This window comes from bacterium (assembly GCA_030648955.1).
Lineage (GTDB): Bacteria > Patescibacteriota > Minisyncoccia > Phycocordibacterales > JAUSHB01 > JAUSHB01.
In genome coordinates this window covers 1-42,458 of sequence record JAUSHB010000016.1, presented here as the reverse complement: position 1 = coordinate 42,458, position 42,458 = coordinate 1, and the positions used below count along the sequence as shown (strand labels likewise).

Here is a 42,458-nt window from a genome sequence, read left to right as displayed (position 1 = left end):
CCCACTCCCATAAAGCACATCTTTCTCAACGGCAACATGCTTGCTACCGTACAGGGAGGATGGGGGAATGGAATACTCTACTACGACCACACCGATCACTTAACGGGGAGCAACATCGTTTCAGACAGTGGAGCTCATGTTGCAGAGTTAACCGATTACCTGCCCTATGGATCGATACGGACAGATGACAGAATCAATGGGTGAATTTGGAAGCCTTGAATTTGGAAGCAAGGCTTCCAAATTTTATATAGTAAAGCCCCAAACGCGTAAGCGTTTGGGGCTTTTAAAGATTTTTTATGGCGCATGTTTACGCCGGAAAGGGGATTGATTCTTCAATGAGGATGCACACATTGGGAGGATTTGACGTGTTGATATGGATGTTTTCGTAACCAGAATTTTTCATACCATCGAAAACTTCTTGCGCCGTGAATCCCTCGCTGCGGAGCACGTGTATCAATTTTACTATTTGACTATTTTGTGGCGGAAGCTCTAGCGGAATAACTTGTGTCTTAAGTTCCCTAATTCTTTTACCGATTTCTTTCATTTCTGTCTCCAAAATAAGTGATTTATTCCAACCACCAAACTACTCTATTTCACTCCAACAGTCAAGCTGTATACGCTTTTTGTCATCCCAAATCACAAAAGATATGCTACAATTTATCTATGTCTCAACTGCACATCAAACCCCATAAAGATGAACAAGGAAAAAACGACACGTCATTTATTTCAATTGTTTTTTCAGGGAACGGATTGATGTCGCTCGGCATTATTTTTTCGTTGGCGATTATCGTGTGGGTTCTCCAAGTGTTAAGCGAAATCATTGTTCACAGCATGAAGGGAAGTAGTTTCATTATTCCCATTATTTCAAGCTTTATTCTTTTCTTGGTTGGGAGATTGTTTTGGAAAGAAGGTAAAAAAACAGATACTTCAAAATATGAATTTATCACCGTGGCGGCTCATCGCTTGAGGACGCCGTTGACGAGGCTTGGCTGGATGATCACTGGTTTGCGTGATGAAGTTTCAACGCAAAATGGTAAAAGCCTTGCGGACGATGCCAACAAAACAGCAATTGAACTCACCAGTATCACCAACCAACTCCTCACTGCCGCAGAAGCAGGGGAGTCGTCGCTCTACTACAGCTACATTCCTCACGAAGAAGATCTCGGTCTCATTGTTCGACAGGTAATCGGTGAATATGCGATTGGTGCCATGAAAAAAAATATTGAAGTACTTATTTCCGCACCGACCGATTTACCTAAGGTATATGTCGATCGGGATCGTATTCGAGAAGCAATCGGCGCACTTCTTGAGAATGCCATTCTCTATACCTCAACACAGGGGAGAATCGAGGTAGTTATAGTAAAAGAATGGAAACATCTCAAGGTTTCTGTAAGGGATAATGGAATTGGGATTTCAAAAAGTGAGATTCCTTATGTTTACACAAAATTTTTCCGTACCAAAGATGCTGTTGCAAAAGATGCCGATCGGGCAGGACTTGGACTTGCAATCGCTAAAGATATCGTTCAACGCCATGGTGGGGAAGTGGGCGTTGAGTCAAAAGGTACCAACCAAGGAACCCAATTTTGGTTTACATTTCCTATATCACATCAGGAATAATGGACGTAATAATTACCCTGCGGCAAGTCGCGGGGTAATTAACGGTACTTATTATATACCTTTAGTCATGACCAGAAGTATATAATGATATAATTTTCCAGTGATGTTCTAATGAGATGAATTCTCCTGTAATGTGAGAAGTTCCGAAAATTTCTCCTGAACTTTTTTGAGCTTTGGGTTGATAATCATTTGGCAATACGTCTGTTCGGAATTTCTTGCGTAATAATCATGATGATAATTCTCGGCTGTATAAAATTTCCCTAATGGCTCGAGCGTAGTGACGATCGGTTTTCCATCGGGATGCGAGGAGTTTAGTTCCTTGATAAAATTTTCTCCCTCGGCTTTTTGTGTTTCATCGGCATAAAAAATAACCGATCGATATTGCGTTCCCACATCATTTCCTTGTCGATTTAATGAGCTTCCGTCATGGGTCGCAAAAAATACGGTGAGCAGGTCACGGTAAGTAATTTGTTGCGGGTCAAATAGAATATGCACAACTTCCGCATGTCCAGTGGTGCCATCACATACATCCCCGTAGTTTGGGTTTTCTTTTGTTCCGCCGGTGTATCCGGGAGTCACTGATGATACTCCTCGAAGCATTTTAAATACTGCTTCAGTACACCAGAAACAGCCACCGCCAAACACTGCAATTTTAGATAGGTGTTTAGTAGTATTGTTCATATATAAAAAAATTATTTTTTAGCGCATCTCCATGGCATTTCGTCCGTGGTCTTTCACTTGCGCATCAAACCACACGTGGATTGCAGAAATTAGATCAGGATCTTTTGATGAATAAACGATTTCCGCTCCATTGGGTAAGGCGTGATAGGTAAAAGTAATTTTTGCCGCGCCCTTACGCAGATCACTAACTCCCGGCATATTGTCGCCATGGATCGTCATTGGGTCTTCAAAATTCCCTTGGCGAAAATTATCCACCTCATATTTGAGATGCGCTTGAACCAAGTCAATTTGCTCCGTATTAGTGAGGTCTTTCACAAAAACTTGCTCAATACCGCCATCGGGGAGTTGTTTAAAAACATGCGTTGTTTTTTCAAGGGAAAATGGCATAACGCGCGAACCCATTTCATGGACCATTACTTGTTTATTGGATAGAGAATACTCTTGATATAATAGAGTGCCTCCTATAATCACTAAGACGATTCCCACTAAAATTAAATATTTTTGTGTAATCATGGTAGAGAATAGTATATATTTTCTCTCCAAAAACCACAATTTAAAACGTTACGCAAAAAGCTCATCAATTTCGTTTGTACTAAGCGGCCGTGTTTCACCAGTCTTTATAGTACCAAGCGAGATATGCCCAATACGAACACGTTTGAGTGATGTGATTGTATATCCGAGGTCTCCGAGCATAACACGAATCTGATGGCGCTTTCCTTCATGAAGAATGATTTTGATGGTGTGTGAATCAACGAGGGTTGCATTTGCAGGGAGGAGTTTTCCCAGTGCGTCCGTATTCATTCCTTTTTTAAATATTCCGACAATCCCTGCGCGTAGGTTTTCTCGAACGGTTGCCACGTATTCTTTTTCAAATTGCGCATCGCCCCCGAGAATTTTTGTGGTCACCCTGCCATCGTTGGTGAGAATAAGAAGCCCCTCCGACATTTTGTCTAAACGTCCGACAGGGAAAAGCCCTTTCTTCTCCCAGTCAACAATGACGCTTTTGTCTCCCGGAAGTCCTTGCGTGGGGAGTCCTCGTGGCTTGTGATATGCCAGGTAAATATATTTTTTAGGGTGTGGCTGGTTTAAGACAATCTTGTCACTTTCATGAACAAGCATACCTGTTTTTGCAACAGCACCATTGACGAGTACTTTCCCTGTAGAAATAAGCTCATCGGCTTCCCGACGTGAGGCAAATCCTTTATCGCGAAGATATTTATTGATGCGAATCGGATAGATGATTGAGTTCATCCATCAACAATACCGCAAATACGTGGAATGTAAAATAGAAATTTAATTTGCCCAGATGACGAATGTGAAAACTCTCTGTCCCTTGCCCAAGTCGCGTTCATAGAGAGAATTTTTTCCGTCTTTTGATTTTCGCACTTCCTTGCCCCATTCCTCCGATGATTCTGCGGAGGTGTCGTTGTTGTTGCTATTATTTCGTCCCCATGTTGGAGATATCGCGCTTGCAATCGTTGTGATCGTGTCGAGATGGCTATAAATAAAATCAAGCTCGTCGTAGTCATGCGTATTCGGGTGCTGATTCGGCGTTGGGTCATTTGTGTAATCCATGCATGTACCAAGCGGAGGATTATCAAAGATTTCATCTTGATGATCAAGACCAAATACATGTCCAATTTCTTGACACATAACAAGATTTTTCCATGCCGGAGTGTTGTATTTTACGGAATTAAAGTAGGTGTCATTTAATTTAACCGTTCCCTTGGTAATATGATTTCCACTTGTGGAGATCGATGCCACACCAAGCCAGCCATTGTTGCCGTATTTGCTGTTACACACTTCAACGCGACCATTTACTGCCTTGCAATTTTTTGGATTTGTCTGACCTGTTGTTATGTTTGTATTGAGTACCGAAGATGTATTCCAGTCACTTAATGAAATCGCGAGGTGTGTATCCCACACTGAAGTAACATTGTCACCAAGTTGCACGGTGAATGGATTTGCGGTTCGTGCCCAATGATAATTTGCCCATGCGTGACTTGCATATGCAATGGATGCAAATGCGCCAATAGATGCGAGAACAAAGGTTGATACAAGAATTTTTTTAGTGCGCGATGTAAGCGACATGACGTTAATGTAGAATATGAATAAATTATTTATATATGAATCTTATCCGCAAATTGTCCAATGAAAGGTAGGGGAACTTCTTTGCCGTTGATCGCGTTCATAATTCCTATGACAAATAGCACCAATAGTCCAATATTCAATATCCATGCGAACATGTAAATCATAAGTACTCGCGAGATGATCATGACACCCACCGAAGCGATGAATAGCACAAGACCTTGTTTGACGTGGTATTTCACAAACGGATCATTTTTTGCATCTGTCAAAAGTGGAATAAAGAAAAGAATATAAGCGACGATTGCCATGCCGGTATTTTTCCCCCTGCTTCCTTCTTTTGTCTCCGATGGACTTGGTGTTGTTTCTGGCATAAATATTAGATTATTTATTAAGCACCCATTATATCAAATTAGTTAGTATCATGTAAACAAGCATGGTGGAGAAGAAAATTATACTACGAGAGAAGCATTTTTTGTAAATAAAATGCCGCGGTGTTTGCACGCCGCGGCCGAAGAGACTTTTTTTAAAGTTTAAAGACATCCTTTGAGGAATTTATACGGACGAAATCCCCTGCTTTCAATGCGCCTTATGACTTCTTTCATACTTGGGTATTCCTCGGATAAGTCACAAAGAGTTTTGTACGCAGTATGTGCCAATTCTTGATTGGTATAATTTCTTGCGCTACGCCCAAGAACCATAGCGTGAGGAGCAGGGGAGATTGCCACAGGTCCCAATCCATCAGGTTCTATCATGCGTCGCCAGATTTCATTTCCTACACCATGTTTCCCGGCAAGTTTTGCAAGTGGTACTAATGCCTTGAGAAAAACCTCAAAATCTGTTCCCTGATTTCGTAATGGTTGATTCGCCGTATTTCTTTCTGTGATCATCGGAATTTCTCCAAATAGGTAGTTGTTCGGCACGAAAAGAGCAAGAACTATTTTTAGACTACTCGTGTTTAGCGGGTATGTCAAACTTTCGTTGAGATTGATTTCGCGAAGGAAAAAATCTACTCAAAATTATTTAGTAGCATCAAGAGCTCGTTCAATCTCTGATCACAAATTTTTGAGCAAGGGGATAAACATCGAACAGGGGCTAAGGTTCAAAAGAAATATTATCCAAATAAAGTCCCTGCGAAGCATCACGGCTCGAAAAAATAATGTCATTGATGATACTATTTTCCGCTCCCAAGCGAGAGAGGGGTATGGAAATTTTTTGGAAATTATCGTAATCTCCTATGTTTTTGACATAGTCACCCAAGGTTATTTTATTGAGCTCTGTCTCGGTAGTATTTTTCGTTTGAACATAGATCGTATCTTGTAGTGCTTGGCCTTTCGCCCAAAATGTTAAGTAGTGATAGGAATAGGTGTGCATGCCTTGTTCTTGGCGAAAAAGGACGCTTTCGCCCGCTTCTCTAAACGTTGTTTGAATTGAGGGGGAATCACTCAAACCATCTTTGTGATAAATACGCGTATCGGCATTCACGGTTGGCATGTCCCACCCATTTTGGAATTTATCAGTGAATACATCCGGAGCGTAGGTGTCTCCTAACCCGGAAGTCGGACGATGGGTGGGTTGGCCGGTAAAAATTAAATTATCGATATAGATCTCTTCTGGTTTTTGGCTTTGGAACACAATTTGAGATACCACAGTTCCGGATGCTTTAAAGGGAATGAAGCTGATATACATTTGTGCGTAATCTTTGGTGATTTTCCCTGCGTATAAATAACGGGATATGTTTTGACTTCCAAGCTTATTGCCTTTGGCATCATATAAAATGAGATTTATCTCCTCATCTCCGATGTTTCCTGCAATATGAACATCAATACCATCATATGCTTTTATGTCTACTCCGGTGTCGTTCTTAAATCGAACTTCTCCTTGCGCGTCATTAAATATCATCTGGATTGCATATGCACCATTTCGGGGGGATTTTATATCGGCATGTGCGGATGATGTTTCAATCGTCCAGCCGGAAAGTAGTTCGTCAAGAAAAATAAATGGTGAGGTTGTCGGATTTGGTTTTTGTATAACAGACACTACCTGCGCAGATTGATTTTTTTCTTGATTGTTTTGGTTGTCGTTATTGTGCAATGTCTCATCATTTGCGCTGGCAGGAGAGAGTGTTTTAGTCAAAGAAGTATCAAGGGTTGTTTTTACTGTTTTAGCCACTTCGCGTAACGCGTTCTTTTGTGCCGGTTCATTTGACGCAGTCTCTTTCACGGCAGTAGTGGGGGGTTCAATGATCTTCCTCGTCATCACAGCATCCTTTACGGGCGCTGAAAGGGGCTGTTCTGCACTCCCATACATCGCTTTTACGAGGAAAAACCCAGGGAGGGCTGACATAATAAACGTTGCGGTGAATATGAATTTCTTGAACACGTGTACTTTATAACATAAAGTACAAAGAAGTCAATTTTTTAATCCTGAATTCTAACCTGAAACGCAACACTCATATTACTGATCAAACAGTGTTACAAGAAACTCATCGATCTCGCGCTGAGTGATGTCGTAAAAATTTTTATTTTCGCTATGTAACTTAAGCGCCAAACCTTTGCCAACAAATCTCCAATGCCACGGCTCAAAAATATAATAGCCATTGTTTTTAGGATAGGAGAGGACGAAACCATATTTGTATGCGTTTTGAACGAGCCATGCATAGCCATCTGTATTTTCAAATGCGGTAAAATTTATTCCAAGTTTGGCTGTTGTAAAATCTATTGTTGTACCGAGTTGATGTTCGGAGTATCCTTGATCCGCAGAAAATTTATTTGCTCCGGATCCATAGGTGAAGGTGTATGCTGATTTGAGCGTGCTTTGTATACCAAATGAACGATATGCGGAAATAATTTTTAGATCAATATTTTGATTGCTTGCATCGTCGAGCATTTTTTGTAAAAAGGGCAACGTCTCACCGGATAACGATTGTTCTTTTTCCATTTCGTACATATATTGAGGTGCAATGGGTAGTAGATTTTTGGGAGCATAGTTCTCATTCAAAAAATAAACGCGCGAATACTTTTTGAGGAGTTCTTTGTCTGTGTCTGTTAATTTTTTAAGCGTGCCAACAGTACTCGCCATAAATTGCACTTGCGCTTCCATTCCATCTACGAGTTCGCGTTCCTGGCGGAGGTCTTGCTCGAGGTTGTTTCGATCGCTTTGTGTTGCGGCTAGGATTTGCTTTACTGAATCAATATTTTCAAGAAGTATCTGCGACTGTGTTGCAAATTCTTGTTTTGTTTTTGCGAGCTCTTCTTCAAGCGCTATTTTTTCTTTGGTAAGTTTAAAATCCTGGTAGCCCAAATATCCCGTCGCACCGATAAGGGCGACAAGTATTGCCACAATGAGAGAAGCATACCCCGTGTTCATTTCTTGAGGATTCATAGGGGTTATTATATCCAATAGCGGACCTATCGCGCAATGACATTTGTTCACAATATTACATAAAGAGAGGTATACTATAAGCAGTTTAATCATCTAATTACTAAAAATCATGAAATCAGTAACACGCACAGTTCTTATTGTGGCGATGGTTCTCGTTCCGGCAACTCTCTTTGCGCTTGAGCTCCGTGTGGGAGAGCAGCCAAGCATATCTTCAGGTGAGCGTATCGAGGGCGATACGTATATTGCAGGTGGAAGCGTGCAAAGCTCCGGCATTATTGAAGGAGATCTCATTGTCGCGGGAGGAAGCATTTTGATAAACGGAAGTGTGTTGGCAGATATCATTGCAGTTGGGGGGAACATCACCATATTGGGAACCGTGGGAGATGATGTTCGTGTCGCTGGCGGTAATATTATTATAAGTGCCCCAATAGGTGGTGACCTCGTGGTGGGTGGCGGGCAAGTACAAATCACCGGGGCTGGTGTAGACGGAGATCTTCTTGTTGGCGGGGGAGTTGTTCATATTGACGCGCCTATCAAGGGGAATATCCACATTGGTGGAGGTGAAATATTTTTGAATGCGCCAGTGACCGGTAATGTGGAATTTAATGGTGATAAACTTACGCTTGGTAAATCGGCGAATATTGGGGGAGATCTTACATATCGCGCGAAAAAAGAAGCAGTAATTGAAGAAGGCGCAGTGGTACAGGGTGGTACAAAATATGAATCATGGGAAAATGCGCGAGAGGGCTATAAAAGTCCACTCCCGGTGATACTCTCGATCTTTGTTCTCGGAAAATTCTTTGCGCTTCTTGTGTGCTCACTTCTCTTGGGGCTTTTCTTTCGTCGCTATGCGAACGAACTCGTGCAAAAGGCGGTTGCACAGCCGCTTCTTGAGATCGGTCGCGGTTTTGTGACATTGATTGTTCTTCCTGTGGCATCAATGCTTCTCTTTGTGACTCTTGTTGGCATCCCACTCGGAATTTTAGGCATGGTAAGTTTTATTGGCGCGATCGTTTTCTCTTTGATCGCTGTCCCGATTGTCTTGGGTAGTGTTGCGCAAAAATGGATATTCAAAGGAGACCATTATGAAGTTTCGTGGAAAACAATCCTTCTTGGTGCGGTGCTCTATGCCATCTTAGGGGTAGTTCCTTTTGTTGGCTGGATCATTGCCTGCGGGTTTATGCTCCTTACACTTGGAGCGGCAGTGAATATTAAATGGGGGCTTGTGAGGACTTGGCGGTAACACCTGTTTGAGTTTTTTTGTCTACTGTAATTATAAAAAAACCGCCCCGAGTTTCTGGGGGGCGGTTTTTTTTACTCGTTTACCTCTTCGTTATCGGGACGATTATGGTCCATAAGTTCTTCAAGTGTGTACCAACCCGCAAAACTAAGACATAACTGCACTGCGGTTAAATGGCTTCCTGTCTTTCTTTGTTTTTCAGGATCCAATGCGTATTCTTTAACTCCGTCACATAGAAAATGTGCGTGTGCAAGGAGCTCAGGCTTGGTAAGCGATTCGAAGGTTCTCTTCGCATCCATTCTGACCTTTGGTACTTCCGCAACACGAAGACGTTTCTCATACATTTCAATGATTAAGACAATTTTGCGAGGTGTCATTTCTGGCACTCCTTTCTGGTATCTAAGCCAATACTATGGATTACCTTCGTGAATGTCAAACAAACACCACAACATTCCAACATTCTGCAGAATGTTGGAATGTTGTGGTTATATTTTTATGATGGAATTGAACACAAGAGATTAAGCCCGGTCGCTTCATCGTATGCACGAGTCATTTCACCGGGGAGTTTTATAAGATGAATTTCACATGCGCCTGATATGTGAAGTGAGAAGATGTGGCCGCCCAATACCGAGAGATCTTTTCTTCCGAACGTGCCGTGTATGTGAATGATTCTCTCGTTTTTAAGTATCGCGATATTTCCGACAAGTGAAAGAATTTCAACATCTTCTCTTATGGTGTGCCGTTCAAACTTTTTTGTTGAGAGATTGTAATACGCAAGTTCAAGAACTTCCGCCGCGCCCAGTCCGGTAAAATATCCAGCTTTGATTTTTTCTTTATCCAAAAAAGCACGCAGGGAAGAAAGAAGTTCCTCTCCGCGTTCTATGTTGAGAATATGAGTATCTTTTTTGTGATAAGCGATAACCATAGAAACATTATACCAAAAAACGAAACCGCCCAAGTAGAAACGGTTTCTGTTGGGCGGTTTATATCACAGGACCTTGTGATTGTGTGGATTCGAACATGTCGGCATCCCACGTGAACCATTCCCCGTCTTTCTCGTGTAATTCTTTGCCGCAATATATACAGTTGGTAATGTCACGAGCACCGCGTGGTGCTTCACATTCCCCCGAGTTATCACAATGTGTCTCGTCTTCATTGTCGAACATTTGAATTCTCCAGTAACAAACCTATTCATCAGACTAATCTTTTCTTGAGTTACGTCAATCCCTGCTATTTATTTCAAATATACACACAAGAAATAGACGGGAAGACAGTATGGGATCTATGGTATATAATAGAATGGTCGAGTTTTAATATTAAAAATCGTTTAAATTCTCATTATGGTTAGAAAAGCAAATCCAGCGTTCTTAAAGCCACTCACCTTGTCTCCTGAACTTGAGGCTGTTGTTGGTAAAGGACCCATGCCGCGTTCTGATGTTGTTAAGAAAATCTGGGTGTATATCAAGAAGTTGGATCTTCAGAATCCAAAGAACAAAAGAAATATTTTGGCTGATGAAAAATTGAAAGCCGTATTCGGTGGTAAGGGCGAAGTTACGATGTTTGAAATGACAAAGCTTGTTTCTGCTCATATGAAATAATTTTTCGTGTATCTGAGAATCATTTCCACAAAACCCCCGCCTAAGGCGGGGGTTTTGTTTACCAATTGTTTTGTGGGTATGTTTTAATTCTATGTGTGTGCAAAAAGAAACCACCAGACAGAAGCGGGTTTCTGTCTGGCGGTCGAGCCCGGGGTTAATTCACGGGTTCTTGATAGATAAAGTCATTGCACGGATTTGGTTCTTCGCATCGTGCAAACCCGTTTTTAATCCAAAAATACTCACTTTGTTTTAGGATTTGCACAGCGCGAACACTTTTTAAATCATTGGACCGTGCCCATAGTAAGATAGTTTCAAGAGCCTTGCTTCCAAACCCATGCCTCCTATGACTCTCTGGTAATGTTGTCATATTTGTTATTACCAAATCAGCACCGCTGTAATCATTGAGAACGATACGCAGGGTCGTCACCCCTCTTTCAAAATGAAACCTAACGATGTACGCATCTTCAGTCGATCTATCCGCCGGTTCTACAGAAGCCCCATAATTTTTTAAAAGCTCTATAACTTTATTTTCCACCTCAGTGCTCCTTACACGTTGCAGTCTGGGACGATACTACGTCTTTCATGTTTAAAAAGCAAATCAGTTCTCCTTTTGCAATTCGTGTCGAGTTTTATTATGATTCCCTTGTAAATATTTTTAAATTACTACAACAATGAACGAACCCACATGAGTATCAATTACCAGATTTCTTCACAGCTGGTTCCAAGCTGTTGATTCTTTTACGTCACCAAGCAAGAGCAATTTCTGTTCACCCGTTCTTCATCTACTGTCTGCTATAGTAAATTTCATTAATCATTAACACTAAAAAATTCATGACTAAAACCTAAAACTACGGCGGTTATTGGGGGGGCAGTCATAATCATTGGGGGGATTGATTGTCTTCTATAGCATGGGAAACACAACCCTGTCTTCGACCAATTAGGCGCCTGTGTGCTTATTGCGATTATTAGGTTTATACAATGACAACCGAGTTAATTTCTCCGCCGGAGGCATTATTCAAGGTGTATACTATTACAAAAAGCAGTCTAATTAAATAAATACTATGACAAACATAACACAAAAAGATCAAGCTGTAGAAGAAGAAGATAAAGTAGCACGCGAGGCGGAAGAAAAAGCCGCCGGAGCCCATAAGGATGCCGCAGGAGATCATGAAAAAAAGGCAGGGGAGCATGTGGACAAAAAATAATTTCTCTATAGTCCGTTCACACATTGAAGCAATGATAAAACAAGAGTTAAGAAAAAGCGCGACACTTTGTGTCGCGCTTTTTCTTAATATCTCCATAAAAATCGGCAGAACATTTTGCAATTCATGCCAAGTTTTGTTATGATTCCCCTTGTAAATATTCACATATTCCGCGGTACCTGCCTGCCGCCTGCCTGCCGGTAGGCAGGGCAGGCAGGGCTCAGTACTGAGCATACCGCGGGAAAACAATATTCCGCGGTAGCTCAGTTGGTAGAGCGCCTCGCTGTTAACGAGGATGTCCCAGGTTCGAGCCCTGGCCGCGGAGTTTAGTGGTCATAAACAAAACAACATTCCATAAAGAAATGTTGTTTTGTTATCTGCTTTACAGATATTCGAACCAATGCTCACTCAAAGTTAGTTTACTTGTGTGAGAGAGAACGAATCGAGTTCAAGGTAACCAACGCTGTAGATGGTGTGGAATACCGTAAGAGCTATGGCATTTGCAGGGACTGTTATCTGACGCGTAACATTGGTCCAAGCAGGTGAGGCAGGGAGAGTAGTCAGGAACTGATAGCGCGTGCCAGAGGGTGTTTTATAAAATACACCAATCTCGTTCTTCACATTTGATTTGTATGAATCAGAGAATGTATAAGTTTTCCCACCAACAATTGGCACATCTTTGAAATACCATTTTGCATCACCGCTTGTATAGTTTGTGATCGCCACTTTTACGGCTTTGTTACCATCGGAGCCAATTGTTGGGTAAGTAAAAGTGCGTGTGTTTGTTCCCCAACCTCCCCGAAGCCAATTTTGGGGATTTCCGTTTCCTCCATTTATTTCAAATGACGGATTTTGAATAAGATTTAAGGCAGATAGTGGGCAATATTTTGTACCAGTTGTTTTCACGGTATTACTTGAAATCAATGTTTGGAAGTTCGAGAGCTCGAGCGCAGTAATTTTTGCCGTATTCGGAATTTCGAAGTTTCCGCAGCTGACGGCAGAATTTACACGTGCCCGCCATTTGACCCAACCAGACTCATTTGGAGTAAGTGTGTCTGCGTTCCAGATCAAGAGGCGCGTCGCCTCCGTGTAGAGTGGTTTTGAGCCGTATCCAGCTACTACATTTGCACTGTGCGATTCATCGAGAAACGTAAGTAGTGCGTAGGCGGTATCAGTCACTCTAACCCCGCCACCGGTGCAATTCGCGGTACCAATATTTTTGAAAGCAATTGTATAGGTCACTGTGTCGCCTGGGTTTGCGATGGATTTATCAACTTGCTTTTGAATTTCGAGTTTACATTCTTTAAGTGGAGTTGGTGGCGGAGGGAGAATATCGTTGTTAGTAATCGTACAAGTCTTGTTGGCGCCCGCGGAAAGTGTCACGCTACCACTCGAATCACAATCTCCGCTGAAACTCGACACATACGAGGCATTTGTATCTTCACTTACTATATACGTGCCAGGAGAGAGCGAATAAGAAGTTCCAGGTGCCGCAGTTCCAGCCGCTGGACTCCCTGCAACATCAGTCCCAGAAATTTTTACATGTAGATTAAAGGAAGAAATAGTTGTGGTGCCACTATTATCATTTATCACTTGCTTAATAACATGAAGAGTAGCGGGAACAGAAGGTGATGTGCATGTTGGTGCGGTAATTGTGTCAGTATCGGTCGTCACTGTTCCACCAAATGATAAGGCTCTTCCTATCCACGTAGTATTAGCACCCACGGTAATACCCGCATTGCCAATGACAGTTCCCATGAATGTGTTGTTTGCGCCAAGAGTCATTGCGGCGGCTGGAGTCCAAAAAACGTCGCAAGCTGATGCGTTGGTTGATGTAATAACCGCACCGGCCGGCGATGTAAGCGCACCAACAGGTCTGAAGATGTACGTTCCGCTACCGTTAAGAGCAAGCGGACCTCCTACGTCCATCGCCCCTGTGCTGCAGTACACCCCAGGAGTATATATACCAATAGGACCATGTGTCGTATCAGTAGAGAGATTGATTGCTCCGGGGGTGAACGTGAATGTACATGTTTGGCCATTGAGATTAGTTAGCGCATCACCTTGATCTGTGCCTGCCGTAGCATATGGGGCACCAGATCCGTAGTTCGTATGCACACCTAAAGGGGCAACTGCTGGTCCTGTGGTAAATCCGACATCTCCATTGATTGTGGTTACCGTAGTGTTGCTGTAGGTACTACCAAGAACACCATAAGTTACCGCTTCTCCTAGAGAAGGCGTTGTTGCGGCGAATGCGCTAATCGGTCCGGTGAGACCTAATATAAAGGAAACGGCCAACGCAGCTATTATTGAATTCTTATTAGACTTTGTCATGATTTTTGTTTATTAATGACTAACGTGGTTAATAATTTAGGGAGAATAATTGGACTTATTACGCATCCTTCTTTTACAAGAGCCGTCCCAGAAACGATGGGATTACAGCTCCCCATATACAAACTTATTCCATCCGCCCGGTGTAGGTTTCCCTTCGGTGTAGTCTTATTGGGGTGCTGGGATGTAAATTGTGTTTTCCTGGGCGTTAATCCATGTTCTAATAGCTCTCACTAGTCTGGAGTTTCTAAAAATCTAGCTTTTCTGGTATTGTATTTTTCTATTATCAATTATAAATATATAACACGATGAAAACTCTTAAATGCGATCTATGTGAAGTAACAGCAAAAGGTGAAACCTTTGAAGCATGGATGGAAGCACTTAAGCCTCATTATTTTGAGGCTCATGCTGATGTAATGAAAGACTCTAGTAAAACTAAAGAGGACATGCAGACGTGGATGACTGAAAATAAGACAAGATTTGAAACTGCCTAAAACGTACGCAAAAAACAGTTCTAAAAAAGGTACGAATAGTTGACATAAGTTTACACTTATCCTACTATGAGTACCAGAAAAATATTGTCAAAATCAAATAAGGAGAAACCCGTGGCAGATCAAACACTGAATGGAGGTTGGTTGTGAAAAAAAGATTATTTTTTATCAGCATCTTTAGTGTTTTGACTATCATCAGCACAATGGTTACGATGGCAGGTTATAGTAATATGCGGGAAGAATCTTGGATTCGAAAGATTCAAGCTAGGGAAGAAGCCAAGCGCGAAGAGGACAGAAATTCTCCAAGTGCCGGACGGAAGTATGTTTTAGGGATCATAACTCAAATCGATAACAATCTTCCAAAGCTCGATTCTCAAAATTTTCCCATTAACGGCAAGAATATTCTTGCAATAGGGGACATAGATAAACTGAGTGCCGGGAGTTATGGCATTCACATCAAAACAGCAAATGGCTCATATTTCATTTATGCTCAAGGCGAGGGAGCATACGACCTTTCACAGAAAGTCAAAGAACGTGGCACGGTGGTAATATTTCCGACACAATACCACTTGAGTGGCAGAGATGTTCCCGTTGATATATTTTTTAACAATATCAGCCGATCGGAAGATTCTGCTCCATTCCCACGGCTCGCTTTCTTAATTCAAGTACTATAAGGTAAGATCGATCATACTCACCACCCGTGCATTTTCGCAAGAAAAAACGCAGGGTGGTTTTTTTATTGCAATACCTGAATAAATAAGATATCTTTATCTTTGAACAAAGTTTTTACAATGTGAATAATAAAAAGTAATGGAACACAGTCTTAAATTCAAAAAAACGAAAATTGTTGCGACCATAGGTCCTGCGACGGAAAATCTTAAATCAATGACCGCTCTTGCGAAGGCGGGGATGGATGTCGTACGACTCAATTTCTCCCACGGCGACCACCAAGAGCATTTCAAGCGCATCGAGCTTGCGCGAAAGGTTTCCCAAAAATTAGGACGATCCATCGCAGTACTCCAAGATCTCTCTGGTCCAAAAATTCGTATCGGGGAATTTTATAAAGAGCGCATCATGCTTAAAAAGGGAAGCACGTTCACGCTCACCACAAAAAAAATCATCGGGGACGAGACGCGCGTGTTTGTGAATTACAAAAATCTCCCCAAAGAAGTAAAACGGGGAACCATCATTTTACTTGATGATGGTAAGAAAAAACTTGAAGTCAAAAGCGCTCATAAGGACTTTATTCGATGCAAGGTGCTTGTTGGAGGGGAAACAAAAGGACGAAGGGGAGTGAATGTTCCGGGTGCGTATCTTAAGATCAGTGCGATCACCGAGAAAGACAAAAAAGATCTTATTTTTGGAGCACGTCATGGCGTTGATTTTGTGGCGCTTTCATTTGTGCGTAAGGCAAACGACGTACACGCATTACGAGCACTTCTTATAAAGCATAAATCTGACGCGCACATCATCGCAAAAATAGAAACCGAAGAGGCAATTGAAAACATTGATAGTATTATTGAAGCCGCGGATGGTATCATGGTCGCGCGTGGCGACTTGGCAATCGAAGTTCCGGCGCACGATGTTCCGCTTCTTCAAAAAATGATTATCCATAAATGTAACACCGTGGGCAAGCCAGTTATTACCGCAACGCAAATGCTTGAATCTATGATTAAATCTCCAGTCCCTACGCGCGCGGAAGTTTCCGATGTCGCTAATTCAATTCTTGACGGTACCGATGCGGTGATGCTTTCGGAAGAAACAACACTCGGCGAATACCCCGTTCATGCGGTGACTGTGATGTCACAAGTGGCTCGCCGTACGGAAACAATAAGCCACAAAAAACATCTTGAGGAAGGACGAGGAATCAAGGGAATCGTTGATGCGGTAAGTTATTCGGTAGTGCACGTCGCCGACGAAGTTGATGCCAAGGCGATCATCGCGCTCACCGAATCTGGTTTCACTTCTCGCATGATCTCGCGTTTCAAACCCTCCCAGCCAATCATTGTCATGACACCAAATCGTCGAACACTTGCAAAAGTTACGCTTTCATTCGGCGTACTGCCGGTTGCGATTCATGGGTTTCGATATGTGGGAGAAGTAATGAGTATCGTGAGTGCATTTGTAAAAAAACGCGGTATTGCAAAACGCGGGGACAAAGTGGTCATTGCGGCAGGCGTTCCATTCGGTCGTTCCGGTGCGACGAATATGCTTCTCGTACATGTAGTTTAGAAAATTAATTTTTAATCTCCAATTCGCAATCCTTAATTAATTCACAATGAAGCAATTTGAAAATTAGAAATTGAATGCCATGTACATCAAAGTCCGTGTCACTCCAGACGCAAAACGGGAGACATTCGAAAAAAACTCATCTGACCACTTCACTCTTTCTGTAAAAGAACCGGCAGAGCAAAATCGCGCGAACAAGCGCGTTATTACTCTTATTGCGAATCATTTTAATATATCGACAGGAAAAGTTCGCATCATAAGCGGGCATCATTCAGGAAGTAAGATTTTGAATGTATCCATTGAATAAGTATACTCGTTGCGTTTAGGCTCAAGTTTGTCCGATGGATGCTTGTTTGGTATAATTGGAGTAATTAATCGCTAACCTTTTACAAAATGAATCCCGTAGTAGAATTTCAGGTTGCTTTTTATATCAAACAATCTTTCTGTGTGGTAGAATAATAAATATTTATCAAAAAAATAATTAACTTTTTAGGGAAGTCTAGCTTTTAAGCAGACGACCTGAAATTTCACTACAGGATGAACATCAGTGTTAAGGCGACAAACATAGTTCTCACTCCTGCAATATCTCAGTATATAGATGAGAAGGTGGGGAGTCTCGAAAAATTTATCGTAGCGACCGATCCCACAACAGTAAGGGCAAATATCGAAGTAGGGAAGACCACGCGCCACCATCATTCAGGGAACGATATATTTCTGGCTGAAATCAATTTGCATATTGACGGAAAAGTTCTTCGTGCTGTTTCGGAACAAAGCACGCTGTATGCCGCACTCGATGATATGAAAGACGAGATTGCGCGAGAGATTAATTCTTCTAAAAATAAACAACGTACCTTATTGCGCAGAGGAGGTGCCACAGTGAAGAATCTTATAAAGGGGTTGGGCGGTTTTTATAAGAGGAAAAGATAGCGTAATTATGGGGAATACATAAATGAGTATTTGAATTGGGGTGAAGTCAAATATTATTCTATAATACCTTATTAAGAATCATTATTATTTTTTTACTTTTAAATTTATGCACAGAAGAGCGGATCTTGTCAATTGGATAATACTGATCATGGTTTCCATTGGAACGACATGGTATTTGGTTTCGTTTGCGAATATTGTTGAAAGAGAACAAGAAGCGCTTGCAAGCAGTATTATGAGCGCCGATTTCTACGACACATCGTTTGAAAAACCTTATATCAATAATAATGTTGAAAAAAAATCTATGGATACAGTGATCATGAAAACAAATTTTGGTACGATTGAGGTTTCATTGCTACGCGACAAAGCGCCCAACACGGTTGATAATTTTCTCAAACTTACAAAATCAGGATTTTATGACGGCACGCGATTTCATCGTGTGATTAAGGGCTTCATGATTCAAGGTGGCGACCCGCTTTCAAAAGATCTTGCAAACAAAAGCAGATGGGGACAAGGTGGACCAGGATATAAGTTTGATGACGAGCTCTCGGGACAGGAAAAATATCCACAAGGAACATTGGCGATGGCAAATGCGGGACTGAATACCAATGGCAGTCAATTTTTTATTGTCACCGCCGATCCGGAAGCGCAACTTCAGCCAAATTACACCGTTTTTGGTAAAGTGATTAGTGGTATAGATGTAGCGCTTAAAATTGAGAACGTGGATACGGAAGGGAAGGGTTCGGTTGATCGCCCAATCAAAGAAGTTGTAATTGAAAGTGTAAAAGTAAAATAATTATATTCCCCTCAAAAAATCCTCATATTGCATCTCTCTTTTCCCCTCCGGAAGAACTTTTTTAATAACGAGTTTTTCTTCAACAAGCTCGGCATCTATTATGGTGACACGGATTTTTTTACCATGTCGCTCGGTGAAAAAATATGCCTTCGGCCATACATCAAACGCCTGAATTTTTCTGAAATTCATCATTGGGTCTCCCGTGAGATCAATTAGCCCATCTTCTTTGGTGAATTTTTTTGTGTACGTTGCGATGTCGTGTTCCTGTTCGCGCGCCGTGATCTTTTTTGAAACCCAACCAGGTATTATTTCTGCAAGCAATTTTCCACCCTCGTGTGCAAGCATTGGCTCAAGTACGCTTGCTTTAGGCGGCCAAGGAGAAATCGTGATTTCCTTCTGCGCCACGATCGGACCGTGATCCATTTTTTCGTCAATGAGCATGATGGTGACCCCCGTTTTATCTTCGGTAAGTATCGCGCTTTGGATGGGGGATGCGCCACGTAGTTTGGGAAGTAGGGAGGGATGAATGTTGAGCGTTCCATGTTTTGGAATATCAAGTATTGATTTCGGAATTATCTTTCCGTAGGAAGCGACAACCGCCAGTTTCAAGTTCATCAAGTTTGTAAAGTTCTTAAAGTCGGCAATGAAGGAGTCGTTGAGGATTTCAGGTTGTATGAATGGAATTTTGTTTTCTTGAGCCCAAATTTTTACTGGCGGGGGGGTGACAATTAATTTACGTCCTCTTGGCTTGTCGGGCGCGGTAACAATAAGGTCAGGAATAAACCCGTTTTCTTTAAGCGCTTCAAGAACGCCTATGGAAAAAGAGGAAGTTCCCCAAAATACAATCCTCGAATCTTTGTTTCGCTTACTACTTTCCATGTGTGATTTTTTCCATTTCTTCAGGACGTATTTCTTCTAAATCTTTTGCTACATCAATAAAAAGTATTCCGTTGAGGTGGTCGGTTTCATGTTGAAAAACCTGGGCGAGAAGACCGCTTGCTCCGCGGGTGATTCGTTCTCCATTTTGATTGTATGCTCGTATCGTCGCCTTGTCTGACCGAAAAACCTTTCCATAGAGCCATCTCACCGAAAGGCAACCTTCTGGGATCCAATACTTTTTTTTAGAAAGTTTAATAATTTCGGGGTTTATAAATACAAGATCTTTCTTTTTTTCATAATCTGGAGATGTTGAGTTCTCTGGTAATTTCACGGCCCGTGTTTTTACGCGTGCATCATGTTCTTCCTGCTCAATTTTATGGATTTTTTTTGACACAAGAAAAATCCGCAAAGGAATATTGATTTGCGGCGCGGCAATCGCAATACCATCATCTTGCGCATCAAGAGCAGTTTTCATTTCCTTGAGTACATTTTTTATGTACTCGCCCCCGATTTTCTCAACAGGGACGGCCTGTGCGTGTCCGCGAAGTACGGCGTGTTCTTTTTGTACGATTTCTAGCATAGTTTTATTGTATGCTACATTCAATAATGAAATATATAAAAAACAACCCCGGCATACTTGTGAAAGTAACCGGGGGACCGTTAGCACGCTGCGCAACTCAGTTTCGAATCTCTGTTTTGAGAATAATGGCCTCTACCAAGCCATGGTTATTTCCAGAGATTCGGGGGAGCATCACGCTGATATTGTGGGCAATAATTACACCACAACCCATTTTGTGCCTTTGCCCAATCCAGGGCTTTTCGACAGTATACGATTCACCTGCTGGGAACCTCCCCACCTTTTAAAGGGGTGTACTTCTATGCTCGCGATAAGATATCACATCCCTATAAATTTAGCAATGCCACTATCACTACGGATGTCCACTACGGAAGTCCGACCTCCGTATAGATTTTCGCAGTATGTAGTAGTCTCTGAATAGATTAGTTTAAAGAATGTCCTCCGGATCAATCTGGATTGTAAAATATGGAGGAATTGAGCGTAGAATCTGGAGAAGCTCCTTATCCACCCAAATACCACGATCAAGCTTAATAAGTGTATTCATGCGATAAAGTCCTTTAACCTCCTGAATGAACGCGGGATAGGTAAGGTGTTCATAAGGAGAAAGAAGTGCCGAAAGATTTTCCATTTCCTCCTTCGCACTTGCTTTTTTTCCGCTCCAAGTAATCTTGATAAGCATCTGAAACGGGGGATAGCCGAATGTTTTTCTCTCGGATATTTCTTCACGATAAAAATCAAGCAAGTTGCCACGCGTGAGGAACTCAAAAAGCTTTTTTTCCGGACTCCTTGTTTGCACCAGGAAATGTTTCATTGTTTTTTCTCGTAGAAGTAAAAGAAAGTTCATTATTTTTTCATTGATGCGAAAATCCGGCATCGCGAAAAGCGAGTCAATTCCCACAATGGCAATCGTATCGATGTTTTTGTTGAGATAGTGAAGTGCCATGCCAGTTCCCAAGAGGATACTTCCGGGAGAAGAATAAAATTGATTTCGAATTTCTATTGCCTTTTTGGGGTTTTTTATTGTGTCTTTGTCGATGCGGAAAATTTTAATCTTAGGAAAGTCTCGCATCAATTCTTCATGCACCTTTTCAATGCCGACTCCAAGTGCGGTAAGGCGCCAACTTTCACACTTCTTGCATCGAGTTTCTGCAGAAATTATCGTGCTACATTTGTGGCACATAAAAACATTTTTTTGATTTTCAAGGCTTTTGTGAAGAACCATGGGGGAACTGCAACGGGTACATGTAAAAATTGCGCCACAATCTCCGCATACGGTGATAGGGGAAAGACCTCGGCGACCAGCAAGGATAAAAAGGTGGCTATTTTCTTTTTTGGTCGCTTCGACGTGCTCACGCAGTTCCGTGCTCAATACACTCCATGTTCCACGAAGGGTATCTTTTTTATATTGCTTCATGTCGACGATAGATTGTGTTGCTGTTGAAATAGAGCGGAATTTGAGTGGAGCAAGCGCTTGGAATTCCCCTTCTTCCTGACGCCAAATTGTTTCGGGGCGCAACAAGATATCACCAAAAATAAGTCTCGCACCAATCTTTTCAGAAAAAAATTCGGCAAATGTTCTTATGTCGACATATGGACGAGAAAATGTTTTATAACTGCGCGAATTTTCTTTATCCAATATAATGGTGTGTATATCACTGCGGGGTATGGAGAGAAATGTAGCAGTTGCGACAATAAGTACGGGATGTTTTTGAGAAGCAATGTTGTTCCATCGCGAAAGCATTTCTTTTTTTGAGAGACCGCTGTGGAGTACGAAGGTGTATTCTTCGATTCCCCGTTCAAGGGATTGGAAGACAGTTTCTATATCTTGAATTGTGGGAAGACAGAAAAATACTGACGATTTCTTGGCAAATTCCTCTCGAATAAGACTTTTGTAGGTCGAGAGTCGTTCTTCCTCAGGAAGTTGGAGAATAAATTTTTCTCGCTTAAGTCCCGAAACTTTTTTCCGTGCCGCCGCGGAGAATTGGTTGCCCGGGTTAATTTTTGAGGATTGGGATAGTATGGCTTGAGGTGTAAATACTCTCACGATATCTCCGGTCGTGGTTGCAAAATATTCTCCCGCATTCCGTGCCGCATCAATAAATCCGGGTACAAAAAAATTCTTAGTACTTAAAAAGTCAACTTTTTTAATGGCGTAGGACGATGCCTTAATAGCTGTTTTTTCTTCAGATACATCTCTGGATGAAACCACCAAAGCATTTATCGTTCTTCCTCGTACGGGAACGGAAACAATTGAGCCAGGAACAGCGTCTTTCAAGGTAAAATAGGAAAGCTGTTCCCTGAATATGCCTTTTGCAAGTGGTATTACATTAACGATCTTCATAACCTCTATTTAATCACAAGCAAGCAAAAGGTGAAAGGATGGGTACTCGGTGTTTCTAAGTGTTTTTTTGCAATCTATACAAAAAAACAAATCCTTTTGTATTCATAGGGCGTCGGGGTTTACGGTTTCTGTTTGTAAAAATCACCAAAACCTCGTATGATAGAGCGCAACGAGTTCTACGATGAGTGATACACATCCTGTACCTAGCGGGTTATTTATTGGAATTAAATTTCTATTATGATTGCTAATGACAAATTTTTTATACGCGGGTTGGGAGGGAAGAAAAAACTCAACGGAACCATTGTAGTTAGTGGTGCAAAAAACGCTGCGCTTAAAGCGATGGCGTCCTCAATACTTTTTAAAGATACATTGACCACCAAAAATATTCCCAACATAGAAGATGTAAAAAGAATGAGTGATCTTTTGATTGATCTTGGGTGTGAAGTGAAAAAAAATAATTCTCATACATACGTGTTCCGATGCGGGAATACCATAAAAACAGATCTATCGTCAGAGATTTCAAAACGAATGCGTTCGTCGATTGTTCTCTCTGGTCCAATTTTGGCGCGATTTGGGGAAGTTTCATTTCCACATCCCGGTGGTTGTGTAATTGGGGAACGACCGATTGATTTTTTTATCGACGGATTTCAAAAAATGGGTGCGCGAGTAACCATAAAGGGAGGCACACGCAAAAAGTCATACATAATTCGCGCACCCAAGAACGGGCTCCGCGGAGCAACTATTTTTCTTAAAAATCCAAGTGTCACCGCTACTGAAACATTTATGATGGCGGGGATACTCGCAAAAGGTATAACGGTGTTACAAAATGTCGCCCTTGAGCCGGAGATAAAGGATGTTGCGGATTTTCTCATACAGAGTGGAGCAGATATCAAGGGTTTAGGGACCACGACTCTGACCATCAAAGGTGGCGGGCTTCTTTCTGCGCGTGGAAAAGTATACACGACGATGCCGGACAGGATTGAAGCAGGAAGTTTTATTATTCTTGGCGCGCTTGGCGCGAAAACGTTGCGTATTGAAAACTGTAATCCCGATCACATCACTTCTCTTATTGATACACTGAGAACTATCGGTGTATCGTTTGAGGTCGGTAACAAAAGTGTTACTATTTCGTCTTTCAAACGAGGATCACAATTTAAAATGGTCTCTATAAAGACTCATGAGTATCCAGGATTTCCGACCGATTTACAAGCTCCCATGATGGTGCTACTCACTCAAACAAATGGAGAGGCAGTTGTATTTGAAACTATTTTTGAAGGGAGACTTAATTACACCGAATCACTTATGGGCATGGGTGCTGACATCACACCCATGGATCCTCATCGTGTACTCGTAAAAGGACCCACGGCGCTTCGGGGGAAAAAACTTGAGAGCCCCGATCTGCGCGCTGGTCTCGCGTTTATTATTGCGGCAACAATCGCGAGGGGAAACTCAACAATTCACAACGTTTATAACATTGATCGCGGCTATGAACGTATTGAAGAGCGATTGAAAGCAATTGGGGTTGATATTAAAAGAGTTTCGGACTAAGAAAAGCTTCACGAAGCTTTAAGTCTATAAAATTAAGAATCTAACGAAGCTGTCGAAGCTACGGAAGCTCATTTTTATTGCGTTGCCATCTCCAAAAATAAAGAGTACAATTGATTTCTATAAAACTCTAAATATTGTTTGAATACATGGCTATTTTTACACGAAAACTTGGAATTGACTTAGGGACAGCAAACACACTTGTGTTTGTACCAGGAAAGGGGGTTGTTTTAAATGAGCCTTCTGTCGTGGCGGTTTCCGAACAGGATAACAAAATTCTTGCGGTAGGAATTGAGGCCAAGGGGATGATTGGCAAAACTCCCGATAATATTATTGCGTATCGCCCGATGAAAGATGGCGTGATTGCTGATTATCGAGTGACGGAAGCGATGCTTCGATATTTTATCGGGAAAGTGCTTGGTCCAATGAGTATCTTTAAGCCAGAGGTGATGGTGTCTGTGCCTGCGGGAGTTTCATCCACCGAGCGTCGTGCGGTAATTGAAGCAACCATGAAGGCTGGTGCAAAAAATGCGTATGTGGTAAAAGAACCGATTCTTGCCGCTATTGGCGCTGGTATTCCTATCCACGAGGCGCGTGGACACATGGTAGTTGATATTGGAGGAGGAACGACTGATGTTGCCGTAATCTCGCTTGGCGGTATTGTCGCGTCTACTTCGGTAAAATGCGCAGGAGATAGGATTGACCATGCGATAATGGATTATATCAAGAAAACATTCAATCTCGCCATTGGCGATAAGACTGCCGAAGATATCAAGATTACGGTGGGATCAGCAATACCACTGGAAGAGGAACTTACGATGACAATTAAGGGACGAGATTTTATTGCCGGTTTACCACGAGCGACAGAGGTTTCTACTAACGAAATCGTAAAAGCTATTGATAAAGAATTACGACAGATTGTGAAAGCAATCAAAGACGTATTACAGGAAACACCACCCGAACTTTCGGCTGATATTATCGATCAAGGCATTATTATGACCGGAGGGACATCACAACTTAAAAATTTGCCCGAACTCGTGTACCGCAGGACGGGCGTAAAAGCAGTTCTTGCTGACGATGCCTTGTATTGTGTTGCAAAAGGTACCGGTATTGCGCTTGAACACCTTGATACTTATAAGAAGAGTATTATTGCGAAGAGGTAAGGGATTAAAAAATAAAAAATCAAAGTGAAAAATGACAGTGCAAAATTAAAAAATTTCAATTCCCCAACTTTACATTTTTAACTATCATTTTGATTTTTGATATTTTCATTTTACATTAGCGAATTTCAAAATTATAGACGTTCTCTTTTCTTATGCGACTTAAATCCACCATTACAGATAAAAGTGGTAATCTCCTCCATCACGCTTATCTTATTGAAGGGGAAAACGAGGCTGTACTCAGTGAGCTTTTTAAATTTTTTGAAGATGATCTGGAGATCGCAATAAAAGGGAATCCCGATTTTCTTCACCTTACGTTCGATTCTTTTGGGATTGATGAAGGAAGGAGACTTAAAGAAATGCAAACAGGAAAAGCATTTGTAGGCGATCGGCGCTTTTTTGTTTTATCCATATCTTCTTTCACTCACGAAGCGCAGAATTCTCTTCTCAAGGTATTTGAAGATCCATCGCCCAATGTTCATTTTTTTATCATCATTCCTACGGCTGCCGGCGTTCTTCCCACACTTCGTTCGAGATTTTTCATAATTGAACACGAGAGTAAACATAAAACAAAAAAAATAGATGACGAGAGAAGTGTTTCCGCTAAAGAATTTCTCAAGAACAACAAGGCATCGCGACTCACAATGATTAAAGGAATTTTGGAAGAGAAGGATAAAACACGGGCACTTCATTTTCTCAATTCACTGGAAGAAGAACTTCATGAGCACCTTATGGGTAGCGTTGAGACTTCATCGACAATAAAATTAAAACAAATTGCCGGTTTCCTTGAAGAAATTAGCCTCGCGAAACAATATCTCCATGATCGTTCATCGTCAGTCAAACTCATCCTTGAGCATCTGGCGCTTGTTTTAACTCAAGTCAAAAATTAGAAAAGCCTGTTATTTATCTAAAGATTTTTTGAAGATTTATGTTCTTACTGAAAAATGAAGCCACAGAAAGTAGTACCACCCATATTGGATCCCGTAACCCCTAAACCACACCGTTGATTGTCTCCAGGCATAAACCACACCATACTAAAAAAAGAACAAGACATATCATTACATACATAAATGGGACCGTCGTAATTTCTGTTGAATATTGACGAGTACACTTGTTTTAATGGAGTTCTTGACGAGAGATATTTTTCAAGTGCTGTGTTGAGTGCCGGATTTTCTAAACGAGTCGCGCTGTATTCACATTGGTCGGTTGCGTAGTCACCCATGCAGGCAACACCATAAAAAGGGGGCTGATTAATAGGAGGCAGGTGAAAGTATTGACCATTATCGCTATAATAAAGATCGAGAACTTTTTTGTATTCTTCTACAATTTGTATTTGAGCGGCAACAACTGCTTTTGCTCGTGCTGAATTGAGTGACGCAAGCACTGTGCTCGCAAGTAGGCTGATAATTGAAATCACGATAAGTAATTCCACGAGCGTGAAACCCTCTTTGTCTCGATGAAAAAATTTAATCATATTTCACACTATTACCATAATTCTACATCACCTTGATTCATAAAGACAATTGCGGTAAAATTTATCTATGGTTTACAATTTTTCTTCATTTAAAACTAAAACAGTAGAAATCGAGAAATGGCTCGCAAAAGAATTCTCGGGGATTCATACCGGTCGCGCAACCCCAAGTATTCTCGACTCCGTTATGGTTGAATCGTATGGCTCAAGGACTACCGTAAGCCATGTGGCATCGATCACTGTTGAAGATGCGAGGACGCTCCGTGTGTCGCCGTGGGATAAGGGACAAGGGAAGGCGATCGAGAAGGCGGTGAATGAAGCAAATCTTGGTGTATCTGCGAGCGCGGATGACCAGGGGCTTCGAATATTTTTTCCCGAACTTACCACAGAACGCCGCACATCTCTTGTTAAAATCATAAAACAGAAACTTGAAGACGCACGAGTTTCCATTCGCGCCGAACGTGAAAAAGTTTGGAATGATATTCAAGACAAGGAACGCAAGGGAGAAATTCCTGAAGACGACAAATTTCGTTTCAAAGAAGAACTTCAGAAACTTGTTGATGAATCGCACAAAAAACTCGATACTCTTGCGGAGCGGAAGGAAAAAGAAATAATGGGATAAAAAATAATATAAAAATGCAAATATCAAAATGAAAAATTATGGAATTCGCTTTCGGCGAATACAAAAATTTTAAACTTTGATTTTTAAATTTTCATTTTGAAACATGTCTATCTTAATTTTCATCATCATTCTCGCTATTCTTATTCTTGCCCATGAATTTGGGCATTTTATTGTTGCGAAAAAATCAGGGGTCAGGGTGGATGAATTCGGGTTGGGCTTCCCGCCGAAACTTTACGGAAAGAAATATGGTGAAACTGAATACACCATAAACGCGATTCCGTTTGGCGGGTTTGTGAAGATTTTTGGCGAGAATCCTGACAACGAATCGTTATCAGGCCCTAATGCTTCCCGCAGTCTGGTTAAAAAGCCTCGATATATTCAAGCCCTTGTTATTGCGGCAGGGATTCTATTCAACATCCTTCTGGCGTGGATTCTCATATCGTGGGGATTTATGATTGGCCTTCCATCTTCAATTGATTCCATCCCTCCCGGGGCTACGTTTGAGAATCCTCGCGTTACCCTTATGCAAGTTCTTCCCGGAAGTCCTGCGGAGAAAGCGGGGTTGCGAACGGGGGACAGGCTGGGGTCATTGCGCGTTGATACTCAAGCAATAGAAAATCTTACCGTTGAAGAGACGCAAAATTTCATTGCGCTTCATGGAAAGAATGAAATAATAATTTCTTACGATCGTGGATCAGAACAGAAAATCACAACGGCGATTCCCCAACAAGGGTTTGTCGCTGATAGGGCGGCGATCGGCGTGTCACTCGATATGATTGGTAACGCGAAACTCCCGATTCATCGCGCACTTTTTGAAGGAGCAAAACTTACGGGAACGCTCACTTCTGCGACGGCTATTGCAATTTTAGGATTCATTAAAAATTTATTTGTCGGGCAGGGTAATTTTGGTGACGTGATGGGACCGGTGGGAATTGTCAAAACGGGGATCGTGGGAAGCGCGATTGATTTCGGCTTTGTGTATCTCCTCACTCTTACCGCGATCATTTCCATCAATCTCGCTATCATCAACCTTATTCCATTCCCCGCGCTTGATGGTGGACGGCTCCTGTTTCTTATTATCGAAGCCCTCAAGGGGTCTCCCATAAGCCCGCGCATCGCCAACGCGGCAAATGGCGTGGGGTTCGTCCTTCTTATGCTCCTTATGGTGCTTATTACCTATCACGATATTGTGAGACCGGTGGTGGGATAGGAGGTGGAGTTTAAAATTATAAAGTAAAAAGTTGAAAAACCGCCCAACAGAAGTGGTTTCTGTTGGGCGGTGCTTTGTGAGGATTAAATATGATATTTAATCTGCATCAATAAAGTCATATTTTTTGAGCCGGCGTTCCAAGAGGCTATCATCTTCGTATGTCGCCCGATAAATTTCACGATACGTAACCGTAACTTCCTGATCTTTTTTTAATTTTTGCCAGAGCTCCTTTGTTTTTCTTTGGTTGTTTTCGACGATGAATTTACCATGTGGGCATTCAAACACGACAGCATATTTTTGTATTGTGTCGACATCCACAAAAGCAAGTCCGAAGCTCCCATTTGTCGATACCGTAGGACCAACGCCGCTTCCATGAACCGCAGGAGTGTAGATAAGATCGACTACGCGTGCCTTTTCAGTCAGGTTGGGTGAGTATTCTGTCTTAGTTGTTTTACAGGCCGTTAAGGCCAGCAAAACAGTTATTACATAGAAAACCTTTTTCATACCGCCTCCTTTGAAGGGATAGATTTGTGGCGTTGTTTGGATAGGAAGATATCTCAAAGAACTGGGCCATAATATTAGTAGCATATAAATATTAAAAAGTCAAGCTCCCCGCGGTATCCCAATAACTTAGCAACAAGGACACATTTTTTATTTTGCTTTTTGTTTTTCCTCGTGTAAGATAGCTTTATGTTGCAGTCTCAACTATTCACCAAAACCCGCAAAGAGGCCCCTGCCGCCGAGGTCTCAAAAAATGCGAAATTTCTCATTCAGGCGGGGTTTATTGACAAGCTCCAGGCGGGCGTTTATACCTATCTCCCGCTCGGATTTAAAGTTCTAAAAAATATTGAAAAAATTATTCGCGATGAAATGGTGAAAGCGGGCGGGCAAGAGATTTTAATGCCGTCACTTCATCCGAAAGAAAATTGGGAGAAGACAGGGCGATGGGATACGATGGATGATCTTTACAAAGTAAAAGATATTTCCGGAAAAGAAAATGCGCTCGGGCCGACGCACGAAGAAATTGTGGTACCACTCGCAAAACAATTTATTTCTTCGTACCGTGACTTGCCGGTTGCGGTGTTTCAGATACAAAATAAATTTAGGATGGAGCTTCGTGCGAAATCGGGAATTCTCCGTGGACGCGAATTTTTTATGAAAGATCTTTACTCTTTCCACAAGGATGAAGAAGATCTCAAACGTTATTATGAGGTCATGAAAAAAGCCTACAAATCTATCTTTGAGCGCGTTGGCTTGGGTAAAATGACATATCTTACCTTTGCGGGAGGGGGCAGTTTTAGCAAGTATTCCCATGAATTTCAGACTGTAACGCCCGCAGGCGAGGATACCATCTATTTATGCGAGAAATGCGATATTGGCGTCAATAAAGAGATCATGGAAGAGCAGAAAACCTGTCCTGAGTGTGGCGGTAATGCATTCAAGAAAGAAACGTCTATAGAAGTGGGGAACATTTTTGAACTTAAAACAAAATTCTCACAGCCCTTCAATCTTACATTTAAAAATGAAAAAGGAGTGGATGAGCCGGTGCTTATGGGATGTTACGGTATTGGGCTGGGAAGATTGATGGGCGCCATCGTTGAAGTGCTTTCGGATGAGAACGGAATCGTGTGGCCGGCTTCCGTTGCGCCATTTCAAGTCCACTTACTCAAGCTTGGCAGTGAAGAAGATGTTAAAAATCACGCAGAGAAACTGTATCAAGAGTTTCAAAAAAATAATATTGAAGTGCTCTATGATGATCGGGATACAAGCGCCGGAGAAAAATTCGCCGATGCCGATCTTATGGGGATTCCGACACGCGTCGTGGTGAGCGGAAAGACGCTCAAGGCGGGGAAATTAGAACTCAAAGATCGAACGAGTGGCGTGGTAGCAATGGTAAGCGAGAAAGAAATTTTGGAGATACTCGGGAAATCAGTATAATAAGAATTCATTTTAAAAATAACCACGCATGATAAATAAATTCTACAAAATGTTTTCCAATGATATGGGAATTGACCTCGGGACCGCAAACACACTGGTCTATTTACGCGATCATGGGATTGTTATCAATGAACCATCAGTTGTGGCACTTAATCAAAAAACGGGACAGGTGGTTGCTGTGGGTGATCAGGCGCGACAAATGCTCGGACGCACGCCGACTCATATTACCGCAATTCGTCCTCTCGTTGATGGCGTGATATCAAATTTTGAAGTGACTGAAGAAATGCTTGCGTATCTGATCAACAAAGGGAAGAAGATTTCCAAGAAAGGCGCTCGACCGCGCGTAGTCATCGGAGTTCCTTCTGGAGTTACCAACGTAGAAATGCGTGCGGTATATGATGCAACAAAAAATGCGGGGGCACGAGAAGTACATATTATCGAAGAGCCCATGGCGGCCGCAATTGGCATCAAGCTTCCCGTTAAAGATCCCGTAGGAAGCATGATCATTGATATCGGCGGGGGGACAACCGATATAGCAGTAATCTCGCTCGGCGGAATTGTTCGATCTAAAAATTTAAGAGTTGCAGGTGACCGGCTTAATGATGACATTATTTCGTATATTCGTGATGAGTTTAAAATATTAATCGGTGAGCGAACTGCAGAGGGAATCAAGATTGCTATAGGTTCAGTAGTTGATAGCAATACCCCCATGGAAGCTCCTATACGAGGGCGTGATTTGGTAACAGGATTGCCACGAGAAGTAATAATCACCGATTCGGACGTACGAGAAGCGATTGCGCCATCCGTTGGTGTACTTGTGGATTCAGTTAAGGAAGTTCTTGAAACTACGCCCCCCGAAATTCTTTCTGATGTCATGAACCGAGGAATCGTACTTGTTGGCGGAGGAGCGTTAATCAAGGGCATTGATGGACTTCTCGCGCAAATTCTAAAAATTCCGGTATATATTGCACACGAACCTTTGACTGCCGTAGCGCGTGGCACGGGAATCGTACTTGAAGATCTTGAAGGTTTTCACGATGTTATCATAGATACTCAAGATGATTTACCACCGCGATAATAAACAAGGAGGAAGAAATAAACTTCTTGCAATACTTGCAATATTCTTTTTCTTTTATCTTTTTACATTCTCACCCATAGGAAGTTTCACTAAGCACCTCGTAGAAAAGTACGCTCCTTTTTTATGGGGGGTGAGTAATCAGCTCGCTCTTACACCTTCACAGATGTTTTCCGCGCTCTATTCCAAAACTTCGATTATAGAAGAGAACGCAACACTAAAAAAAGAGATACGCGACATGAGCTTGAAACTCCTTGATCGTAATTTATTATACGAAGAAAATCTCGCACTCAAAGAACGACTTGGGAGAAATGGTGATGGACAAACAACCATCGCGCGAGTAATCGCAAAACCTCCACGATCATTTTATGACACGCTCGTGATCGATGTGGGAAGCAAGCAGGGGATTACGGGGGGCGAAAATGTGCTTTATGGCGACGCTATTATGATTGGTGAAATTTCGGAAGTTTCTGAAAAAACTTCGAAAGTAAGACTTTTTTCATCATCAGGCGAGAATATCAGTGTAACAATCGGGAAGCATTCAGTGCCCGCAGTTGCGGTTGGGTTAGGTGGAGGAAATTTTGAAATTAAAATTCCTCGTGATACCCACATTGCTCTTGGAGACAATATTCTTGTCCCTTCTCTCATGCCTCATTTTCTTGGTGTCATTGAGTATATAGAATCAAAAGAAAGTGACCCATTTGAACGCATTTTATTCAAAAGTCCAATATCGCCCTTAGAAATTGAAATTGTAGAGATACTTATTGAGGAGTCTCGCTAGGAAAAGTAATGTCAGAATATTCTCAATATTCAGTCCGAGTAAAAATATATTTCAACGATAGATGATTGCCTTGAAGAATGTGTGCTTAGTATTTTATAATTATCAAGAACAAAAATTACACCATGCGCGCTTATTTCACACGTGGGGCAGTACGAATTATCGTCGGCATATTCATGGTAATAAGTATTTTATTTTTTAATCTATGGGTTACGTTACTTGGAGTAATTGTAGCGTTGTTTTATTTTGATAATTATTATGAAGCGATAGCGGTGGGGATATTGTACGATATGCTTTATGGAGTACCCCTTGAAAAGTTTTTTCATATTCAGTGGGCAACATCACTGGTGTTTCTTTTTGTATATTTTGCCACTAATCGTTTTAAGCACCATACGCGATTTCTTAAATCCCGCTAGAAATATAGGAAAAATAAAAAATCAAAGTTTAAAATTTGCAATTACTACCCATGAATTTTCATCGTAAAAAAAAGAAAATAAACCCCAAACATTGGAACAAAGAAATCGCCCCTGACGAGATTTTTCTTGATTCTAAAAATCTACCACAGTTTAATACACAACAATTTGAGGGTAGAATCGAGCGACCAATTGGGGAACATATAATAGTAATTCTGGGTATGTTTTTTCTGATCGTTGGGATTCTCTTTGTCGGACGAGTCTGGTTCTTGCAGATTGCACAAGGTGATACATACGCAAAACGAAGCGAGAACAATCGCCTCGAGCATATTCCGATATTTGCCAAACGAGGAATTATTTTCGATAAAAATAAAAATGAGCTCGCATGGAACATGTTTGAAGAGGGGAAGGACATTGCAAAACGAGTATATATTCAGAAGGATGGTTTCGGTCATGTACTTGGGTATGTTTCGTATCCGTCAAAAGACAGCAAAGGGTTTTTCTATCAGGAAGAATTTGAGGGGAAAAATGGGGTTGAAAAAAAATACAATGATCTTCTTGCGGGACAAAATGGGATAAAGCTCATCGAAGTAAATGCGCTGGGGGTGATACAGTCGGAAAGTTTCATGCAACCTCCATCCGATGGAAGAGACCTCGAACTTACGGTTGATGGGCGTATTCAAGAAAAACTATATGAATTGATAAAACAAACAGCAGAGGATCGTGGATTTGTTGGTGGCGCAGGTGTTGTTATGGATATACATAGCGGAGAAATCCTTGCGCTAACTAATTTTCCGGAATATTCACCCAAAGTACTTTCTGATGGGGATGATGATGAAACAATCTCTGGATATATTAACAGTGAGAAAAAGCCGTTTCTCAACCGCGCAGTAGGAGGTTTGTATACACCAGGTTCCATCGTCAAGCCATTTATTGCAATTGGTGCTCTCAATGAACATATTATTGACCCTGATAAGAAAATATTAAGCACGGGTTCAATTTCAATTCCCAATCCTTTTTTACCCGATGTCACATCTATCTTTATGGATTGGAAAGCTCATGGATGGGTCAATATGCGTGAGGCGCTTGGTGTTTCATCGAATGTTTATTTCTACGCCATCGGAGGCGGGTATGAAGATCAGCGTGGTTTGGGAATTGTAAATATTGGCAAATACACAAGAATGTTTGGCTTGGGGCAATATACGGGCGTTGATATGTCAGGTGAAGAACAAGGCACGATTCCGAGTCCCGAATGGAAAGAGAAAAATTTTAATGGAGAAGTATGGAGAATTGGCGATACCTATCATACCGCTATAGGGCAATATGGATTTCAAGTCACTCCAATACAAATTGCTCGTGCTATCGGAGCTATTGCGCGAGGAGGGGTTCTTGTTACACCGCACATACTTTCTCGAGTTGCAGGAGATACATCGCCAGTTCTTCCCCAGGAAACAAAAATTGATATCAGTGGGGATTATTTTACTATTGTGCGTGAGGGAATGCGTAATGTAATTTTGGGGGGTACTGGATCAGCACTTAATACCTTTGGAGTAACGGTTGCTGCTAAAACAGGGACAGCCGAATTGGGGGTAACGAAAAAATTTGTTAACTCATGGGTTACTGGATTTTTCCCTTATGAAAATCCTAAGTATTCATTTGCGATAGTTATGGAGCACGGATCTCGTGAGAATCTTGTCGGGGCTTCATACGTGATGCGTAATCTACTTGACTGGATGGTTGTTAATACGCCGGAATATGTTAAATAAGCTTCAATAGCTTCATGAGCTTGGGGGATTTGGAAGCTTTGCTTCCAAATCCTTTGCATGTCTTCAAAAAGCTACTGAAGCTCTTTCATCGAAGCTCTCGAAGCTCATGAAGCTTTTTGTTTGTTTGACTTCTTTACTCATCCCCGATAGTATAAGGGGTAATAAAAATTAATTATTTACTTACCTCATACTATGGCATCAGAAAAAGAATATTTAACGAAAGAAAAACTCGAAGAGCTCACTCGCGAACTTGAATTTTTAAAGACAGGACGAAGAAAGGAAATTGCGGAGAAACTTGAGTTTGCAAAATCACTCGGCGATCTTTCCGAAAACGCGGAATACCAAGAGGCTCGCGAAGATCAGGCGGGAACCGAGGAACGAATTTTAAAACTTCAAAATATTTTATCGTCCGCGATTATTATCACCAAGAAAAAAGCTGATGACGTTGTGCGCATTGGCTCGGCGATAGTCGTAGAACGTGAAGGTGAAAATCAAACACGCCAATACCAGATTGTGGGATCAGAGGAAGCAGATATGGCAGGAGGGAAAATCTCAAATAAATCTCCGATTGGCGAGGCGCTCTTGGGCAAGGGCAAAGGCGAGACGGTTTCGTTTGATACACCGGGCGGAAAAACAACCTATAAGATTATCGACATTAAATAATATAACGCAAGCTTCAAGAGCTTCAGCAGTTTTAATAGCTTCCTAAGACTTAGATTGTTTTCTTATAAAGCTAACGAAGCTAACAAGCTATCGAAGCTCTTTTTACCATCGTGGCTTCATTAGAAGAAATTAGAGAGGAGCGGATCAAAAAACTAAATGCTCTCAAGAGCAAGGGGATAAATTCGTATCCTATTTCTACCGCAATCGGATTTTCTCTCGAAGAAGCAGTATCTGGTTTTAATCTGTTCCTAAAAAAGAAAAAAGCGATCGTGCTTGGCGGACGAATAAAAGCGATCCGAGGACAAGGTGCGATCATATTTTTTGATATATATGATGGGACGGGTTCTATGCAAGGACTTATCAAAAAAGGAGAACTCGACGACAAACTGCATGCGCTCTTTGGCGAGACGGTAGATATTGGCGATTTTATTGAGATCAAGGGAAAATTATTTATTACGAAACGAAAAGAGAAAACACTCCTTGTTTCTGAATGGAAAATTCTTGCAAAAAGTTTGCGTCCGCTTCCGGACAAGTGGCACGGTCTTCAGGATGTTGAAGAGCGATTCCGCAGACGCTATCTCGATACACTTATGTCACCGGAAGTGAAAGAGCGATTTGTGGTTCGGTCAAAAATCATTACGGCGCTTCGCAACGCCCTCAACGAAAGCGGATATCTTGAGGTGGAAACACCAATCCTTCAGCCGCTTGCTGGAGGCGCGCTTGCAGAGCCGTTCAAAACTCACCATAATGCGCTCGATATTGATCTATATTTGCGCATAGCGCCGGAACTCTATCTCAAAGAACTTCTTGTGGGAGGATTTTCAAAGGTGTATGAGATCGGGAGAAACTTCAGGAATGAGGGGATCGATGTCACCCACAATCCGGAATTCACGATGCTTGAATTCTATGAAAGTTTTAGTGATGCGGCAGAACAGCGCGTCTTTGTCGAAAAAATGATTAAACAGGTTGTTAAATCTATCACCAAAAAATCTTCTCTTGCGTACGATGGTGCCATGATCGATTTCTCAAAAAAATGGAGTGTCATTTCTTATTTCGACCTTTTGAAACGCTATGCGCTTATTCTCAATCCGGAATCGATCGATCGAGAAGAGCTTCGGATTAAAGCGAACCAATTTGGTGTCACTGTCGCCGACAAAGATTCGACGGAAAAAATTATGGATAATATTTATAAAAAACTCTGTCGCCCGAAACTTATCCAGCCCACATTTATTACTGATTATCCTAAAGCATTTTCTCCTTTTGCAAAACAAAGCGCCAAAGATCCTGCGCTCATCGATCGTTTCCAGCTTGTTGTTGGCGGTCTTGAGATGGTGAACGCATTTTCAGAGTTGAATGATCCTATTGAACAACGAGAGCGTTATATGGAACAAGACAAAAAACGTCGCGGCGGAGAAGCCGACGTATCTCCTTCCGATGAAAGTTATCTCGAAGCGATGGAATACGGCATGCCACCTGCTGGCGGAGTAGGTCTCGGAGTGGATCGTCTCATTATGCTTTTGACCGATACCAAAAATATCCGCGAAGTGATTCTTTTCCCGACATTAAGACCAAAACAAGTCTAAGCGTATGTAGCGGATTTTCCCGCGACAAGCCGCGGGGTTGTTGATTTGAACTTTTTTAATAATGTTTGCAACTAAGGATTGGTTGGATAATGGAAGGAACTGATGCAGATTGCCGTTTTGGTATTACAACGACTCCCTCGAGTTTTGGTAAAAAAATTACAGGGGGGTGCACACACCTATTGTTATCTTTATTTACAGCAATAGTAGTTAAAAATCTAAATTAATTGTTGAAGAAAATAATTTTTCCAGTAAACTTTCTTTTTTTATGATGTTCTTGGGGGGGGGAAGCAAGATTTTATATTTTGCGATCTTGGATGTTTATAGAAAAAGCTCAATAATATTGAGCTTTTTCTATAAACCCCTATAAACCAAGGCTTATTTTGCTGTGGATAACTATGTTTGTATTGTGGTATAAAGTGCTATATAATTATGGCTAAGTGGGATGAAGTGGAAAATGTCCACAAGTTATCCACAGATAATTTTCTCAACCAAGCACTCAGTTTCATCACACAATCTTGTGTGATGAAACAAGGGATAGGTTCTCTGTTGTACTGAGGAAAAAAGAAAGTACTGAGTGCTCAGTGGTGATTTTTAAAAGCCCACTTCGCACCACAGGAGTACTTCCAATTTCTATACTCGCATTGCTCGTAAGAAATTTAGGTCGTTCGCTAAAAAAATCTACCATGCTTATCGGAGAATACCGCCACACCATCGACCCCAAAAAACGCCTGTCACTACCGGCGAAGTTTCGTCAGGAGATGGGGAAGAAAGTTGTCATCACGCGCGGTCTCGAAAATTGTCTCTTCGTATATCCGATCAAAGCGTGGAAGGAGAAAGTCGACAAGCTTTTGGAGCTTCCGATGGGACAGGCGGATTCTCGAGGGTTCAGTCGTTTTATGCTCTCGGGCGCGGTAGAAACGGAAGTTGATGCGCTCGGACGAATCCTTGTTCCTGATTTCTTGCGCGACTTCGGGCGACTCAAGGGAACCGTGGCGGTGATCGGAGTCGGAGAGCGAGCAGAACTTTGGGATGAGGGTGCATGGGATGCATACAAAGGCACGATTGAGAAGCAGGCGGATGCGTTGGCCGAAAAACTAGGAAGTGTGGGGGCGATTTAAGAATAATATCAAAGTGCAAATATCAAAATGCAAAATTAATGAATTCGCCCCTGGCGAGTACAAAAATTTTAATCTTTGATTTTTAAATTTTGATTTTATGTCACACATACCAGTTCTTTTACATGAAGTTATGGACGGTCTTCAAATAAAGCCGGACGATGTTGTCCTTGATGGGACAATCAATGGCGGGGGACACAGCCTAGCAATATCAAAGTTGTTAAGGAAAAAGGGGGTGATTATCGGAATGGATCGCGACGAAGAAGCACTCAAACGCTCCAAAGTTGCGCTCAAAGATTCTCTCGCCCGTGTCATTCTTATCAATGATAATTTCAGAAATCTGGATACGGCGCTTGAGAAGAATGGTTTTAAATACGCGGATAAAATACTGCTTGATATCGGACTCTCGAGTGACCAGCTTGAAGATTCGGGGAGGGGATTTTCATTTCAAAAAGACGAGTCACTTCTCATGACGTTCAAAGCGTATCCAGACGAAAACGACGTGACCGCGCGAGAGATCGTGAACACATGGGAAGGCGAGAATATCGAAACGATCATCTACGGGTTTGGAGAAGAGAAGTTTGCAAAGAGGATCACTACTGCAATTGTCGCCCGACGGAAAGAAAAACCCATTGAGACGACCCAAGAGCTCGTGGAGGTTATCAAAAAAAATGTTCCGCGATGGTATGCGCAAGGGAGAGTCAATTGCGCAACCAAAACATTTCAAGCGCTTCGGATGGCGGTGAACGATGAACTCGGTGCTCTTGAGCAAGGACTTACCAATGGCGTGAAAAAATTAAAAAGTGGAGGGAGGATTGCGGTCATATCATTCCACAGCCTTGAAGATCGTCTCATTAAAAAATTTTTTAAAGAAAAAAAAGAAGAAGGAATTTTTAATAGTATTACCAAAAAACCAATAACGCCGAGTAGGGAAGAAGTGGTTAACAATAAACGATCACGTAGCGCAAAATTACGCATAGCACAAAAAAATTAAATACCATGAGAACACACATCCTAGCCATTTCAAATCCATATGAACAAATAGCATTTAAAACCGTTTCGTGGGCGATTGCCTTATTTTTAGCCATATATGGCGTATTGGCCTTTGGGATGGTTTTTGATACGGTTGACCAAAGTAGTTTTGAAAAGAAAATTCGATTTTTAAATTCTGAGGTTGGTAAGCTCGAAGGAGATTACATTACACGTACTACCATGATTGATCTCTCTTTTGCACATACAAGTGGTTTTCAAGATACTTCCCGTATAAAATTTACAACTCGTAATACTGTGGTAGGAATTCGTTCGGCTCTTCATAATGAAATCTAACACCGTATCAAGAATGTGGGTACTGTATGCGGGGGTTTTTCTCTTTAGTTTTATTCTCATTGCACGCCTATTCTCAATCCAAGTCATCCATGGGGATGAGTATCGCGAACAAGCAGAGCGACAGTATAGCATTGGAGGGAACGGAAATTTTGATCGCGGGTCCATATTTTTTACAGAAAAAAACGGGGAACGTATCAGTGCAGCAACAGTTGAAGCGGGGTATACCATTGCGATTAATCCAAAACTCATCGTAAATGCGCAAGATGTGTATAACAAAATCAACAGCATTACCCCGCTCGACAAAATTTCTTTTTTGGAAAAAACGAATAAAAAAGACGATCCCTATGAAGAGGTAGTAAAACGCTTGGATCAAGAAGATGCACTATCAATTCAAAAATTTGATATCACGGGGGTCACGATAGAAAAAGATAAATGGCGATTATACCCCGGCGGAAAAACAGCAGCGCACCTTCTTGGGTTCGTTGGGTACAAAGATGACATGTTGGCAGGGAGGTATGGTCTCGAGGCATACTATGATGATGTGTTGCAGAAGAACCATGAAAACCTTTACTCTAATTTTTTCGCTGAAGCATTCTCGCTTTCAAAATCTTTTTTTGAAAAAAATGGATGGCATGAAGGCGATGTTGTTACATCAATAGAGCCATCTGTGCAAGGTTTTCTCGAGACCTCTCTCGCGGGGATTATGAAAAAATGGAATTCTAATTTGTCGGGTGGAATTATTATGGACCCGAAGACGGGTGAGATTTATGCTCTTGCAAATGCTCCTGACTTTGATCCAAATACATTTGGAAAAGAAAAAAACTCAAGCGTTTTTCTCAACCCCATCGTCGAGAGCACCTACGAAATGGGTTCTATTATCAAGCCGCTTACGATGGCGGCAGGGCTTGATGCGGGCGTGGTGAAGCCGGAAACGACCTATGATGACAAAGGGTTTGTGGTTGTTGACAATTCAACCATAAAAAACTTTGATGGAAAGGGACGGGGTGTGGTTCCGATGCAAGAAGTGCTTGACGAGTCTCTTAATACAGGCGCCGTGTTTGTGATGCAGAAACTGGGAAAAGACCGTTTCAGGGATTATATGACGCGGTATGGATTGGAAGAAGAGACGGGTATTGATTTGCCGGGCGAAGTGCGTGGGTCTTTAAAAAATTTGGATGAGAACGCAAAAAATAAAAGGATGGTTGAGTATGCGACCGCCGCATTCGGGCAAGGCATTTCAATGACTCCCATTGCGACCGCGCGAGCGCTTTCCGTACTTGCAAATAAGGGGAAAATAGTCACACCGTATGTAGTGAAGGAAATCAATTACGCGGTGGGTTTTTCGCGGACAACCGTTACCGACAATGCAAAGCCTATCTTAAGACCGGAAACTTCTGAAACAATCACACGAATGCTCGTTCATGTCGTGGACAATTCACTTCTTGGTGGAACGGTAAAAATGGAACATTACAGTATTGCTGCGAAAACAGGTACTGCCCAGATGGCGCGCGAAGACGGGAAGGGATACTATGATGACCGATATTTGCACACCTTTTTTGGCTATTTCCCTGCGTATAATCCAAGGTTTATCGTTTTTCTGTATACAAAATACCCCAAGAACGTCAAATATGCCGCATACACGCTCACTGCTCCATTTATGGATATTACAAAATTCTTGATAAACTATTACAATATTCCGCCGGACAGATAAAAATGGAAAGTTAAAAAATTAAAATGCAAAATGGCAAATTAAAATTAAAAAATTTAAATCCCTAATTTTGATATGTGCATTCGATAAAAATATATGGAACTTATTAAATCTATAGCTAAAAAAATTATCGTTGTGATCATTACACTTGAAGCACGGCTGGTCATAAAAAAATACAAGCCCAAGATCATTGCGATCACGGGGAGTGTAGGGAAGACTTCAACCAAGGATGCCGTGTATGAAGTGATTGCAACCTCTTTCATTGCGCGGAAAAGCGAAAAGAGCTTCAACAGTGAGATCGGTATTCCGCTCACGATTTTAGGAGTTTCAAATGCATGGGGGAATCCTTTGTTGTGGGCAAAAAATATTTTGTCGGGGCTTGCGCTCATTCTCTTACGAAAACATTATCCGCAATGGCTCGTGCTTGAGGTCGGACTTGAAAAGCCAGGGGATATTCGCGACGTAACAAAATGGCTTACTCCCGATATTGTAATTATGACGAAATTTAGTGATGTGCCCGTGCATGTTGAGTTTTTCTCCTCACCCGCGGCTCTCATGGAAGAAAAGGCAGCACTTGTCGATGTTCTTAAAAAAGAAGGGTTACTCGTTTTAAATTATGATGATGAAAAAGTCCTTGCGCTCAAACAAAAAAGTAAGAGCGCGGTCTTTACATTTGGTTTCAGTGATGAGGCGACCATTCGTGCATCTCATGACGAGATTGAATATGACAAAGAAGGAAATCCCGAGGGTACTATTTTTAAAGTTAACCATGACGGCACAGCAGTCCCCGCACATTTACCCGGTACTGTTGGACGCCAATATATTTATTCAGTTCTTGCTGCGCTCTGCGTTGGTTCATTTCTCAAGATAAATATGATTACCATGGTAGAAGCAGTGGCAAAATTTAAAACTCCCAACGGACGCTCGCGTGTAATCAAAGGTGTCAAGAATACATATATTATCGACGACACATACAATTCATCCCCCATAGCAGTAGAAGCAGCCATTGCGACATTATCACAATTTAAAACAAAAGGAAGAAAGATCGCCGTGTTGGGTGATATGCTCGAGCTGGGGAAGTATGCAGTTACGGAACATAAACGCATCGGAACTTTGGCGGGAGGTGTGTGCAATACGCTTTTGTGTATTGGCGTACGAGCACGTTATTTTGCAGAAGGAGCAGAAATAGGCGGGTTAAGTGAGAAAAATATTTTTCAGTTTGATGATACAAAAGAAGCAGGTAAATTTCTTGAATTATTTATTAAAGATAGTGATGTCATATTGGTGAAAGGTTCTCAATCAATGCGAATGGAACGGATCGTAGAAGAAATCATGGCGCATCCGGAAGAGAAGGGGGAGTTGTTGGTACGACAGGAAGAGGAGTGGCAAACGAGATAAGAAGTATGAATTAAGGATTGCAAAGAGGAACTAGGGTGGTTTCTGCGTATGGTTATCTTGATTCTTTGCTCATAATTCGCTATTCTTATCTCGCCATAAATGGCCTTATCGTCTAATGGTTAGGACATCGCCTTCTCAAGGCGGTAATCGGGGTTCGACTCCCCGTAAGGTCACCAATCGAAACGTTTTTGTTTTCTAAACTAAGGAGCGATTTTGCTAAGAAAGCAGTAAGCTAAAAATACATATGATTACCTCAGAACAATTTTCAAACCTTTTTCTTCGTGACGAACAAAAAGATACTAGAGTTAATTT

General features: G+C 41.7%; 45 protein-coding genes, 2 tRNA genes and 1 pseudogene. 30 read left to right on the top strand and 18 right to left on the bottom strand.

Annotated features, from left to right (window positions below; genetic code table 11):
• Positions 1-204, top strand: a 204-nt coding sequence (locus tag Q7S11_04475; protein MDO8572986.1) for a hypothetical protein, incomplete at its 5' end; no start/stop codon positions are given.
• Between the two features lie 103 nt (positions 205-307).
• Here the strand turns inward: Q7S11_04475 and Q7S11_04470 are convergent.
• On the bottom strand, positions 308-544 hold the full coding sequence (locus tag Q7S11_04470; protein ID MDO8572985.1) for a hypothetical protein: 237 nt from the start codon (positions 542-544) through the stop codon (positions 308-310).
• 119 nt (positions 545-663) lie between these two features.
• Between Q7S11_04470 and Q7S11_04465 the strand changes: the two genes are divergently transcribed.
• The gene (locus Q7S11_04465) at positions 664-1,617 is read left to right on the top strand and encodes a HAMP domain-containing sensor histidine kinase (GenBank protein ID MDO8572984.1); all 954 of its coding nucleotides are present in this window, start codon (positions 664-666) and stop codon (positions 1,615-1,617) included.
• Between the two features lie 108 nt (positions 1,618-1,725).
• Here Q7S11_04465 and msrA read toward each other — a convergent pair whose 3' ends face one another.
• From msrA to Q7S11_04425, 8 genes are all read right to left on the bottom strand, one after another.
• Positions 1,726-2,298 carry a peptide-methionine (S)-S-oxide reductase MsrA gene (gene msrA / locus Q7S11_04460; protein MDO8572983.1) on the bottom strand — a complete coding sequence of 191 codons (573 nt, stop codon included), beginning with the start codon at positions 2,296-2,298 and terminating at the stop codon, positions 1,726-1,728.
• Positions 2,299-2,316: 18 nt separating this feature from the next.
• A complete protein-coding gene (locus tag Q7S11_04455) occupies positions 2,317-2,811 on the bottom strand; it encodes an aspartate carbamoyltransferase (GenBank protein MDO8572982.1) in 495 nt (164 codons plus the stop codon).
• 48 nt (positions 2,812-2,859) lie between these two features.
• Positions 2,860-3,549 carry a pseudouridine synthase gene (locus tag Q7S11_04450; protein ID MDO8572981.1) on the bottom strand — a complete coding sequence of 230 codons (690 nt, stop codon included), beginning with the start codon at positions 3,547-3,549 and terminating at the stop codon, positions 2,860-2,862.
• Positions 3,550-3,591: 42 nt separating this feature from the next.
• Positions 3,592-4,389: a hypothetical protein gene (locus Q7S11_04445; GenBank protein MDO8572980.1), complete on the bottom strand. Its 798-nt coding sequence runs from the start codon at positions 4,387-4,389 to the stop codon at positions 3,592-3,594.
• Positions 4,390-4,418: 29 nt separating this feature from the next.
• Positions 4,419-4,757, bottom strand: a complete 339-nt coding sequence (locus Q7S11_04440) for a hypothetical protein (protein MDO8572979.1) — start codon at positions 4,755-4,757, stop codon at positions 4,419-4,421.
• Positions 4,758-4,916: 159 nt separating this feature from the next.
• Positions 4,917-5,273 (bottom strand): hypothetical protein, encoded by a 357-nt coding sequence (locus tag Q7S11_04435; GenBank protein MDO8572978.1) that lies wholly within the window; start codon positions 5,271-5,273, stop codon positions 4,917-4,919.
• A 205-nt stretch (positions 5,274-5,478) separates the two neighbouring features.
• Positions 5,479-6,765 carry a hypothetical protein gene (locus Q7S11_04430; protein ID MDO8572977.1) on the bottom strand — a complete coding sequence of 429 codons (1,287 nt, stop codon included), beginning with the start codon at positions 6,763-6,765 and terminating at the stop codon, positions 5,479-5,481.
• A 75-nt stretch (positions 6,766-6,840) separates the two neighbouring features.
• Complete coding sequence (locus tag Q7S11_04425; protein ID MDO8572976.1) at positions 6,841-7,767, bottom strand: D-alanyl-D-alanine carboxypeptidase family protein; 927 nt, start codon at positions 7,765-7,767, stop codon at positions 6,841-6,843.
• A 109-nt stretch (positions 7,768-7,876) separates the two neighbouring features.
• Here Q7S11_04425 and Q7S11_04420 point away from each other — a divergent pair, with 109 nt between their 5' ends.
• The gene (locus Q7S11_04420) at positions 7,877-9,010 is read left to right on the top strand and encodes a hypothetical protein (protein ID MDO8572975.1); all 1,134 of its coding nucleotides are present in this window, start codon (positions 7,877-7,879) and stop codon (positions 9,008-9,010) included.
• A 71-nt stretch (positions 9,011-9,081) separates the two neighbouring features.
• Here Q7S11_04420 and Q7S11_04415 read toward each other — a convergent pair whose 3' ends face one another.
• Both Q7S11_04415 and Q7S11_04410 read right to left on the bottom strand, forming a co-directional pair.
• Complete coding sequence (locus tag Q7S11_04415; GenBank protein ID MDO8572974.1) at positions 9,082-9,384, bottom strand: hypothetical protein; 303 nt, start codon at positions 9,382-9,384, stop codon at positions 9,082-9,084.
• Between the two features lie 116 nt (positions 9,385-9,500).
• Positions 9,501-9,932, bottom strand: a complete 432-nt coding sequence (locus tag Q7S11_04410) for a DNA-binding protein (GenBank protein MDO8572973.1) — start codon at positions 9,930-9,932, stop codon at positions 9,501-9,503.
• A 421-nt stretch (positions 9,933-10,353) separates the two neighbouring features.
• Between Q7S11_04410 and Q7S11_04405 the strand changes: the two are divergent.
• A pseudogene (locus Q7S11_04405) lies at positions 10,354-10,605 on the top strand (SWIB/MDM2 domain-containing protein).
• A gap of 154 nt (positions 10,606-10,759) precedes the next feature.
• On the opposite strand, the gene Q7S11_04400 reads toward Q7S11_04405, so the two are convergent.
• Positions 10,760-11,140, bottom strand: coding sequence for a GNAT family N-acetyltransferase (locus Q7S11_04400; protein MDO8572972.1), 381 nt, complete (start codon positions 11,138-11,140; stop codon positions 10,760-10,762).
• Between the two features lie 526 nt (positions 11,141-11,666).
• Here Q7S11_04400 and Q7S11_04395 point away from each other — a divergent pair.
• Positions 11,667-11,810 carry a hypothetical protein gene (locus Q7S11_04395; protein MDO8572971.1) on the top strand — a complete coding sequence of 48 codons (144 nt, stop codon included), beginning with the start codon at positions 11,667-11,669 and terminating at the stop codon, positions 11,808-11,810.
• 249 nt (positions 11,811-12,059) lie between these two features.
• Positions 12,060-12,132: transfer RNA gene (locus Q7S11_04390), tRNA-Asn, on the top strand.
• A gap of 89 nt (positions 12,133-12,221) precedes the next feature.
• Here Q7S11_04390 and Q7S11_04385 read toward each other — a convergent pair.
• Positions 12,222-14,141, bottom strand: coding sequence for an ice-binding family protein (locus tag Q7S11_04385; GenBank protein ID MDO8572970.1), 1,920 nt, complete (start codon positions 14,139-14,141; stop codon positions 12,222-12,224).
• Positions 14,142-14,446: 305 nt separating this feature from the next.
• Between Q7S11_04385 and Q7S11_04380 the strand changes: the two genes are divergently transcribed.
• The 6 genes from Q7S11_04380 to Q7S11_04355 all read left to right on the top strand — a co-directional run bounded on the left by Q7S11_04380 (position 14,447) and on the right by Q7S11_04355 (position 18,578).
• Positions 14,447-14,632: a hypothetical protein gene (locus Q7S11_04380; GenBank protein MDO8572969.1), complete on the top strand. Its 186-nt coding sequence runs from the start codon at positions 14,447-14,449 to the stop codon at positions 14,630-14,632.
• 143 nt (positions 14,633-14,775) lie between these two features.
• Positions 14,776-15,303 (top strand): hypothetical protein, encoded by a 528-nt coding sequence (locus Q7S11_04375; protein MDO8572968.1) that lies wholly within the window; start codon positions 14,776-14,778, stop codon positions 15,301-15,303.
• Positions 15,304-15,439: 136 nt separating this feature from the next.
• A complete protein-coding gene (gene pyk, locus Q7S11_04370; GenBank protein MDO8572967.1) occupies positions 15,440-16,861 on the top strand; it encodes a pyruvate kinase in 1,422 nt (473 codons plus the stop codon).
• Between the two features lie 79 nt (positions 16,862-16,940).
• A complete protein-coding gene (locus tag Q7S11_04365; protein MDO8572966.1) occupies positions 16,941-17,165 on the top strand; it encodes a DUF167 domain-containing protein in 225 nt (74 codons plus the stop codon).
• 230 nt (positions 17,166-17,395) lie between these two features.
• Positions 17,396-17,785: a ribosome-associated translation inhibitor RaiA gene (gene raiA / locus Q7S11_04360; protein ID MDO8572965.1), complete on the top strand. Its 390-nt coding sequence runs from the start codon at positions 17,396-17,398 to the stop codon at positions 17,783-17,785.
• Positions 17,786-17,933: 148 nt separating this feature from the next.
• Complete coding sequence (locus tag Q7S11_04355; protein ID MDO8572964.1) at positions 17,934-18,578, top strand: peptidylprolyl isomerase; 645 nt, start codon at positions 17,934-17,936, stop codon at positions 18,576-18,578.
• Here Q7S11_04355 and Q7S11_04350 read toward each other — a convergent pair whose 3' ends face one another.
• From Q7S11_04350 to priA, 3 genes are all read right to left on the bottom strand, one after another.
• On the bottom strand, positions 18,579-19,457 hold the full coding sequence (locus Q7S11_04350) for a methionyl-tRNA formyltransferase (GenBank protein MDO8572963.1): 879 nt from the start codon (positions 19,455-19,457) through the stop codon (positions 18,579-18,581). It lies immediately after the preceding gene.
• Positions 19,447-20,037 (bottom strand): peptide deformylase, encoded by a 591-nt coding sequence (locus Q7S11_04345; protein ID MDO8572962.1) that lies wholly within the window; start codon positions 20,035-20,037, stop codon positions 19,447-19,449. Before Q7S11_04345 ends, Q7S11_04350 begins: the two co-directional genes overlap by 11 nt.
• A 424-nt stretch (positions 20,038-20,461) precedes the next feature.
• Positions 20,462-22,375, bottom strand: a complete 1,914-nt coding sequence (priA, locus tag Q7S11_04340; GenBank protein MDO8572961.1) for a primosomal protein N' — start codon at positions 22,373-22,375, stop codon at positions 20,462-20,464.
• 237 nt (positions 22,376-22,612) lie between these two features.
• Between priA and murA the strand changes: the two genes are divergently transcribed.
• The 3 genes from murA to Q7S11_04325 all read left to right on the top strand — a co-directional run bounded on the left by murA (position 22,613) and on the right by Q7S11_04325 (position 25,970).
• The gene (gene murA, locus Q7S11_04335) at positions 22,613-23,923 is read left to right on the top strand and encodes a UDP-N-acetylglucosamine 1-carboxyvinyltransferase (GenBank protein ID MDO8572960.1); all 1,311 of its coding nucleotides are present in this window, start codon (positions 22,613-22,615) and stop codon (positions 23,921-23,923) included.
• Between the two features lie 146 nt (positions 23,924-24,069).
• Positions 24,070-25,083 (top strand): rod shape-determining protein, encoded by a 1,014-nt coding sequence (locus Q7S11_04330; protein ID MDO8572959.1) that lies wholly within the window; start codon positions 24,070-24,072, stop codon positions 25,081-25,083.
• A 152-nt stretch (positions 25,084-25,235) separates the two neighbouring features.
• On the top strand, positions 25,236-25,970 hold the full coding sequence (locus Q7S11_04325; GenBank protein ID MDO8572958.1) for a hypothetical protein: 735 nt from the start codon (positions 25,236-25,238) through the stop codon (positions 25,968-25,970).
• Positions 25,971-26,014: 44 nt separating this feature from the next.
• Here Q7S11_04325 and Q7S11_04320 read toward each other — a convergent pair whose 3' ends face one another.
• The gene (locus Q7S11_04320) at positions 26,015-26,554 is read right to left on the bottom strand and encodes a type II secretion system protein (protein ID MDO8572957.1); all 540 of its coding nucleotides are present in this window, start codon (positions 26,552-26,554) and stop codon (positions 26,015-26,017) included.
• A gap of 67 nt (positions 26,555-26,621) precedes the next feature.
• Here Q7S11_04320 and frr point away from each other — a divergent pair, with 67 nt between their 5' ends.
• Together frr and Q7S11_04310 are read left to right on the top strand one after the other, a co-directional pair.
• Positions 26,622-27,173, top strand: coding sequence for a ribosome recycling factor (frr, locus tag Q7S11_04315; protein MDO8572956.1), 552 nt, complete (start codon positions 26,622-26,624; stop codon positions 27,171-27,173).
• Between the two features lie 103 nt (positions 27,174-27,276).
• Positions 27,277-28,383 (top strand): M50 family metallopeptidase, encoded by a 1,107-nt coding sequence (locus Q7S11_04310; protein ID MDO8572955.1) that lies wholly within the window; start codon positions 27,277-27,279, stop codon positions 28,381-28,383.
• Positions 28,384-28,479: 96 nt separating this feature from the next.
• Here the strand turns inward: Q7S11_04310 and Q7S11_04305 are convergent, their stop codons facing one another.
• Positions 28,480-28,887, bottom strand: a complete 408-nt coding sequence (locus Q7S11_04305; GenBank protein MDO8572954.1) for a hypothetical protein — start codon at positions 28,885-28,887, stop codon at positions 28,480-28,482.
• Between the two features lie 186 nt (positions 28,888-29,073).
• Here Q7S11_04305 and Q7S11_04300 point away from each other — a divergent pair, with 186 nt between their 5' ends.
• The 13 genes from Q7S11_04300 (at position 29,074) to Q7S11_04240 (ending at position 42,322) form a co-directional block, all read left to right on the top strand.
• On the top strand, positions 29,074-30,321 hold the full coding sequence (locus tag Q7S11_04300; protein MDO8572953.1) for an aminoacyl--tRNA ligase-related protein: 1,248 nt from the start codon (positions 29,074-29,076) through the stop codon (positions 30,319-30,321).
• A 28-nt stretch (positions 30,322-30,349) separates the two neighbouring features.
• Positions 30,350-31,399, top strand: coding sequence for a rod shape-determining protein (locus Q7S11_04295; protein MDO8572952.1), 1,050 nt, complete (start codon positions 30,350-30,352; stop codon positions 31,397-31,399).
• A complete protein-coding gene (gene mreC / locus Q7S11_04290; GenBank protein ID MDO8572951.1) occupies positions 31,380-32,177 on the top strand; it encodes a rod shape-determining protein MreC in 798 nt (265 codons plus the stop codon). Before Q7S11_04295 ends, mreC begins: the two co-directional genes overlap by 20 nt.
• A 122-nt stretch (positions 32,178-32,299) precedes the next feature.
• The gene (locus Q7S11_04285) at positions 32,300-32,590 is read left to right on the top strand and encodes a hypothetical protein (GenBank protein MDO8572950.1); all 291 of its coding nucleotides are present in this window, start codon (positions 32,300-32,302) and stop codon (positions 32,588-32,590) included.
• A gap of 50 nt (positions 32,591-32,640) precedes the next feature.
• Positions 32,641-34,353: a penicillin-binding transpeptidase domain-containing protein gene (locus Q7S11_04280; GenBank protein ID MDO8572949.1), complete on the top strand. Its 1,713-nt coding sequence runs from the start codon at positions 32,641-32,643 to the stop codon at positions 34,351-34,353.
• Between the two features lie 192 nt (positions 34,354-34,545).
• The gene (greA, locus tag Q7S11_04275) at positions 34,546-35,016 is read left to right on the top strand and encodes a transcription elongation factor GreA (protein ID MDO8572948.1); all 471 of its coding nucleotides are present in this window, start codon (positions 34,546-34,548) and stop codon (positions 35,014-35,016) included.
• 110 nt (positions 35,017-35,126) lie between these two features.
• Positions 35,127-36,599: a lysine--tRNA ligase gene (gene lysS / locus Q7S11_04270; protein ID MDO8572947.1), complete on the top strand. Its 1,473-nt coding sequence runs from the start codon at positions 35,127-35,129 to the stop codon at positions 36,597-36,599.
• 581 nt (positions 36,600-37,180) lie between these two features.
• Complete coding sequence (gene mraZ, locus Q7S11_04265; GenBank protein MDO8572946.1) at positions 37,181-37,717, top strand: division/cell wall cluster transcriptional repressor MraZ; 537 nt, start codon at positions 37,181-37,183, stop codon at positions 37,715-37,717.
• Between the two features lie 97 nt (positions 37,718-37,814).
• Complete coding sequence (gene rsmH / locus Q7S11_04260) at positions 37,815-38,708, top strand: 16S rRNA (cytosine(1402)-N(4))-methyltransferase RsmH (protein ID MDO8572945.1); 894 nt, start codon at positions 37,815-37,817, stop codon at positions 38,706-38,708.
• 5 nt (positions 38,709-38,713) lie between these two features.
• A complete protein-coding gene (locus Q7S11_04255) occupies positions 38,714-39,040 on the top strand; it encodes a hypothetical protein (GenBank protein MDO8572944.1) in 327 nt (108 codons plus the stop codon).
• 13 nt (positions 39,041-39,053) lie between these two features.
• Positions 39,054-40,751 (top strand): penicillin-binding protein 2, encoded by a 1,698-nt coding sequence (locus Q7S11_04250; GenBank protein MDO8572943.1) that lies wholly within the window; start codon positions 39,054-39,056, stop codon positions 40,749-40,751.
• A gap of 93 nt (positions 40,752-40,844) precedes the next feature.
• Positions 40,845-42,146 (top strand): UDP-N-acetylmuramoyl-tripeptide--D-alanyl-D-alanine ligase, encoded by a 1,302-nt coding sequence (gene murF, locus Q7S11_04245; GenBank protein ID MDO8572942.1) that lies wholly within the window; start codon positions 40,845-40,847, stop codon positions 42,144-42,146.
• 101 nt (positions 42,147-42,247) lie between these two features.
• Positions 42,248-42,322 (top strand) — tRNA-Glu (locus Q7S11_04240).
• Positions 42,323-42,458 lie beyond the last annotated feature (136 nt).

Bases quoted from the DNA above. Each gene is read 5' to 3' on its own strand.
- Q7S11_04470 (MDO8572985.1), bottom strand. From the start codon at position 544: ATGAAAGAAATCGGTAAAAGAATTAGGGAACTTAAGACACAAGTTATT.
- Q7S11_04465 (MDO8572984.1), top strand. From the start codon at position 664: ATGTCTCAACTGCACATCAAACCCCATAAAGATGAACAAGGAAAAAAC.
- msrA (MDO8572983.1), bottom strand. From the start codon at position 2,298: ATGAACAATACTACTAAACACCTATCTAAAATTGCAGTGTTTGGCGGT.
- Q7S11_04455 (MDO8572982.1), bottom strand. From the start codon at position 2,811: ATGATTACACAAAAATATTTAATTTTAGTGGGAATCGTCTTAGTGATT.
- Q7S11_04450 (MDO8572981.1), bottom strand. From the start codon at position 3,549: ATGAACTCAATCATCTATCCGATTCGCATCAATAAATATCTTCGCGAT.
- Q7S11_04445 (MDO8572980.1), bottom strand. From the start codon at position 4,389: ATGTCGCTTACATCGCGCACTAAAAAAATTCTTGTATCAACCTTTGTT.
- Q7S11_04440 (MDO8572979.1), bottom strand. From the start codon at position 4,757: ATGCCAGAAACAACACCAAGTCCATCGGAGACAAAAGAAGGAAGCAGG.
- Q7S11_04435 (MDO8572978.1), bottom strand. From the start codon at position 5,273: ATGATCACAGAAAGAAATACGGCGAATCAACCATTACGAAATCAGGGA.
- Q7S11_04425 (MDO8572976.1), bottom strand. From the start codon at position 7,767: ATGAATCCTCAAGAAATGAACACGGGGTATGCTTCTCTCATTGTGGCA.
- Q7S11_04420 (MDO8572975.1), top strand. From the start codon at position 7,877: ATGAAATCAGTAACACGCACAGTTCTTATTGTGGCGATGGTTCTCGTT.
- Q7S11_04415 (MDO8572974.1), bottom strand. From the start codon at position 9,384: ATGACACCTCGCAAAATTGTCTTAATCATTGAAATGTATGAGAAACGT.
- Q7S11_04410 (MDO8572973.1), bottom strand. From the start codon at position 9,932: ATGGTTATCGCTTATCACAAAAAAGATACTCATATTCTCAACATAGAA.
- Q7S11_04395 (MDO8572971.1), top strand. From the start codon at position 11,667: ATGACAAACATAACACAAAAAGATCAAGCTGTAGAAGAAGAAGATAAA.
- Q7S11_04385 (MDO8572970.1), bottom strand. From the start codon at position 14,141: ATGACAAAGTCTAATAAGAATTCAATAATAGCTGCGTTGGCCGTTTCC.
- Q7S11_04380 (MDO8572969.1), top strand. From the start codon at position 14,447: ATGAAAACTCTTAAATGCGATCTATGTGAAGTAACAGCAAAAGGTGAA.
- pyk (MDO8572967.1), top strand. From the start codon at position 15,440: ATGGAACACAGTCTTAAATTCAAAAAAACGAAAATTGTTGCGACCATA.
- Q7S11_04365 (MDO8572966.1), top strand. From the start codon at position 16,941: ATGTACATCAAAGTCCGTGTCACTCCAGACGCAAAACGGGAGACATTC.
- raiA (MDO8572965.1), top strand. From the start codon at position 17,396: ATGAACATCAGTGTTAAGGCGACAAACATAGTTCTCACTCCTGCAATA.
- Q7S11_04355 (MDO8572964.1), top strand. From the start codon at position 17,934: ATGGTTTCCATTGGAACGACATGGTATTTGGTTTCGTTTGCGAATATT.
- Q7S11_04350 (MDO8572963.1), bottom strand. From the start codon at position 19,457: ATGGAAAGTAGTAAGCGAAACAAAGATTCGAGGATTGTATTTTGGGGA.
- Q7S11_04345 (MDO8572962.1), bottom strand. From the start codon at position 20,037: ATGCTAGAAATCGTACAAAAAGAACACGCCGTACTTCGCGGACACGCA.
- priA (MDO8572961.1), bottom strand. From the start codon at position 22,375: ATGAAGATCGTTAATGTAATACCACTTGCAAAAGGCATATTCAGGGAA.
- murA (MDO8572960.1), top strand. From the start codon at position 22,613: ATGATTGCTAATGACAAATTTTTTATACGCGGGTTGGGAGGGAAGAAA.
- Q7S11_04330 (MDO8572959.1), top strand. From the start codon at position 24,070: ATGGCTATTTTTACACGAAAACTTGGAATTGACTTAGGGACAGCAAAC.
- Q7S11_04325 (MDO8572958.1), top strand. From the start codon at position 25,236: ATGCGACTTAAATCCACCATTACAGATAAAAGTGGTAATCTCCTCCAT.
- Q7S11_04320 (MDO8572957.1), bottom strand. From the start codon at position 26,554: ATGATTAAATTTTTTCATCGAGACAAAGAGGGTTTCACGCTCGTGGAA.
- frr (MDO8572956.1), top strand. From the start codon at position 26,622: ATGGTTTACAATTTTTCTTCATTTAAAACTAAAACAGTAGAAATCGAG.
- Q7S11_04310 (MDO8572955.1), top strand. From the start codon at position 27,277: ATGTCTATCTTAATTTTCATCATCATTCTCGCTATTCTTATTCTTGCC.
- Q7S11_04305 (MDO8572954.1), bottom strand. From the start codon at position 28,887: ATGAAAAAGGTTTTCTATGTAATAACTGTTTTGCTGGCCTTAACGGCC.
- Q7S11_04300 (MDO8572953.1), top strand. From the start codon at position 29,074: ATGTTGCAGTCTCAACTATTCACCAAAACCCGCAAAGAGGCCCCTGCC.
- Q7S11_04295 (MDO8572952.1), top strand. From the start codon at position 30,350: ATGATAAATAAATTCTACAAAATGTTTTCCAATGATATGGGAATTGAC.
- mreC (MDO8572951.1), top strand. From the start codon at position 31,380: ATGATTTACCACCGCGATAATAAACAAGGAGGAAGAAATAAACTTCTT.
- Q7S11_04285 (MDO8572950.1), top strand. From the start codon at position 32,300: ATGCGCGCTTATTTCACACGTGGGGCAGTACGAATTATCGTCGGCATA.
- Q7S11_04280 (MDO8572949.1), top strand. From the start codon at position 32,641: ATGAATTTTCATCGTAAAAAAAAGAAAATAAACCCCAAACATTGGAAC.
- greA (MDO8572948.1), top strand. From the start codon at position 34,546: ATGGCATCAGAAAAAGAATATTTAACGAAAGAAAAACTCGAAGAGCTC.
- rsmH (MDO8572945.1), top strand. From the start codon at position 37,815: ATGTCACACATACCAGTTCTTTTACATGAAGTTATGGACGGTCTTCAA.
- Q7S11_04255 (MDO8572944.1), top strand. From the start codon at position 38,714: ATGAGAACACACATCCTAGCCATTTCAAATCCATATGAACAAATAGCA.
- Q7S11_04250 (MDO8572943.1), top strand. From the start codon at position 39,054: ATGTGGGTACTGTATGCGGGGGTTTTTCTCTTTAGTTTTATTCTCATT.
- murF (MDO8572942.1), top strand. From the start codon at position 40,845: ATGGAACTTATTAAATCTATAGCTAAAAAAATTATCGTTGTGATCATT.